General features: G+C 37.7%; 51 protein-coding genes and 3 tRNA genes (1 of these 54 only partly in view). 20 read left to right on the top strand and 34 right to left on the bottom strand.

The features are described from left to right. Positions 1-293: 293 nt before the first annotated feature. The 5 genes from VXS03_RS05660 to VXS03_RS05640 all read left to right on the top strand — a co-directional run bounded on the left by VXS03_RS05660 (position 294) and on the right by VXS03_RS05640 (position 5,209). Positions 294-422, top strand: coding sequence for a hypothetical protein (locus VXS03_RS05660; RefSeq protein WP_327762475.1), 129 nt, complete (start codon positions 294-296; stop codon positions 420-422). 230 nt (positions 423-652) lie between these two features. Continuing rightward, positions 653-1,654 (top strand): porin, encoded by a 1,002-nt coding sequence (locus VXS03_RS05655; protein WP_327762473.1) that lies wholly within the window; start codon positions 653-655, stop codon positions 1,652-1,654. 67 nt (positions 1,655-1,721) lie between these two features. After that, positions 1,722-3,881 carry an ExeM/NucH family extracellular endonuclease gene (locus VXS03_RS05650; protein WP_327762472.1) on the top strand — a complete coding sequence of 720 codons (2,160 nt, stop codon included), beginning with the start codon at positions 1,722-1,724 and terminating at the stop codon, positions 3,879-3,881. A gap of 165 nt (positions 3,882-4,046) precedes the next feature. Continuing rightward, positions 4,047-4,580 carry a hypothetical protein gene (locus VXS03_RS05645; RefSeq protein ID WP_327762471.1) on the top strand — a complete coding sequence of 178 codons (534 nt, stop codon included), beginning with the start codon at positions 4,047-4,049 and terminating at the stop codon, positions 4,578-4,580. 293 nt (positions 4,581-4,873) lie between these two features. Then, on the top strand, positions 4,874-5,209 hold the full coding sequence (locus VXS03_RS05640; RefSeq protein ID WP_327762470.1) for a hypothetical protein: 336 nt from the start codon (positions 4,874-4,876) through the stop codon (positions 5,207-5,209). Between the two features lie 20 nt (positions 5,210-5,229). Here VXS03_RS05640 and VXS03_RS05635 read toward each other — a convergent pair. After that, a tRNA-Ser gene (locus tag VXS03_RS05635) sits at positions 5,230-5,320 on the bottom strand. A 204-nt stretch (positions 5,321-5,524) separates the two neighbouring features. Here VXS03_RS05635 and VXS03_RS05630 point away from each other — a divergent pair. The 3 genes from VXS03_RS05630 to VXS03_RS05620 all read left to right on the top strand — a co-directional run bounded on the left by VXS03_RS05630 (position 5,525) and on the right by VXS03_RS05620 (position 7,638). Continuing rightward, positions 5,525-6,232 carry an SDR family oxidoreductase gene (locus VXS03_RS05630; RefSeq protein WP_327762469.1) on the top strand — a complete coding sequence of 236 codons (708 nt, stop codon included), beginning with the start codon at positions 5,525-5,527 and terminating at the stop codon, positions 6,230-6,232. Between the two features lie 155 nt (positions 6,233-6,387). Further along, positions 6,388-7,272 carry a DMT family transporter gene (locus VXS03_RS05625; RefSeq protein WP_327762467.1) on the top strand — a complete coding sequence of 295 codons (885 nt, stop codon included), beginning with the start codon at positions 6,388-6,390 and terminating at the stop codon, positions 7,270-7,272. 111 nt (positions 7,273-7,383) lie between these two features. Further along, the gene (locus VXS03_RS05620; protein ID WP_327762465.1) at positions 7,384-7,638 is read left to right on the top strand and encodes a hypothetical protein; all 255 of its coding nucleotides are present in this window, start codon (positions 7,384-7,386) and stop codon (positions 7,636-7,638) included. 64 nt (positions 7,639-7,702) lie between these two features. On the opposite strand, the gene VXS03_RS05615 is transcribed toward VXS03_RS05620, so the two are convergent. The 5 genes from VXS03_RS05615 to VXS03_RS05595 all read right to left on the bottom strand — a co-directional run bounded on the left by VXS03_RS05615 (position 7,703) and on the right by VXS03_RS05595 (position 13,605). Then, on the bottom strand, positions 7,703-8,746 hold the full coding sequence (locus tag VXS03_RS05615; RefSeq protein ID WP_327762464.1) for a histone deacetylase family protein: 1,044 nt from the start codon (positions 8,744-8,746) through the stop codon (positions 7,703-7,705). After that, entirely contained in the window at positions 8,746-9,777 is a 1,032-nt protein-coding gene (locus VXS03_RS05610) for an ABC transporter substrate-binding protein (RefSeq protein ID WP_327762463.1), read from the bottom strand. The genes VXS03_RS05615 and VXS03_RS05610 overlap by 1 nt, the downstream gene beginning before the upstream one ends. Positions 9,778-9,992: 215 nt before the next feature. After that, positions 9,993-11,930 carry a monovalent cation:proton antiporter-2 (CPA2) family protein gene (locus tag VXS03_RS05605; RefSeq protein ID WP_327762462.1) on the bottom strand — a complete coding sequence of 646 codons (1,938 nt, stop codon included), beginning with the start codon at positions 11,928-11,930 and terminating at the stop codon, positions 9,993-9,995. Between the two features lie 2 nt (positions 11,931-11,932). Continuing rightward, on the bottom strand, positions 11,933-12,550 hold the full coding sequence (locus tag VXS03_RS05600; RefSeq protein WP_327762460.1) for an NAD(P)H-dependent oxidoreductase: 618 nt from the start codon (positions 12,548-12,550) through the stop codon (positions 11,933-11,935). A 107-nt stretch (positions 12,551-12,657) separates the two neighbouring features. Beyond that, the gene (locus tag VXS03_RS05595) at positions 12,658-13,605 is read right to left on the bottom strand and encodes an AraC family transcriptional regulator (RefSeq protein WP_327762459.1); all 948 of its coding nucleotides are present in this window, start codon (positions 13,603-13,605) and stop codon (positions 12,658-12,660) included. Between the two features lie 210 nt (positions 13,606-13,815). On the opposite strand from VXS03_RS05595, the gene VXS03_RS05590 reads away from it, so the two are divergent. Then, positions 13,816-14,967: an iron-containing alcohol dehydrogenase gene (locus tag VXS03_RS05590; RefSeq protein WP_327762458.1), complete on the top strand. Its 1,152-nt coding sequence runs from the start codon at positions 13,816-13,818 to the stop codon at positions 14,965-14,967. A 97-nt stretch (positions 14,968-15,064) separates the two neighbouring features. On the opposite strand, the gene VXS03_RS05585 is transcribed toward VXS03_RS05590, so the two are convergent. Beyond that, positions 15,065-15,742: a Crp/Fnr family transcriptional regulator gene (locus VXS03_RS05585; RefSeq protein ID WP_327762457.1), complete on the bottom strand. Its 678-nt coding sequence runs from the start codon at positions 15,740-15,742 to the stop codon at positions 15,065-15,067. Positions 15,743-15,935: 193 nt separating this feature from the next. Here VXS03_RS05585 and VXS03_RS05580 point away from each other — a divergent pair, with 193 nt between their 5' ends. Next, positions 15,936-16,745: a methyltransferase domain-containing protein gene (locus VXS03_RS05580; RefSeq protein WP_327762456.1), complete on the top strand. Its 810-nt coding sequence runs from the start codon at positions 15,936-15,938 to the stop codon at positions 16,743-16,745. An 84-nt stretch (positions 16,746-16,829) separates the two neighbouring features. Here VXS03_RS05580 and VXS03_RS05575 read toward each other — a convergent pair whose 3' ends face one another. Beyond that, complete coding sequence (locus VXS03_RS05575; RefSeq protein WP_327762455.1) at positions 16,830-17,297, bottom strand: GNAT family N-acetyltransferase; 468 nt, start codon at positions 17,295-17,297, stop codon at positions 16,830-16,832. Positions 17,298-17,595: 298 nt separating this feature from the next. Between VXS03_RS05575 and agaV the strand changes: the two genes are divergently transcribed. From agaV to agaF, 4 genes are read left to right on the top strand one after another with little or no spacing between them, the layout of a single operon-like run. Next, on the top strand, positions 17,596-18,069 hold the full coding sequence (gene agaV, locus VXS03_RS05570) for a PTS N-acetylgalactosamine transporter subunit IIB (protein WP_327762453.1): 474 nt from the start codon (positions 17,596-17,598) through the stop codon (positions 18,067-18,069). 12 nt (positions 18,070-18,081) lie between these two features. After that, positions 18,082-18,858 (top strand): PTS N-acetylgalactosamine transporter subunit IIC, encoded by a 777-nt coding sequence (agaW, locus tag VXS03_RS05565; protein ID WP_327762452.1) that lies wholly within the window; start codon positions 18,082-18,084, stop codon positions 18,856-18,858. After that, positions 18,848-19,738, top strand: a complete 891-nt coding sequence (gene agaE, locus VXS03_RS05560; protein ID WP_327762451.1) for a PTS N-acetylgalactosamine transporter subunit IID — start codon at positions 18,848-18,850, stop codon at positions 19,736-19,738. Before agaW ends, agaE begins: the two co-directional genes overlap by 11 nt. 10 nt (positions 19,739-19,748) lie before the next feature. Continuing rightward, entirely contained in the window at positions 19,749-20,189 is a 441-nt protein-coding gene (gene agaF / locus VXS03_RS05555) for a PTS galactosamine/N-acetylgalactosamine transporter subunit IIA (RefSeq protein WP_327762450.1), read from the top strand. Between the two features lie 65 nt (positions 20,190-20,254). Here the strand turns inward: agaF and lptA are convergent, their stop codons facing one another. Further along, complete coding sequence (gene lptA / locus VXS03_RS05550; protein WP_327762449.1) at positions 20,255-20,743, bottom strand: lipopolysaccharide transport periplasmic protein LptA; 489 nt, start codon at positions 20,741-20,743, stop codon at positions 20,255-20,257. Between the two features lie 400 nt (positions 20,744-21,143). Here lptA and VXS03_RS05545 point away from each other — a divergent pair, with 400 nt between their 5' ends. Together VXS03_RS05545 and VXS03_RS05540 are read left to right on the top strand one after the other, a co-directional pair. After that, entirely contained in the window at positions 21,144-21,806 is a 663-nt protein-coding gene (locus VXS03_RS05545) for a DUF1007 family protein (RefSeq protein ID WP_442957419.1), read from the top strand. Between the two features lie 21 nt (positions 21,807-21,827). Further along, complete coding sequence (locus tag VXS03_RS05540) at positions 21,828-22,841, top strand: nickel/cobalt transporter (protein WP_327762448.1); 1,014 nt, start codon at positions 21,828-21,830, stop codon at positions 22,839-22,841. 139 nt (positions 22,842-22,980) lie between these two features. Here VXS03_RS05540 and VXS03_RS05535 read toward each other — a convergent pair whose 3' ends face one another. Together VXS03_RS05535 and VXS03_RS05530 are read right to left on the bottom strand one after the other, a co-directional pair. After that, on the bottom strand, positions 22,981-24,285 hold the full coding sequence (locus tag VXS03_RS05535) for a lipopolysaccharide biosynthesis protein (RefSeq protein ID WP_327762447.1): 1,305 nt from the start codon (positions 24,283-24,285) through the stop codon (positions 22,981-22,983). A 111-nt stretch (positions 24,286-24,396) separates the two neighbouring features. Continuing rightward, entirely contained in the window at positions 24,397-24,615 is a 219-nt protein-coding gene (locus VXS03_RS05530) for a hypothetical protein (protein ID WP_327762445.1), read from the bottom strand. Between the two features lie 257 nt (positions 24,616-24,872). Here VXS03_RS05530 and VXS03_RS05525 point away from each other — a divergent pair, with 257 nt between their 5' ends. Beyond that, a complete protein-coding gene (locus VXS03_RS05525) occupies positions 24,873-25,352 on the top strand; it encodes a GNAT family N-acetyltransferase (protein WP_327762444.1) in 480 nt (159 codons plus the stop codon). A 29-nt stretch (positions 25,353-25,381) separates the two neighbouring features. Here the strand turns inward: VXS03_RS05525 and VXS03_RS05520 are convergent, their stop codons facing one another. Further along, positions 25,382-26,731 carry a sensor domain-containing diguanylate cyclase gene (locus VXS03_RS05520; RefSeq protein ID WP_327762443.1) on the bottom strand — a complete coding sequence of 450 codons (1,350 nt, stop codon included), beginning with the start codon at positions 26,729-26,731 and terminating at the stop codon, positions 25,382-25,384. Between the two features lie 378 nt (positions 26,732-27,109). Here VXS03_RS05520 and VXS03_RS05515 point away from each other — a divergent pair. Next, positions 27,110-27,183: transfer RNA gene (locus tag VXS03_RS05515), tRNA-Gly, on the top strand. Positions 27,184-27,372: 189 nt separating this feature from the next. Here the strand turns inward: VXS03_RS05515 and VXS03_RS05510 are convergent. Continuing rightward, entirely contained in the window at positions 27,373-27,849 is a 477-nt protein-coding gene (locus tag VXS03_RS05510) for a hypothetical protein (protein ID WP_327762442.1), read from the bottom strand. A gap of 475 nt (positions 27,850-28,324) precedes the next feature. Between VXS03_RS05510 and VXS03_RS05505 the strand changes: the two genes are divergently transcribed. Then, positions 28,325-28,984 (top strand): acyl-homoserine-lactone synthase, encoded by a 660-nt coding sequence (locus VXS03_RS05505; protein WP_327762441.1) that lies wholly within the window; start codon positions 28,325-28,327, stop codon positions 28,982-28,984. Positions 28,985-29,050: 66 nt separating this feature from the next. Here VXS03_RS05505 and VXS03_RS05500 read toward each other — a convergent pair whose 3' ends face one another. The 21 genes from VXS03_RS05500 to VXS03_RS05400 form a co-directional block, all read right to left on the bottom strand. Further along, positions 29,051-29,353 (bottom strand): hypothetical protein, encoded by a 303-nt coding sequence (locus tag VXS03_RS05500; protein ID WP_327762440.1) that lies wholly within the window; start codon positions 29,351-29,353, stop codon positions 29,051-29,053. A 263-nt stretch (positions 29,354-29,616) separates the two neighbouring features. After that, the gene (gene hypB / locus VXS03_RS05495; protein WP_327762437.1) at positions 29,617-30,660 is read right to left on the bottom strand and encodes a hydrogenase nickel incorporation protein HypB; all 1,044 of its coding nucleotides are present in this window, start codon (positions 30,658-30,660) and stop codon (positions 29,617-29,619) included. A gap of 1 nt (position 30,661) precedes the next feature. Beyond that, positions 30,662-31,003, bottom strand: a complete 342-nt coding sequence (hypA, locus tag VXS03_RS05490) for a hydrogenase maturation nickel metallochaperone HypA (RefSeq protein WP_327762436.1) — start codon at positions 31,001-31,003, stop codon at positions 30,662-30,664. Positions 31,004-31,014: 11 nt separating this feature from the next. Then, positions 31,015-33,393, bottom strand: a complete 2,379-nt coding sequence (gene hypF / locus VXS03_RS05485) for a carbamoyltransferase HypF (protein ID WP_327762435.1) — start codon at positions 33,391-33,393, stop codon at positions 31,015-31,017. An 18-nt stretch (positions 33,394-33,411) separates the two neighbouring features. Continuing rightward, positions 33,412-33,999, bottom strand: coding sequence for a HupE/UreJ family protein (locus tag VXS03_RS05480; protein ID WP_327762434.1), 588 nt, complete (start codon positions 33,997-33,999; stop codon positions 33,412-33,414). Between the two features lie 111 nt (positions 34,000-34,110). Continuing rightward, complete coding sequence (gene fdhD / locus VXS03_RS05475; RefSeq protein ID WP_327762432.1) at positions 34,111-34,944, bottom strand: formate dehydrogenase accessory sulfurtransferase FdhD; 834 nt, start codon at positions 34,942-34,944, stop codon at positions 34,111-34,113. 48 nt (positions 34,945-34,992) lie between these two features. Beyond that, positions 34,993-37,038, bottom strand: a complete 2,046-nt coding sequence (locus VXS03_RS05470) for a sigma 54-interacting transcriptional regulator (protein ID WP_327762431.1) — start codon at positions 37,036-37,038, stop codon at positions 34,993-34,995. A gap of 343 nt (positions 37,039-37,381) precedes the next feature. Further along, on the bottom strand, positions 37,382-39,526 hold the full coding sequence (gene fdhF / locus VXS03_RS05465) for a formate dehydrogenase subunit alpha (RefSeq protein ID WP_327762430.1): 2,145 nt from the start codon (positions 39,524-39,526) through the stop codon (positions 37,382-37,384). A gap of 59 nt (positions 39,527-39,585) precedes the next feature. Beyond that, positions 39,586-40,134, bottom strand: coding sequence for a 4Fe-4S dicluster domain-containing protein (locus VXS03_RS05460; protein WP_327762428.1), 549 nt, complete (start codon positions 40,132-40,134; stop codon positions 39,586-39,588). Positions 40,135-40,392: 258 nt separating this feature from the next. Then, on the bottom strand, positions 40,393-40,887 hold the full coding sequence (hycI, locus tag VXS03_RS05455; RefSeq protein WP_327762489.1) for a hydrogenase maturation peptidase HycI: 495 nt from the start codon (positions 40,885-40,887) through the stop codon (positions 40,393-40,395). 32 nt (positions 40,888-40,919) lie between these two features. Further along, complete coding sequence (locus VXS03_RS05450; protein WP_327762426.1) at positions 40,920-41,369, bottom strand: formate hydrogenlyase maturation HycH family protein; 450 nt, start codon at positions 41,367-41,369, stop codon at positions 40,920-40,922. Next, a complete protein-coding gene (locus tag VXS03_RS05445) occupies positions 41,366-42,205 on the bottom strand; it encodes an NADH-quinone oxidoreductase subunit B family protein (RefSeq protein WP_327762425.1) in 840 nt (279 codons plus the stop codon). The genes VXS03_RS05450 and VXS03_RS05445 overlap by 4 nt, the downstream gene beginning before the upstream one ends. Continuing rightward, complete coding sequence (locus VXS03_RS05440; RefSeq protein ID WP_327762424.1) at positions 42,205-42,753, bottom strand: formate hydrogenlyase complex iron-sulfur subunit; 549 nt, start codon at positions 42,751-42,753, stop codon at positions 42,205-42,207. The genes VXS03_RS05445 and VXS03_RS05440 overlap by 1 nt, the downstream gene beginning before the upstream one ends. A gap of 8 nt (positions 42,754-42,761) precedes the next feature. After that, the gene (locus VXS03_RS05435) at positions 42,762-44,516 is read right to left on the bottom strand and encodes a hydrogenase large subunit (protein WP_327762423.1); all 1,755 of its coding nucleotides are present in this window, start codon (positions 44,514-44,516) and stop codon (positions 42,762-42,764) included. Positions 44,517-44,525: 9 nt separating this feature from the next. After that, complete coding sequence (locus VXS03_RS05430; protein ID WP_107276090.1) at positions 44,526-45,479, bottom strand: respiratory chain complex I subunit 1 family protein; 954 nt, start codon at positions 45,477-45,479, stop codon at positions 44,526-44,528. Beyond that, positions 45,479-47,410, bottom strand: coding sequence for a proton-conducting transporter transmembrane domain-containing protein (locus VXS03_RS05425; protein ID WP_327762422.1), 1,932 nt, complete (start codon positions 47,408-47,410; stop codon positions 45,479-45,481). Before VXS03_RS05425 ends, VXS03_RS05430 begins: the two co-directional genes overlap by 1 nt. Further along, on the bottom strand, positions 47,407-48,021 hold the full coding sequence (locus VXS03_RS05420) for a 4Fe-4S dicluster domain-containing protein (RefSeq protein WP_327762421.1): 615 nt from the start codon (positions 48,019-48,021) through the stop codon (positions 47,407-47,409). The genes VXS03_RS05425 and VXS03_RS05420 overlap by 4 nt, the downstream gene beginning before the upstream one ends. Positions 48,022-48,385: 364 nt before the next feature. Then, positions 48,386-50,227 carry a selenocysteine-specific translation elongation factor gene (gene selB / locus VXS03_RS05415; RefSeq protein WP_327762419.1) on the bottom strand — a complete coding sequence of 614 codons (1,842 nt, stop codon included), beginning with the start codon at positions 50,225-50,227 and terminating at the stop codon, positions 48,386-48,388. After that, positions 50,227-51,636, bottom strand: a complete 1,410-nt coding sequence (selA, locus tag VXS03_RS05410) for an L-seryl-tRNA(Sec) selenium transferase (protein WP_327762417.1) — start codon at positions 51,634-51,636, stop codon at positions 50,227-50,229. Before selA ends, selB begins: the two co-directional genes overlap by 1 nt. Before the next feature lie 100 nt (positions 51,637-51,736). Continuing rightward, positions 51,737-51,828 (bottom strand) — tRNA-Sec (locus VXS03_RS05405). 205 nt (positions 51,829-52,033) lie between these two features. Next, a complete protein-coding gene (locus VXS03_RS05400; RefSeq protein ID WP_080156317.1) occupies positions 52,034-52,633 on the bottom strand; it encodes a hypothetical protein in 600 nt (199 codons plus the stop codon). 62 nt (positions 52,634-52,695) lie between these two features. Here VXS03_RS05400 and VXS03_RS05395 point away from each other — a divergent pair, with 62 nt between their 5' ends. After that, positions 52,696-52,699 carry the 5' portion of an SEL1-like repeat protein gene (locus tag VXS03_RS05395; protein ID WP_327762415.1) on the top strand. Its footprint extends 1,118 nt past the window's final position, so 4 of the gene's 1,122 nt are visible here — the first part of the coding sequence; it begins with the start codon at positions 52,696-52,698; the stop codon falls past the right edge of the window.

Raw genomic sequence — 52,699 nt, 5'->3', positions numbered from 1 at the left:
GGCGAATAATATAGTTGACTAAGCGCACTGTAAAGTAAAAATAATAAAAAAAATATCAACTGCACTTTTATCAATCAATAATCATTAAAAACAATCAAAATCAGATCAATAGATCAACAACACTAGGGTCACACCGGTATATTGACGATTTGCTGATAAAGGTTCAGTTAATGTTGTATAAATATATAAATACAAAACTCGTTACACAAAATAGTAGTTAAATTTTACATCCTTGTTACTTATTCGTGATCCGAGTAAACTTGGCAACGCCCTCACCGATTCAGGCTTTATTAATGACCACAATTAAAAATCTCTTTATCTTAATACTACTATCTATCCTGATCAGTGGCTGTAGCCAGTCTCAAGGTACTGTTATTCAAGCCCATGGTAATATTGAAACAATACATAGTATTAACCGTTAATACTATTAAGTAACGATTATCGTAACGTCCTCTTACGACTAAGGTCACTATCCGCTGAATTCCTAAATCAAGACTTTGATCTTGCTTCAAATTAAAGTCAAAAAGCAAACGATTGCTTTGTTACGTATCACACTTCTCTTCTAAATGTGACTTTAGCGGTATTAATTACTACAGCAAAGTTATTCCTTAGAAGTATTTTATTCGCAGAAGTTAATCTGTGAGTAAATCAAATGAAAAAAGAAATATTAGCAATTGCTATTTCATCCCTTCTTATGAGTGGCTTAGCTCATTCTGCAACTATTTATAAAAAAGATAATGGCGATAGATTAGATATCTATGGTGGCGCTGAAATTGGCGGAACCATTGTCACAAATAGAGATAAATCCCCTTTTGGCGACAAATCTAAATCTTATGTTGATGACTCTTTTGGAACCATTGGTATAAAAGGACAAACTAATAAATTTTATGCCAAATTAGAAATTGATGCAGAACGTACTGATTGGACTTATGAAAATAATTTTAGATTAGTCATTGATAAAGCTTATGTGGGATATTTCTTAACTGACAAACAAACCGTCGAGTTTGGACGAACAGATACAGCCTATGATCACTATGACGCTTTTGGCGACTTCTCAAATGAATTAGCCGACGAAGTATCAGAAGCAGGAGATCAAGATAATACGATTAAATATCGTGGTGAATTTGGTGCTTTAAAAGTTGGAATTTCATATTCAGCAAAAGGTTGGGATTACGAACAAGATGCACAATCACTGTATGATGAGAATGGTATATTTTTAGGGAAAAAAGGATCATACGTTACTGATTCTCGAGAAGGTGAAGTCATAAATGGCTATGCTGGCTATTTTACTAACAATCTTACCATCATTGCTGCTGCTGAAACCGTCCATGATCGTGGTGAATTATATTCATTACACGGCAAGTATAAAATTAACAAATTTGCTATTGGTGGGTTTACCTCTTATTCCGACCGTGATGGCGTAAACAAAAATAGCATGACCTACGTATTATCGGGTTCTTACGACATTACAAGCCAATTAACAGGTTATATTGTAGGTAATATTTACAATGACGATAATAACGACAAAGATGATCAACATGTTGTCGTTGGTACGCAATATATGTATGCCAAGAATGTAAAACTCGTTGCTGAAGCTGCAATGGGTGGTAATACAGGTACACTAGGTTATTTAAAAGCTTATTATTGGTTTTAAATAGCATCAGATATTTTAACTCATTGAATGATAATTAATATATTGTTATACACATGGAACGTAACTCATGAAAAAAAATATTTTAGCGGTAATTATTGGCGCCACCCTGTCATCATTTAGTTTTCAACTATGTGCGGCTAATAATCAAAACCAAAATGAAATAGAGACATTAACCATTCAAAAAATTCAAGGGGATAGCGAATACTCTTCCGTTGATGGTATTGATATTCCAAATAATAAACATATATCCACTCAGTATTATCAAGTCAGCGGTATTATTACCGCCATTCAACGACACAATTTAGGTAAAGATCTACAGCAAGGCTTTTTTATGCAAGCTGTAACGGACAATAATCCAGCAACATCAGATGGTATTTTTGTTCAAACTTCAGATATTAATAATTTAAAAGTAGGACAAAAAGTTAACGTTACAGCCAAAGTTAGCGAAGATTACCATTGGACTAAATTAATTAATGTCACAGATATTCAAGTTCTGACAATAAATAATGAATTACCACCCATAACCGTTTTAACATTTGATAACACGAATAAATTTGATTTAGAACGTTACGAGGGGATGCTAGTACGAATTAATGAAAATGCCCAAATGAACGTCACCAAGAATTATGGTTTTGATTATAATGCATACCGTAACAACATGTTACTTTCACATGGTTCTGTAAACGTACACCCTAATCAAACACAAGTACCAACAACCTCTCATACAAATCAGCCCAATGATTTATTAGTTATTGAGTCATTTACCAAAGCTGCAAATGGTGATATTCCTTGGTATCCAACCTTTGGTAAAGATAACGGCACCGGAACAACTGATAATTATATTCGTATTGGTGATGTCGTTAATGGCCTAGAAGGTGTAATTGGTTATTCTTATGGTGATTACCGTTTCTATGTCACAAATAAAGCTGATACGAATACATTTATTCATACAAACGATAGAACCTACGCACCAGAATTAAAACAAGGCGGTGATTTACGTATTGCTAGTTTTAATGTTCTTAATTACTTCAACTCTCCCTTTACAGGTGAAACTCAAAACCCTCTTAAACAAAATAGGGGGGCGACAACTCAAGCAGAATTTGATCTTCAAAGCACTAAAATAGCGAATGCTATTGTACGAATGAACGCTGATATTATCGGTTTAATGGAAATTGAAAATAATGGCTTTCAATCGGATTCTGCCGTTAATGATCTCGTAACTAAAATTAATGATCGAATCAAAGATCCAGCAGAACATTATGCTTACGTAAAACCTAATAATAACGAAAAATTTGTTGGCGGTGATGCCATTTCAAGCCAAGTGATTTATAAACCAAGTAAAGTCACATTAAAGCAATACCGTATAATAAAAATGCCAGAGCAACATGCTCCTGAAGTTAAATATACCGATGAAAAAGGCAAACAAAAAATAGAAAGTGGTAGTAATCATCAGCGTGATACTATTGCTCCAACCTTTAAAATCAAAGGTACAGATGAGACTTTAACCGTCTCTGTTAACCATTTTAAATCCAAAGGTTCTACTTGCTGGGAAGATGTTAACACTGGCAAACAACTTGATGCAGATAAACAAGGCTCATGCGAAAACTTGCGGGTTGCTGCCGCAGAACATTTAGGTGATGCATTAGCTAAAATTCCAGGATCTAAAGTTATTATTGGCGATCTAAATTCGTACGCAAATGAAGATCCTGTAATAATATTAACTAATCGTAATAATGTACCTAAAAATCATACTATCAAAGCTGCAGGGTATACCTATATTGGTGGTAATCAAGAAACTGGAACACTATTATATGGACCTGAAGGTAAAGTTATTAACAAAACTTATGGCTATACTAATATCATCCGTCAATTACATCCTGATTCATATAGCTTTTCATATCAAAATAATATTGGTACGTTAGATTACATTCTATTATCGCCTGATTTAACAAGTAAGGTTATTGATGCAACTGATTGGAATATTAACGCTGGAGAAACCACATTATTAGAATATGCGAATAAAAATAACTGTGTGGGAAAAACATGCTCTCCCCGTTATGAAGATATTTATCGAGCATCTGATCACGATCCAGCAGTTATTGATTTAAAAATTACTGAGCAAGTTAAAGATACAGCAAAAGATAAACATTCCGGAGGCTCGACAGGTGTCATGGGATTAATATCGTTGCTTGGAATCCTTTTATTAAGAAAAAAGAACAATAAATAATCAATATAAAAAGAGGCGCGGTCAGCCTCTTTTTTTTGAAAATTAACATTACTGATAATACTAACAATTAATGATCTATTCATGTTTGCAATGTGATGCTTATCATAAAACAAAATCCTACATAGTGCTGTAATTATGCTTCGTTTATTTTAGGATACTAATTACATGCTTAGCTCAGCAAAATCACTCTCAATATCATTAAATAAAGCATGGATAAAACCTTTCCTTTATAAATCTGATGTTGAAAAAAGAATACGCTCATGGTTTGATAAATTTAAAACAAGCTGTACTCTTGAAATTGACATAAAAGAAAAGTTAGTTTCAAGTCCTAAAGTTAGAGTAACGGTTGAATATAAAAAAACATCACAAAACTCTCATATAGACACTGAAAAATTAGCTATTACAATCGAAGAGCAATTGTTTGATTTCTTTGAATATAGAAATGTAATTACTATTGATGAAATAATAAAAAAAATAGCATTTGAAGAATCACCTCAAGATTATTGTCACTCATTAATAATGAAATCATTAAAAAAAGAAATAATTATTGATGACCAATTTAATTTATTAGATCTTAATAAACAATACCCATCAGAATATGATTTACATCGCTTAACCGATTTAAAGGTTGAGCGATTATTATTTCTATCGCATATAATAAAATATAATATTAATGTCCACAATGCAGTCGCTATCTAATAACTTTAATCAGTTAATTTTCAACATTTTCTCATCTTGATAGTAAATATATAGCCTCGTTTTCAGTAACGAGGTTATTTACAACATGCTAATAATCGCTTCTCTATTACGAAAATTAAATACACCACTATTTTATTCAGGTGTAAAAAACGCTAAATTCTTAACGGCTTTCTTAATTTTGGCGGAGCTGATTTGGGTATTAGAGGATTTGAACCCGCTTTTATTACACCAATTAAATACATCCCTATTTTATTCAGACGCAAAAAAACTAAATTCTAACGGCTTTCTTAATTTTGGCGGAGCTGATTTGGGTATTAGAGGATTTGAACCCGCTTTTATTACACCAATTAAATACACCGCTATTTTATTCAGATGCAAAAAAGCCAACATTTAAATGTTGGCTTTTTAAGAATGTGGCGGAGCTGATTTGGGTATTAGAGGATTTGAACCCGCTTTTATTACATCAATTAAATACATCACTATTTTATTCAGGCGTAAAAAAGCTAAATTCTAACGGCTTTCTTAAATTTGGCGGAGCTGATTTGGGTATTAGAGGACTTGAACCCGCTTTTATTACATCAATTAAATACATCACTATTTTATTTAGACGCAAAAAAGCCAACATCTAAATGTTGGCTTTTTAAGAATGTGGCGGAGAGATAGGGATTTGAACCCTAGATACGCTATAAACGTATGCTGGTTTTCAAGACCAGTGCTTTCAACCGCTCAGCCATCTCTCCATGCCGTGTATACTATAGCGGTCATTATTAACTGTAAAGACTTTATTCCCTAAAGGAATTTAAACGAACATTTATTAGACTGATAATTGAATTTTAGATGTTTTATCACTCTCAGCATATTACAGAAGGTTAGCTATAATTTAATTTAGCAGCCATTGTTACAATATCGATAAATAATAATATTACGATTTCAAGGAAGATCTCATGAATGTATTAGTTCTTGGTGGCACAGGCAGCATAGGGTTAGCGATTATTCAACAATTGTTACTCATCAAGCCACATGCAAACATCCATGCAACTTTTTTTCACCACCAGCCTCAATATCAACATTCACACCTACATTGGCATCAATGTGATATTACACTTGAGAATCATATTAAAGCACTAGCAAAACAATTACCTCGACTTGATGTCGTGATCAATGCTGTTGGTATGCTCCATACAACTGAGCATCAACCTGAAAAGTCTATTCAACAATTTGATACGAATTTTTTCCAAGCCAATATTCAAACGAATACGTTACCTAGCTTATTAATTGCCAAACATTTCATGGCTGCATTAAAAACATCATCTCGCAGTTATTTTGTAACGATTTCAGCCAAGGTCGGTAGTATTGAAGATAATAGATTAGGCGGTTGGATCAGTTATCGTAGCTCAAAAGCCGCACTTAATATGGCTATTAAAACTATTAGTATCGAATGGCGCACCAAGCTTCCTCATTGCTGTGTTATTGCTTTTCACCCCGGTACAACCGCAAGCCCACTATCAAAACCATTTCAACGTAATGTTGCGCCCCACAAGTTATTTACCCCCTCTTATACTGCGCAATGCTTATTAAATTTATTAGCCACATTAACACCACAAGATACTGGAAAATTTCTAAGTTATGACGGTAATGCCCTTCCTTGGTAATAATTTATGAGCAATAACCGAGCTAATTACGGACAGGCTATATCATTATACTTAATGTTAAATTCATCATAATATACAGACTTATTAATGCTGTTGTTTGCGCTTCTTAACCTCAATCAGCATCACCATTCACCTTGTTTATTGCGGTAGATATAATGAAAAAACGTTCTGTTGGCTTTGCTATGACCATTTTAATTATTGGTAATTTAGTCGCCGTACTTTCTGATGCACTAATAAAAACTATGGGCAAAGATGCTGCAGTATTTCAATTTGTATTTTTCCGTCAATTATCAGCGGTGATGATCCTACTTCCCTTTTGTTTACATGCAACCAAACAAAGTTTTTTAGTTGGCTTAAAATGGCATTGTATACGTGCTCATGTGTGGTTATTAGGCGCAATATTTATGGTTATTTCTTTAAATACGCTACCACTAGCGACAGCCAATGCTATTTTCTATGCTGCACCCTTGATCATGCTTCCGTTAGCCGTCATGGTTTACGGTGAAAAACTCAGTCGTTATTCTATTGCTGCGGGGATCATCGGTTTTGCCGGCGTGTTAGTTATTGTACGCCCAACAGACATTAGTTGGGCAGCATTAGCCGCACTCGTGGTTGCATTCACGATTGCAGTAAATAACCTTTTTATTCGTAAATTACCTACCCAACAAAGCGTTGCTCAAACATTGTTACTCACAAACTTAATAGGTATGCCTGTATCACTCGCATTAGCATTGTGGGACAACAAACCATGGGATTGGTCACCTTTGATTACCGCCTCTGGTTCTAGTGCCTTAATTTTAGTGTATGCCGCCACATGCGTAGTGGCTTATCGAGCAGCAGAAAGTAATAAAATAGCCAGTGCTGAATACAGCGGCTTAATTGGTGCCGTGATTGTCGGCTATTTCCTATTTGATGAAGTGCCAGATGTAACAACCTTAGTAGGAACAGTAATGATAATTGCACCTTTATTGTGGCTAGCTAAAGTTGAAAGAAAGCAGAATAAAAAAGATTCAATTCAAGCGATTGCTGTTAACGAATAATAAAATCTTTCATTGCAGAACTTTCTGCATACAAAGGCTAAGACTCGGAATATGCTATTTTCAGCCACAGATTATATGTGACTTTAACGTTACTTACATAGGATATCTGTAATGAGAAAAGCGCTTAAAATTAATCATGTTTATATTAATATGGAAACAATTGTAGCCTTTGATTTAAATTATAAGATAGATGGTCATCGTGCTCTTTATCTATTAACAAATAGTAGTGAATTACCGTTTTTAGAAATTGAAGAAAACGATATAGCGACCGACGATGGTACTAACTATCAAGCTCAGAAAGTCATATCAAGTGAATATAACCGAATTAAGCGTGAGTTATGCGTTTATATGGGGGTTGTTTTATAAATAAAAAAGCGATAGCCATTTGACTATCGCTTTTCATCTTGCATAATTTTATATTACGATAAACTTAAACGAGTGCTTTATTAAATCCATCAAGGACGGCAACGGTATTATGGCCTAAGTCATCAACCGCGTAGCCTCCTTCAAAAACAAATAGTGTTGGAATATTTAATAAGCCAATCATCCAACCAATATTTTGATAATCATTACGCATCAATTTAAAGTAACTAATAGGATCATCGGCGAAGGTATCCATACCCAATGATATAACTAACGCTTCAGGTTTATAGTCTGCAATGCGAGTTAATGCTTGCGCTAATACGGGCTCATACACCGACCAATCAGTTGTATGTAGCGGTAATGGCAAGTTTAGATTAAAGCCTAGCCCCTCGCCTTCACCTTCTTCATCAGCAAAACCTAAATAATGTGGATAATCATAATCAGGATCGCCATGAATAGAAGCAAATAACACATCATTACGATTATAGAAAATACTTTGCGTACCATTGCCATGATGGTAATCAATATCCAGTACTGCAACTCGCTTCGCGCCTTGACGAATAAAGCTCTCTGCTGCAATAGCCGCATTATTAGCGTAGCAATAACCCCCCATTAAATCAGAAGCCGCATGATGGCCAGGGGGACGACATAGCGCAAACGCGGCATGCTCACCTTGTTTAATTAAATCAACACCAGTTAGTGCACATTCAGTTGCAGCAACAATTGCTTTCCAAGATCCAGCAGTAATAGCAGCGGTCATATCAAAGCTGTAATACCCTAATCGACCTTCGATATCTTTTGGAATACGGTTACGTAAATGACGTGCAGGTGCAAAACAGTATGGCGACGCATCATGTACATCACCAAACGCTTCTACCCACTGATCCCAGCAGCTAGCAAGAAAATCAACATAATCATCAGTATGAACCCAACGCAGTGGCGCATCACCATAACTATTGGGTTCAACCATCGTAAAACCACCGTGGTTATTTAGCGCACTCAGCACCATGTCGGCACGTTCTGGTTTTTCAAAACACGGCGTCGCTTCACCATTTAAAAATTCAAAACGTACATGGTGCAAACGTTGTTTTTCAGTGTAGATAACTTTCATTATTTCTTTAACTCCATCCAGTAACGCTGGTAGAGTGCCGTCGCATCACCAACATCCGCTAGAAATTGACCTTTTTGCTTAATCGCTTTTGGTGGAAAGATAATCTCACTTTGACGAATAGTATCAGGAAGATTATTTAATGCTTCTAAATTAGGCGCAGCATAGCCAATTTCTGTGATAATTTTAGCTTGGTTCTCAGGCTTTAATAAGAAATTAATAAATTGGTAGGCCGCATCTTTATGCTGACTGGCTGCGGGAATAACCATGTTATCCATCCAGAAAATAGTGCCTTCTTGAGGATAAGCAAATTTAAGTGCTGGATTTTCATTTTCAGCACGTACCGCAGTACCGTTCCATTGCATTCCAACTGACACTTCACCAGCAATATAAGGAATGTGTGGCGCATCTGAATTAAATACTGCCACATTTGGCATCAATGTTTTTAATGTTTCATAAGCTTGTTTAATTTCAGCTTCATTACGGCTATTAACATTATGACCATTCATAATCAATGCCATGCCAAACACATCGCGTGGATCGTCAGTTAATAACACGTTACCTTTAAATTCAGGCTTCCACAGATCTTTCCAGTGTGTGATCTGGTGGCTATCAATGCGATCATTATCATAACCTAATGCGGTACTCCCCCAAACATAAGGCAATGAATATTGGTTATTGGGATCAAAAGGTTGATTTAAAATTGTGCTATCTAGTTTAGAAAATGCGGAGATCTTGCTATGGTCTAATGTTGCTAATAAGCCTTCATCAGCCATTTTAGACACGTAATAAGTGGATGGGAAAACTAAATCATACCCTTTACCGTCGATCATTTTGATCTTGGTATACATCGTTTCATTACTTTCAAACGTTGAATAGTTAACCTTGATATCGGTTTCTTTCGTAAACTGTGTCAATAATTCTGTTGGTAGATATTCTGACCAATTATAAATATTTAATGTTGTGTCAGCGAGAGCAGGTTGAGCAACGAAAGAGCTAAGTAGAAGCGATGCAAGTAGATTCTTTTTAAACATTTCACCTATTACCAATATTCAAATAAAGCTCGAAATAAGCTTTCCCAGCTGACAATAACATAAATAAATTTAAGCAGTTATTTAGAAATTGTATGCAAATGCTACATAGATATGAGTTCAATAATATAAAAAAAAGACGCTAATGATTAATCAGTTAGCGTCTTATTAACTTAATTGCATGTGTTATTTGAGCTCAAGAATCTCACCCATCAAGGTTAGTTATTCTTATTCGCCTGCATTTGTTCTGCTTCTGCAATAAAATTCTTCGGGGGCGGTGTCCAACCACGTTCTGATTTAGTATGTTTATCAGTACGCTCTTGTTTCATGGCTTCACCTAGCGTTTGTTCTAATTGTCTAAACAGCTCGACATAAGAAGCATTAAAACGATCTTCTTCGGTACTATCACGCCATGTTTGATACAGCAACTCTTTACTCTTTGCTTCAGTCTCAACAAACATTTCTTTTTGCTGCTCTGCTCTAAACGGGTGTACACCGAGCTCTTTCAAAGCTTGTGCACCCATCGCTAATGCCGAACGGTAGGTCTCACTAATCACATAATCCGCACCAGCACAACGTAATGAGTAATGATGACCTCTATCATAAGCGCGCGCTAATACACGAACATGCGGGTAAGTCTGTTTAATATAATGAACTAACTCTGTCGCGCGTTCTTGATCGTCAATGGCCACAACAAACACTTTGGCATCTTCAATACCAGCGGTATGCAATAAATCATGTCGCGTCGCATCCCCAAAAAAGCTCTTAATATCAATTTGACGCATATTATCAATTTGAGTCACAGAGTGATCGAGTACCACAGTTTGCATGCCATTTGAAGTCAATAAGCGATTCACAATCTGACCAAATCGACCAATACCCGCAATAATAACTTTCCCTTGTTCATCAATCTCATCCGCTTCGCGTTCATTTTTAGCCGCACTAAATCGCGGTAAAATGACCTTATCAAATAATATAAATAACCCAGGAGTTAAGAACATCGACAACGCCACAACTAATGATAATGTCTGACCCAACTCAGCTGGCAATACATTGTTTTGGACGGTGTAGTTTAATAATACGAACCCAAATTCACCCGCTTGTGCCAAACTAAGTGCAAATAGCCATCTATCGCTACCTTTCACTTTAAAAACAAACGCTAATATTAGTAATACCAACGCTTTAATTAGCATTACACCCAGAGTTAATCCAATAATGGTACCAAACTGATCAAACAAAATACCAAAGTTAATCCCAGCACCAACAGTAATGAAGAATAGCCCCAGCAATAAGCCTTTAAACGGCTCAATATTCGATTCTAATTCGTGGCGAAATTCACTGTTGGCCAGCACTACACCCGCAAGGAACGTACCCAACGCTGGCGATAATCCAATTAAACTCATTAATGTGGCAATACCAATCACCAACATTAATGCTGTAGCTGTAAAAATCTCACGCAAACCAGACGCAGCAACAAAGCGGAATAGTGGCCGGCTAAGATAATGCCCACCAACGACAACCCCTGCAATAGCAAGAATTACCACAATGGCATATCCCCATCCTGGTAAACCGGCAACCAAACTCAGTTCTTCATGATGTTCTGCAGCTGCTGCCATGGTTGATTGTGCTTTTTCAACTAATTCAGGTAAAGCCAATAATGGAATTAATGCCAACATGGGAATAACGGCGATATCTTGAAACAGCAACACTGAAAATGCACTTTTGCCACCTTCAGTTTTACTTAACCCTTTCTCATTAAACGTTTGCAGTACAATTGCGGTTGAAGACAATGAAAAAATCAAACCAATCGCCAAAGCATAAGTCCACCCAAGCCCTAGTGTACTCGCAATACCCATCACAACGGCAGCAGTCACTACAACTTGCAGACCACCTAAACCTAATAAACGATGGCGCATACCCCATAGCATTTTAGGTTCAAGTTCTAAGCCGACAATAAATAACATCATTACGACCCCAAACTCAGCAAAGTGCTGAATAGTGGTGGTTTCACTACCAACTAATCCTATAATAGGACCAATAACGACGCCTGCAATTAAGTAACCTAATACTGAACCAAGTCCAAAACGTTTTGCAATCGGCACCGCAATCACGGCGGCGACTAAATAGATAAATGCTTGTAAAAATATTCCCGTCATGACTACTCCGTGATCACAAGATCAAGACTATGATTTAATTTTGATAATTTACTCGCTGCGTCATAATCGAGCTTATTTTCTGCTATGGCGACTAATACACGACGCCAATTTTGTAAGTGTTTGGTGATCCGTTGTTCTTCCGTAGCAGTGCCTGCACCAAATAACGCAAACGGAGCCAAAAACTCCATCCCTGTTAATTCAGCCATTTGTTCTAACGGTTGTAGTAACTGTCGAATAGTAAAATGGTTGAAGCCTTCTTTACGATAACTTGATTCCGCCCCACCAGCGGTTAGCGCACAAAAGAATTTTTTACCTATTAATTCTTTACCTTCACTGCCGTAAGCAAAACCATATTCCAACACTAGATCTTGCCATTCTTTTAATAACGATGGCGTGGAATACCAATAAAGCGGGAACATAAACACGATCACATCATGGTCACGTAATCGCTGTTGTTCTTTATCGATATCAATACGAAAATTGGGATATTCTGCATATAAATCCACGGTCGTAACGTGGTCAAAACCTTTAGATGCATTAAATAACGGAACATTTATTTCAGAACGGTTTTGTGACGGATGAGCAAATAAAATTAACACTTTTTTTTGAGAAGCAGACATGGTTTTCCTTATTATTGTTGTCTTGTCTTTGGTAGATTCTACGCTAATAAAACAATATATTATAAAAAATTATCATGATTGCATATTAACAATACTTTTTAGGTATATTATCGAACAAATCCCGCATTTTCATGGATTTTACTTGGTGGTAAACCAAAATAACGCTTAAATTCACGGCTAAACTGTGCAGGACTTTCATAACCTACCAGCCCTGCTGCAATGTTAGCAGCCATACCTTGTTGCAAGATTAACGTCTTAGCATTATTTAACCGTATTTTCTTAATGTATTGCAGTGGCGGATCGGTAACGACTTGTTTAAACACTTTATGAAAAACAGAGACACTCATTCCTGCCATTGCCGCCAATTCATGTACTTGTAATTTAGTATCATAATGTAATTGAACATAATCTATTACCGATGAAATTTTAGCTAACGCACTGTCTTGTTCACAATATTGCGCCAATAAATATCCCTGGTCACCTTGAAGTAAATAATAAAATAACTGCCGAATCAGTGATGGACCAACAACCATCGCATCAAGAGGATCGTGCAATACTTCTAATAATTGCTCGACACTGCGATACATACGATTGGTCATTTTTGCTGTCGCCACACCACAACTACCTTCATAATTAAATTGATGCTGTTGCTCTGATTCAATCATAGTGACTAACTGGCGAATAACGGTTAAATCAAAGTCAATATTAATTCCAATTAATGGTTGTTGCTGTGAGGCAAAGGTCTCACAAACAATGGGATAAGGCGTAGTCACTAATAAACATCGCTGTGGGTCATAATTGAATTGATGCTGATTTAAATGGCCAGTTTTGTGGCCTTGAATAATAATAACAATACCTTGCTCATACATTTGCGGACTATGTTTATGATAACTATCAATTCTAAATAGCCGTATTCCAGCAAGATTGGTATCCACACGACCAGATTGATGCGCTAAGCCATAATACTCACATAACGAATCAGCCAAGGTAATTATAGATGTTGGTATGGTAATAGGTTGAGAGGTAGTTATCTTTGCAATGCTTCCACTTTTCATGGTTATCTACTCACAAAATCGTTTCACTCACCTTAGCAGATATTAACGCTCAACAGCAGTAACAAAAGAGAAATAGGCAAGCATTAAAGAGAATTATGTATTAAATAAATACGCATTATCCCCTAGACTGGAGAGATCTAAGGTACTCAGTATCTGATAACTAAAATCATTATAATAATCAGCTCAGTTTGCTGCTCTAAGGAAAATAAAATGGACAAGTTTACCTATCAAAGCCCTACAAAAATTCATTTTGGTGAAGGTCAAATTGCTGAAATTGCCAATGACATTCCGAAAGATAAGAAAATTCTCGTTGTTTATGGTGGCGGTTCAATTAAGACTAATGGCGTCTATGAGCAAGTAGCCGCAGCTCTAACTGGTTTTAATTGGGGTGAGTTTTCAGGTGTTGAGCCAAACCCACAATATGACACTTTAATGCAAGCGGTTACTAAAGTTAAAGCAGAAGGCTATGACTTTCTATTAGCTGTTGGTGGTGGTTCTGTTGTCGATGGCACTAAGTTCATTGCAGCAGCTGCATGTTATGAAGGTGCAGATCCATGGGAAATCTTGCATGATCAAGCCCCTGTAGCAACAGCATTACCTATTGGCTGTGTATTAACACTACCAGCAACAGGCTCTGAAACTAACGGTGGCTCGGTGGTATCTCGTGGTAAAGATAAGCTGTTCTTTGGATCGCCATTAGTGAAACCTACATTTGCTATCTTAGATCCTCAAACCACATTAAGCCTATCACCACGCCAAGTGTCTAACGGTGTTGTCGATGCTTTTGTTCACACCATGGAGCAATACTTAACTTTCCCGGTGAATGCTAAAGTTCAAGATCGTTTTGCTGAAGGTCTATTACTAACACTTATCGAAGAAGGCCCGAAAGCCCTAGCAACACCCAATGATATCGCCGTTCGTGCCAATATCATGTGGTCTGCAACGCAAGCATTAAATGGTTTGATTGGTGTTGGTGTTCCACAAGACTGGACAACTCACATGATCGGCCATGAATTAACAGGTAATTATGCTATCGACCATGCGCGCACATTAAGTATTGTGCTACCGGCTGTTATGCAAGTGTGTCGTAAAGAGAAACAAGCAAAATTAGTCCAATATGCAGAACGCGTATTTGGTATTAACACTGGCACAACTGACGAACGTATCGATGCAGCAATCTCGCGCACCATCGCTTTCTTTAAAGAGATGGACGTACCTACTTCACTGGCAAATGTTGAACTAGGTGAAGCCGATATTGATGTACTGATCGCTAGCCTTGAAAAACACGGGATGACCGCATTAGGTGAACACGGTAAACTGACGATCGCAGATAGCCGTAAGATTCTAGAGACCGCGTTATAATTATCGCTCAGTAATATAACCATAAATGTAAAGGCTAGGTATTTTATGATACCTAGCTTTTTTATTGGGCTTTAATATTATGTATTTTTGATAATTGTTAGTGATAGAAAATATCAGCGGTTAAATTTACTGACTGGCAAAGCGCTACGATATCTTTAATTTGTAAACTATTGCCATGTTCAATTAATAATCCTTCATTTTTTAAACGCTTAATTGTTCTTGATAATGTCTCAGGCGTCATGCCTAGTTGCGTTGCTAATAATTTTTTTGTTATCGATAAGCTGATTTTATTATCTTTGGATGATTGCTTTTTATAGATCTCAGCCAATTTCATCACAAACCGTTGATTCGCATTTACCTGCGTTAAAATATTCACATCATTGACTAAACAATGAATTTTGTTAGTCATATACTCCATAACCCTAACAGCAAGCTCCGGTGTTTGAGAGACTATTTTTTTAATATCAGTATGTTTATATACTAATAAAACAGAATCTTGCTCTACCCTTGCCGTCATTGGGTATTGACGAGGTGACATAAACATAGCCATTTCAGCAATCACATCACCCGCAAGAAAAACATTGAACACCTTCTCTTCACCGCTAGCCATTAATCGATAAAGTGTCACTTTCCCTTTTTCAATTATATACATACGATTAGCTTCTCTGCCTTGATGAAACAGTATCGTACCAGCCTGATAAGATCTTTTCTCTTGCAGTAATGCCAACGAGGCAAGTTGTGTTTTACTCATCAAAGAGATAATTGAAAAGCTCATCCTATCACCCTCTACTTGATAATTATCAAGGTGTATTTCAAATGCATCATTGTATGATAATGATTATCATTTTAGATTCAACCTTAGAGAGGAACTTTTTATGGATGACATTAGTGTAACTTTCCGCTGGATAAGTTTTATATCAATACTTCTACTTTTTGTTCCTATTCTTTTTCATTAGGATACTAAAAATATGTCGAATAAACTTATGATACCAGGTGAAAACCAACGACCTGAAAAACAACCAGGCCATTGGTTACTTGCACAAATAGGAAAAACAGTACTCCGCCCAGGTGGACTATATCTCACCAATAAGATGCTCACTAAACTTAATATTACAACAAGTGATGATGTTATCGAATTTGCGCCAGGGGTTGGATTAACGGCACAAATAACGCTAGCGAAGCGACCTAAAACTTACATCGCAGTAGAACAAAATGAGCAAGCAGCAGAAATTGTCCGTTCTTATCTCAATGGCGATCATCAAACCTGCCATATTAATAGCGCACAAGAGACGCAATTGGACTCAGAAATTGCTTCAATTGTATATTGTGAAGCGATGTTAACCATGCAAACAAGTACCCGTAAAAAGCAGATTATTGAGGAAGCAAATCGACTATTAAAAACTAATGGCCGCTTTGGTATTCATGAAATGTGCATCACTCCCAGTGATATTGATAGTAACAAACAGCGTTATATTCAAAAAGTATTAACAGAAACTATTCAACATCCAGCGAAACCACTTACTCCGAAAGAATGGGGACAACTTCTTAATGAGTGTGGCTTTGAAATAGAATATGAAACGATTGCTCCGATGCATTTATTAGAGCCAGCAAGAATGCTGCAAGATGAAGGCGTTATTGGGTGTTTTAAAATTTTTAAAAATTTAGCCACAAAGCCTGATGTCAGAAAACGGGTTTTAAATATGCGACATGTTTTTCGACAGCATAGTGATAACTTAGCAGCCATTACTTTTGTAGTTAAAAAGAAGTCATTAATTTAAATATATATAGTTAAAAAAAGCCCCCTATCATTGAATGAATAATAGGGGTTTTATGCCATATATTGCTATTGAGGAAACAGGAAATTAAGCAGTAGTTTTAAAACATTGGCGAGTAACATCGCCCCAATATTCATCGTGATAAATATCTTCAACAAATTCATTGTTTGTATAAGCACCAATTGTACGTCGCCAGAATGCAATCGCATGATCAGCACCTGCAATCTGCTTGCTTTGCCATAGACCCGGCATCATATCAAATAGCGTATGGGCAAAACGTTGACCGACTTTATGCTGACGAAACACGGGCACAACGTAAAAATCACACACTTCATAATGATCAACACTCTCGTTAGCAATAGCTGCTAGCCCCGCCGGTCTACCATCAATATACAATAAATAACCAGTGACATTACCCTCAATTGGAGTGTCTAATGCAAACTTACCCTCATCATCAGGCATTTTCTTCGTTAACGGTGAAAACTCAGCTTCATAAGCTTGGGTTAAATTTAAATAAATCGCTAGATTGCTCGCATTAACTGTGACTAATTCCACTATGTATCCTTTTTTATTGATAAATCCTCATAATAGAATACCGCATATAACAAAATCAAACAGCCTCATCAGCCCACGTCATTTTCATATCTGCTCAGATAATATCCATATTCATCAAGTTTTAGATACCAAATTTATTTAGTGACCCACATCAAAAGCAAAAGCACAAAAACAACAAAACGAAAGCTTTATTTTTACGAATAACTTCAAATTGTGACATAAAATACAAAAATAAATCAAATAACATGTTTTTATAAATATAGGAAAGCAAACGAAAACAAACAACAGAGGTCTATATATGCCAAATATAGTGTTAAGTCGTATTGATGAACGTTTAGTTCATGGTCAAGTGGGTGTGCAGTGGGTAGGGTTTGCTGATGCAAATATTGTCGTTGTTGCCAACGATGAGGTTGCCAATAATGAAATACAACAAAATCTAATGGAAATGGTTATTGCTGATGGTATCAGTATTCGATTTTGGACCATTCAAAAAACAATTGAAACCATTCATAAAGCAAACGATAAACAAAAAATCTTACTTGTTTGTAAAACACCAACAGATTTCCAGCACCTTGTTGAAGGTGGCGTACCCATTACTGCTATTAATGTTGGCAATATGCATTACTGCGCTAATAAAAATCAAATAGCCAAAACAGTCTCTGTTGATAGTAATGATATCGCCGCGTTTCATTACCTTAAAGATCATCAAATTGCGTGTTATATCCAAGGTGTTCCAACAGAAACAGCAACGGATATTTTTACTCTACTGTAGAAGGATAACGTCATGGAAATAGGATTTCTGCAAGCAGTACTACTCGGTATTCTGGCCTTTTTCGCAGGGCTAGATTTATTTAATGGCTTAACACACTTTCACCGTCCAGTAGTTCTTGGGCCTCTTGTCGGACTGATACTTGGCGATCTTCAAACCGGTATTTTAGTTGGCGGTACTTTAGAACTGATTTGGATGGGATTAGCCCCACTCGCAGGCGCACAACCACCAAATGTCATTATTGGTACTATCGTGGGTACAGCTTTTGCTATTACAACAAAGGTTGAACCCAATGTGGCCGTTGGTGTAGCTGTGCCTTTCGCGGTTGCCGTACAAATGGGAATCACCTTACTGTTCTCTGCAATGTCAGCCGTGATGTCAAAATGTGATCAGATGGCAGGAAATGCAGATACTAAAGGAATTGAAACCGTTAACTATTTCGCATTATTAGTACTTGGTTCTTTCTATTTCCTATGTGCATTTTTACCCGTGTACTTTGGTGCAGAACATGCGGGTACCATGGTGCAAATGCTACCTCAACAACTGATTGACGGCCTTGGTGTTGCAGGTGGCATTATGCCGGCAGTAGGCTTTGCAGTATTGATGAAAATTATGATGAAAAATATCTACATTCCTTATTTCATCCTTGGATTCGTTGCTGCAGCTTGGTTACAACTGCCTATTTTAGCGATAGCTTCAGCCGCAACAGCGATGGCAATTATTGACTTCATGCGTAAACCGGAACCTGCACAACCAACTAAACCACAAGAGGATTGCGAAGATGGTATCTAATACTCACACCCACCCAGCCACTTCTATTCCCAAAACCACTCCTGATGTACGTCCAGCTCCAGGCGTTGGTGAAGACGAATATGAAGATAAAAATATAGGTGCAGAACTTACCTCAGCAGATATAAACCGTATAGCGTGGCGTTCAATGCTACTCCAAGCATCATTTAATTATGAACGTATGCAAGCTTCTGGTTGGCTATATGGCTTATTACCCGGCCTATCTAAAATTCATACCAATAAAGCTGATTTAGCCAAATCAATGAAAGGTCATATGGGCTTTTTTAATACTCACCCATTTTTAGTGACATTTGTCATGGGTATTATTTTGGCAATGGAGCGTTCAAAACAAAACGTTAACAGTATCCAAAGCACGAAAATAGCCGTTGGCGCACCAATGGGAGGTATTGGTGACGCTATGTTCTGGCTAACTTTATTGCCTATTTGTGCAGGTATTGGTGCCGATCTTGCTTTGCAAGGGTCAATCATGGGAGCTGTTGTATTCTTACTGTTATTCAATAGCGTACATTTTGGATTACGGTTTGGACTCGCTCACTATGCTTACAAAATGGGGGTGGCTGCAATTCCCATGATCAAGGCAAACACCAAAAAAGTAGGCCATGCCGCTTCTATTGTTGGAATGACCGTTATTGGTGCGTTAGTTGCTACTTATGTTCGTCTATCAACCACCGCTGAAATTGAAGCAGGTGATGCTGTTGTTAAATTACAGGCCGATGTTCTGGATAAGTTAATGCCTGCATTTTTACCTTTGCTGTACACCTTACTTATGTATGCCTTAGTCAAACGGGGTTGGAGTCCGTTAAAACTTATTGGTGTAACGGTTGTGATAAGCATAGCTGGTCGTTTCAGTGGCATACTTTAAGGACTAAACCATGATATCAATAATTATTACAGGCCACGGCGCTTTTGCATCCGGTATGGAACAAGCCTTAAAGCAAATCATTGGCCATCAGCCTCAACTTATCTGTATCGATTTTTCAGAATCCATGAGCACTGCGCAATTAGATAAAGAAATAGAAATAGCGCTCAACCAATTACCACTCGATGATGGCGTTGTTTTTATGACAGATCTATTGGGAGGCACGCCTTTTAGATGTGTATCACTTCTCAGTCAGCGTAATGAAAAGATCAAAGTATTAACGGGCACGAATCTACAAATGGCAGCAGAAATGCTACTTGAACGAGATGAATACACTTTGACTGATTTTTGCCAACAAGCATTAGCATCAGCACATAGAGGAATAACAAGTTTAGATGAACAACTTCAGCAACAAAAGAAACCCAAATTAGTTCCTGAAGAAGATGGTATCTAAAGACATTAAAAAAAGCACCGATAATTCGGTGCTTTTTTATAGTGACGGTCTGCTCTGAAATATATTTACTTCGTTTCCGGTAATAATTTGGTTTTAACTTGCTGAGATTTAGTTCCCGTCGCCTTCATAAACTGCGCTTTAAGATTATAACTAATGGTATTAGCGCGAATAATATTCCCATCTTGGGTTATTTTAGCATTTTTCTTTAATACCATCATGCTATCAGAAGGAGTATAGATGCCATAACTCGATTCACCATTAATGACTTTGCCATCTTTCATTACACGTTTAAAGTGAGCTGGCTTGCCATACACCTCAATCGTTTTTAATTCTTTAGTTTTCGCATTGAGTTTAATCACCGCTTTATCTGCTTTAATGGTGATACCGCCTTGCACAATATCCACTTTACCGATTAACGTTGTCGTATTGTTTTCAACATCAACATTCTGAGTAACAGATGATAATTGGATAGGCAGTGCCGTTTCTACAGGCGCAGCGAAGACAGAGGTACTCAAAAGTAAGAGTAAAGTCGCAGTAAATAGCTTTTTCTTCATTATTTATTATTCTCATCATGTGATGCTAATTTTTTATCGCTCTCATTATATTCTAACTGATTTTTAAAGTTTTATCTTAAAGCTATTTATTAGTTTTATTTCATCGATTAAAGATCAACATATAACTCATATAATCATAGACTTATAACAAAACATCATAAATACATCACTTAAAATATGACCATGTAAGTATAATTAATAAAACCGTAGTAACTTACCATCTATTTAGTAATGTAACCAACTACCAACAAATCTATCATTAGCAACTCAATGTTCTTCAAATAATGTCCATATCTTCACCTAGATTCATTAATAACTCTATGTTATAACATAACAAGAATATTGCTATTTACCCTGAATCATTGTCACTCATCAAATGATGAATATGGAGCCTACTTAGATGCGCTTGAATGCCCTTCCCTGTTTTATATTATCCATGGCTGCGTTATTACCCATAACCAGCCAAGCACACCCTCATTCATGGATTAATATGAAAACCTATATTGAAGGTAACAGCACGCAAATTACAGGTTTTAAGATGGTATGGACATTTGATGCCATGACCACCGCTTACATGCTTGATGGCGAAGATATGTCAGCTGCAAACAAGCAACAAACATTAAAAAATACCGCGCAATCTGTAATGGAAAATATGAAAAACTCGCATTATTTTACCTATTTTTATGATAATAACACACCGATTAAATACCATATTCCAGCAGGCGGTGAATTAGTTAAACCTCGCGATAAAGCAACGCTGACCTTTGAACTCCCGTTATCAAAACCAAAAACTATCACCAAAGATTCATTAAAATTATTAATCTTTGAACCAAGTTATTATGTTGATATGTCATGGAATAACAAAAGTGACATTATTCTATCTCCTGAATTGGCAAAAACATGTCGCTTTACATTAGTTGAGCCAAACCCAACGCCAGAACAAGTAACTTTTGCCATGTCACTTCCAGCAGATGCTGATCCTGATAATCAATTAGGACAAGTATTTACGCAAACAGTAAAACTGCATTGTGACGTCAACACTACTGTGCCTTCCACTCAATAGCTTTAATTTAGGATCTACCCAATGAAATCCAGCTGCCATTCATCCTTAGAGGCTGATAATACTCCCCCAATATCACCTTGTACTCATCATGACCATATCCATGAGCAAGCTCATAACCAAGTAACCCCTGTTTCATGGGTAGTCCGTGTTAGCGTGTTACTGTTATTTATTGGTAGTGGCTATTTATTATGGCAACAATGGCCAACAATACTAATGGAGAGTATTAAATGGCAACGTAACATTAATGGTCAATTGAGCGATTTACTCTATGATGCTCAGCAAAATATAACGGCAGCTTATTCATTAGCTGGCTTAAGTTTTCTTTATGGTATATTTCACTCATTAGGCCCTGGTCATGGCAAAATGATTGTTACTACTTATCTAGCGACAAATCCAACAAAAATTAAAGCCAGCTTAATCATGACGATGGTCTCAGCATTTGTACAAGCAATTGTTGCTATTACGTTAGTCAGTATTTTATTAATATTTTTCAAATCCTCAATGCGACAAGTCAACGATGCCGCAGACCAATTTATTAGCTATAGTTTTATGGCCATGCTGTTACTTGGAGCGATCGTTATTTACCGTAGCCTAAAACAAGCATGGCAACTTAGAATACAACAACAGCACCATAACCATGGTAGTGAATGTGGTTGTGGTCATAAACACTTTGCCAGTGCAGATGAAATTAATAATGCCACCAGTTTACGAGAATATATTGTTATTATATTCAGTATTGGTATTCGTCCCTGTACAGGGGCTATTCTAGTACTGTTATTTGCGAATATGGTCGGCTTATATTGGCTTGGTGTGGCGAGTGCAATACTCATGGCTGTGGGAACGGCGCTAACAACATCAGTCATTGCATTAATGACCTTATCAGGTAAGAAAATTGTCAGCCGCTATTTAGCAACCAATGAGCGCCAACGCACAATGACCAGTATTATCATAAAACTTATTGGAGGAGTGTTATTGGTGTTGTTAGCCATCGTGCTGTTGAATGGTCACAGCTATGGTATGTCTCCAGTCTTATGATCAAAAGATAACCAACAAGACTGAGTAGCTTGTTCCAGAAAATAAAAGGTTGAGTGGCTATCACTTTCAATGAGAAAAAGATAACAGCACACTCAACCTTTTTTATTGGCTCAGGTTAGAAGATTTAATAACATCTAAATCAGTCGACACTGACACCTTGGCGTCGGTATTCACGTAAAATCTGCTGCTCAGCAATGGTTGATAAAATAAACATCATCACATACCCAAAACCCAGTGCCACAATAATTGCCACCACATTGGCAGTAAACAGTGCCAGCAAATAGTAACTCACTACCAATGTAACAATACCACTTAATCGAATCATTAAACTCAGCGTAAATTTTCCATGCGCTTTAATATACGCTAACTGATAAGCATTAAGCATCATGAAGATAAAGAAAATAGAGAAATGAAATAATACAATCTCTGCTCCTTTATATTGTGCAGGGAAAATAAACCCAACAATTTCTTTACCACCAATAAGCATTATCAAGAAAAAGCTTACACTTACAATAACAGCTAGCCGATATACCCAACGACGAATAGCACGTATTTGGGCATGTTCGCCTTTACGCACACTTTGCGATAACTCAGGTAATACAAATCGATAAATAGGAAAAACAAACAACATTGTCATATAGGTAAATATCGGTCTAACAACCACTTGAAAATCACCTAATTCATCTAAGCTAAAATGAGTGATGGTAAGTAGAACCGCCGCATAAATCATTAAAATACTGGCACCAGCTTCTAAAGATGCCGTAAAACTTTTGCGAACATAATTACGCATATTCGGATCAAGTTGCACCGTCGTTAACGGCTTTGTTGCTATCTGTTTTCTGCGTTTCCAATACATGAAATGGGCAACAATCAATGAAGAAACCATCACACTATAAAAAAGAGAAGCTAGCGCAGTAAAGTGTAAAATATAGTAACAACAAACAAAGGTAATAACATTTGAAGTTGGTTCAATCCATGTCACTTTATTTGAAACATCATATAAGCGATACATGGCGATTAAATTGGTAAAGTATATTTTCAAACCCATACCAAAAATAACGCCAACCATTTCAAAATAACCGACATTTATATGTAACTCATGTTTTATATAAGGTAATACTAAACCCCATGTAATAAGCACAACGATAATTAAGCTAAAGCGGAATATATTTATAATATCGTGGTCATTATGCGTTTGGCTGTAGGTAACAACCATTGAGGATCGAAAGCCGGTCATTAGAATCAATGATAATGATACGATATCAATAACACTGTTAAATAGTGCTAAATCATCCTTTGCCACCCACTGTGCCAACCAAACTTTAAACAGAAAACCAATCGAAATACTGGCTAACGTTGCCCAAATACCCGCAATAAATGCTTTTTTTAATCGTGTTAATGTATCAACATCATCAACTAAAGGAATGGCCTGCGGCTCTTTCATATGTAATAACTGTAGAGAAACATATCAATATGATACTGGATTTTTCATATGAGATCTCAGCGAATAATATATTTAATAATTATCAATTGAGAAATATTATTACCATTTGATTTATAATGATTTTGTCTCGCCAAGCAAGGCATAAATCACTTCAAATTCAGTACAATAACGATCTAAATGGTGCAATAGGAAATTGAGATTTTTGTTTAACCCATGACTTACACAATAACGGATCGTTTTTTCAATTCCTTTAATTTTAAATCGAGCGATAATCAAGCGATATTTTAATTGTTGATGCGGTAATAAGAAAAAACCTACTAGGGAAGCCATTTTGAATCCAAAGAATAATATAACGTAAGTATCTTTGTGTATTCTAACAACTTTTAGAATAGGGTTAATAAATTAAAATGAAATCAAAATTCTTAAAAATATATTATGAACCCATTTAAATATTTACTTCAATGTCGCAGATTAAAACACCTCATTAAACTTTGGTTACACTTTATTCAATATTAAATAAAGTGTTCACATTGCAATCACAATAATCGCTAGGTATAAATAGTTTTTATTCTAACTATCAGTGAAATATGAAAATAATTCCTATCGATTCATCACATTGGCAACAAATTGAGAATATTCAACACTTAGCTTATGGTCTTGATTTTTCTGAAACTATTATAGCTCTAAAAAGTAAAGTAATGGTATCGCCACAAACATGTTTTGTCTGTATAAATGAACAACAGCATGTTCTTGGCTATCTTATTAGCCACCCTTATCATAAGGGCGCAACACCTAAGTTAAATCAACTAGGCACCACTGTTGATAGTGTTCACCTTCACCTACATGATTTAGCAATCATAACCTCGGCACAAGGACAAGGATTACCAAAATTATTACTCAACCATTTTTTTGCTGCTGTTAAAACATTCAACTATCAATCTGTTTCATTAATCTCAGTTCAAAATTCTACTATTTTTTGGAAAAAGCATAATTTTATTATCGATAACAGCTTAAAGGCGCCAACAGATTATGGTGAAGGTGCCGTGTGTATGTCTCTTTTAATATAATTAATTTTAATATTTATCATTCACAATACTTATACAATGGTAACGCGATTACGACCATTATTTTTTGAATGATAAACAGCTTTATCAATCTTTTTAAGTACTACTTCGATTTGATCATTTTGTGGTGAAAATGACGTTAATCCAATAGAGACAGTAAGGTGGATAACCTGATCGTTATATGAAAAAGGATACTGATTTACCGCTGTTAGAATTCGAGAACAAACGTCTGTGGCATTCACTTTATTAGTCTTATCCATAAATAACAGAAATTCTTCTCCCCCCCAACGAGCAAGAACATCAGTTGTTCGAATACTATTTAAACAAATTGCAGTAAATACTTTTAATATTTCATCACCAGCATCATGTCCATAGGTATCATTAACCCTTTTAAAATGATCGATATCTAAAAAAGCAATACTATGTGTTTCCGTTATATTAGAAAAAAATATTTGCCTCAATATATTATTCATATATCTACGATTATAGATATTTGTTAACTCATCGGTAAAAATAGCAAGTTTCATAATACTGTTTGCATCATTTATATGGCTATTCGTCAATAAAAGCTGCCGTTCACGCTTATAAATATAGAAGAAGAACGCAAACACTATTAGATATAATATAACACGTACAATCTCATATTTTTGAGCGTTATATTTTTTATTTTGTACTGAAAACAACCAATTACCATTAGGTACTGGTATGTTAAAAACAGATATCGTTCCTTTGCTTTTATCAATAATATTATCGAAGATTGTTAACATTTCACCATCAGGATCAAAACCTTGAATTCTATAAGGAATATTATTAAAAGGTAGCTTATCACTGATGCCTTCCAAGTCACTGATCGCAATAATGAACCCTGAAAATTTGGCTTTCTCATTAAAAATAGGTAACCGTAAAATAAAAGATAAACGATTATTTTGAATAAGCTTTATAGGACCAATCAAGGTAAGCGAATGATTTTTCTTAGATAAAACGACCCCTTTATGTCTTTTTTTTAATCGATTTAAATTATGACCAATCGCTGAATGATTTTCAGAATGAGGATACGTAAGTTGAATAATCCCTTCTGGTGCAAACTGCAGTTCAGAAACACTACTGCTAGTCGTCATCACTTCTTTTGCTAATACGTCAAACTGAAGAGGATCATAATCACTTGATTTAAATAACAAATTAAATGTTTTTAGCGTGATTATCATATTGTTAATTTCATTATTAATAACTTTTGATACGTCTTGTTCAAAAACCAAATCATGTTTCTTATTCAATAATTCAAATTGTTTTTTTTCATTTAAAAAAAACATTTCAACAACGATCAATGTTAACAATAAAGAAATCACTATTGCTAAACTTGATGGAGTAATTTTTAACTTCATTATTAATACTTCAAGATGCATTAAAAACTAAGATGAAATCATCACATAGCTATTAACTTATGCTTATAATTACATTGATATGCTTGTGTCGAACATACTAGCTCATATACAAGATAATGAATATAAAATACTGCGAAAATTCATATTTCGTCACAATTTCAACATTTTATGGCTCTTTTTTAAGCATGAAATTTATCTAAAACATAAAATTTAAGTAAGATTTATAAAAATAGACTGGATTTATTTTATTGGTTGGCGTTATTTTAATCAGCCATTATTAAATAATGTACATTTTATTCATACATTTGCGCTAATTGTAGGATTTATAAGAAACTCTATTGACCTCATAACTACAAATGTTTATTGTTCTCATACCGAGCGGATATCGTATAATGGTATTACCTTAGCTTCCCAAGCTAATGACACGGGTTCGATTCCCGTTATCCGCTCCAATATTTTATTCTGCTAGATTTCATACATTTTTATCATACGCGTTAAAAAACACATAAATACAGATTTTTTATATAAGCTAATTTCATAATAAGATGACTAAATATCTATATTTACCATTAGAGCTAAAAAGCGATATCAATTTCTTGATACCGCTTTTTAATTACATAAATTTGATTTATAATTTTGGCTTATAGATTATTCCACGTCTGAACAAACCCATCAGCTGATATTTTAAAATTCAAATCTGTTTCTTGATTATATATATTGGTAAATACTTTATGAATATTGACAGTTTCAGTATATTTAAATTGTGTAATTAAAAAAGCGAGACCTTTGTTTGTCGTCGGTGTATAAACCCAGTAATTCTTACTGTCTTCTGTTCTGCGACAGATCTTATCCATTTCCACTTTTTGACCATTAATCGTCATAACAACTGTTTTGTCAAATCCATTTCTATTGCATTGACTCAAAAATCGCTCAAAGCCATTATTGTTATACTTTGCCTTATAGAGCGAAAAAAATACTTTTTGTTGTCCCTGCTGCTCATCAATCAATGATGATAAAACATAATGCCCATCTATTCCTGAAGAATTCCAGTCTGATGCATTTGCATGAACAGGTAGCATTGCGGCACAAGCCCAAGCAAGCCAAAAAAATTTACTCATATTATTCCTTTAACATCAATAAAATAAACAATGCCTACACGACATTGTTTTATCCATACATAAATCTTATGGCATCAGTATTTAAAAACACCTCAGTATAATAACGACAAATAAAATAATGAGAATACTAAATAAAAACGAATCAGTCGTGATCACAAATAAATATCTAACATAATTTTATAGCGCATAATTTTTGCGACTGATATCATTATTGCAATTGATAAACCACCATATGAATCACCCCCATTACATGAGTGTGTTATTAAATTCAGCAATAATTAAATACACCATCACAAATACTTTTGTCACATACAAGTATTGCTTATTAATGCCAACATGGCACATAATACACAAATGGAAAAACAGACATCGATTTTTTTTGATAATAATCACACTATATACATATCGATGCATTAATTAGTAAATGTATTATTTATCATTCCTTATAAATTATTATTATTAAGTCGGTTATTGAATGTATACAAGTGTAATCAAAAATTTAACTATCCCTCTTGGCTCTCAGTATCAAGAAATATTGCAGAAAAATTTTCTACAATTTATTAATGAACACATCCATTTAAATAGTGATAGTAATTTCTTTGCTACATTAGTCTCATCTCGCATACAGACGATTAATCAGTTGGTACCGTTACAGACAGATAATCTATACCAATGCATTACCAGCGATTATGCACAAGCTATTAATGGTATTGTGCCCCTAGAAGATTTAGCACCGCATTATATTGAAATTGAAAAACAAGCTATTAAATTATTTGGCAATATTTTATGTTGTTGGGCTGAATATGAACATTATTGTATTGTGCAACGAGTCATTAAACACCCATTAACAAAAAGTAACGTACCAGTGTCGGTCGATAAAGATAATAAAAATATAACAGAAGTTGTTGCTCGCATTGAAAATGATAAGCGCTTATTTATCATGCCATATTGTGATTTGCCAATGACATTAAGTAATGCTGTTGCACTAAAAAATATTGAGAATTTTGTGAAGAAAAAGCAATGTTACGAACTGCTTTATTTTTTAGGCCTATCGGTTAATGGGGAATACATGATTCAGTACTACCATGAAAAAAATACTCTCTTTCCAACCCTACTAACCACAACACATGTCTAGATAATTACAATCAATACATATAAAAAATGCTCGTACTGATAACAATACGAGCATCTTAATGATCATTTACAAGCCGGTCCACATTGCAGCACCTGCGGCCCAAACTTCGACATAATTAGCATTACATCGAAACTTTAAATAACCGCGATTATTATCTTTTTGATAATTAACATATACCCAACCACGATTGTCTTTTGATTTATTGTCTAAAGTATTATCAGACATTGCACTAACGACATAATTTGTTTTAACAGCTATCCGTTGTTGGCACATTTCAATATCTTTAGCTGTCGGCGGTTGACGTGTTTCAGTCGTAATATCACAGCCGGCTAATAATAATAATGCGGTAACAAGAGCGTATTTTTTCATTGGCTACTTACGTTATTTATCATCGAGATTATCGCTAATAAGAGACACAACGTAGGTGTACGCTTAGGCTCTGTTAGCTTGTTTGCGCGGGATTCTATAGATAAATAAAAAAAATGATAGTAATAATTTGTCTATTTGGATGATTTTTTGAACATTATCACTAATTAACTTTAATTGGTGCTTATCAATAGATAAATTAAAAATGCTGCTTGTCTATAAAATAGATTTACAGCATTTTAGTACAAAATAATAGAGCAAAATAATTACAATTGTTGTCGATTTTCGTTTAACCAATTAAACCAAGCATCCATTCCTTCGCCGGTTTTGGCTGATAACTTAATAACCTGAATTGTTGGATTTACTTTTCGCGCATTCGCAATGCAATCATCAAGATTAATATCAACATAAGGCAAGAGATCAACTTTATTAATGATCATCAGATCAGCTGCAGCAAACATATTTGGATACTTAAGCGGTTTATCCTCGCCTTCCGTTACAGATAAAATCGCAACTTTAGACGCCTCACCCAAATCAAAGCTTGCAGGACAAACTAAATTACCTACATTTTCAATAAATAAAAAGCCAGGTTCATTAATCGAAAGTTGATGATAAGCATCATGAATCATCTGAGCATCAAGGTGGCAACCTTTGCCGGTATTAACTTGTATAGCAGGCACTGCAGTTGCACGAATACGATCAGCATCATTACTTGTTTGTTGATCACCTTCGATCACAGCACAAGCACACTGATCTTTCAGCGTCATTAATGTTTCGGTTAATAATGTCGTTTTACCTGAACCAGGGCTTGATACTAAATTAAGTACTAATTGGCGATTTTCAATAAAATGTTCACGGTTATGCGCTGCTAACTGGTTATTATTACCTAGAATATCCATCTCTAATGTTAATAACTGTCGTTGTGAAACACCCGCAACATGAACTTCAGCTTCACCTTTACCATAATGCAAATCACCAGAATCTAAACACTCTGGTTGATGATCTGCATGATGATGATCATGACTATGGCCGCGATGATGATCGTGATCATGTGAGTGAGTGTGACCTTTTTCATGCTCATGATGATGTCCATGCGTCTTTTGCTGCGGCGTAATACCAACTGGCAAAGTATAATGAACATGATGATGAACATCACCTTGATGATGATAATGGTGATGGATCACTACTGATTGTGGCACTTCTGTCACTAATTGATCACTGTGCTGATGTGAATGCTCATGGTGGTGATCAGCATGTTCGTGTGAATGACCTTCAATTCGGCTATCGCCGCAGCCGCATACGTTACACATATTACTCAACCTCGATATGTTTAATCATTAATTCTTCTCCAGTTTCAACATTAAGTTGATAGCCATGGCAGCGTGGGCAACTAACACCACGCTCTGGAATTTCTACATGTTGTTGACAATCTAAACACCATACTCGCGCGGCAACCGGTTCAATCTTCAATTGAGCGCCTTCCGCAATCGTGTCACGACAAGCAAATTCAAACCCTGTAGCTAATGCTTGAGACTCAATACAAGACAAAGTACCGATGGCTAGAGTGACACTAACAACCCGCTTAAACCCTTGTTTCTTTGCTTGTTCAACTACGGTATCAACCGTATTTATACTTAGCGATAGTTCATGCATTTAGGTGGTACCTATGAGGTAATAGTTGAATTTTGTGGATGATGAAGTGCATACCATAATTGTCCCGCTGCGATTGCACCATCATTTGACGGCAGCTTTTCACCACAATATAGCGGTTGTGATATAGCTAAAAACTGATGATAAATTTGGTCCATCAGTACGCGATTTTGAAAAACGCCACCGCCAAGAACAATAGCGTGATGAGGATGTTGCTTTGCAATTGTGACAACCATTTTGGCAATTGCCATAAACACACTATGCGCTAAACTATTAATCCATGTTTGATGCTGTTCATCATTAATTTCGCCAACAAGCGGCAATACATGTGCAAATAATGACTGCCAATCAAATATATTGTTGTCAGTGATCTTAAAAGATAATGGAATATGGCATAGCTCTTGCTTTGCAGCTTGTTCTAATAACAGCCCACATTGACCTTCAAAATTAACATGATCAATTAATCCAAGTAAGCAAGCCCATGCATCAATAAACCGTCCCATTGATGAGGTATAAGGTGAACGACTGCCACTTTGCCATAACCGATATAAATTATTGAAATAGGTTTCATTCCACGATGAAAAAGCACTTAATTGCATTGCTTTAATATCATCAAGGCAATAGCACTCAAGTAACATTGCAAATAATAATCGTGCCGGTTCTTTTATTGCTTTTTCACCACCAAGAAGACGAAAAGGACGCAAATAACCAATACGTTGATAGTCTTGGCACGATGCGAGTAACACCTCTCCTCCCCATACAGTATCATCATCACCATAACCTGTGCCGTCAAAAGTAAAACCGATCACGGGTTTAGTTAAATTAAACTCTGCCATTACCGCCAAAACATGCGCATGATGATGTTGTACTTGTAGTAATGTTAATGCCGTTTTAGATTTTGAAATCAGCTCATTGGCATAAATAGATGAAAAATAGCTCTCATGTTTATCACAAACAATTTGCGCAGCAGTTACTTGATATAACCCCTGCAGATCAGCCACTGCTCGTTGATAACGTTGCTCGGTATCAAGGTTATTAAGATCACCTATATAAGGCGATAATACCCATTGCTGAGGTAACGCAAGTGCAATTGTCGATTTCTGTTGTGCACCAAGCGCTAAGGTTATCATTTCGGCTTTATGCCCAAAATGGCTATAAGGAGCGTAACCTCGCGCCATTCTCAATGTCCGCATTTTTCCACCCGCATAATGCACCACACTGTCATCACAGGCATGAACAATAGGACGATTATGATCAAGTACGCTATCAATAATCCCCCAAAATTGTTGCTTAATTTGCTGAATATCTGTCGCAATTGGCATGCCAGAGACATTTGCGCTGGTCATGACTAACACTGCCGCAGCGTTACTTTCTGCTAATGCGGTAAATAATAAATAATGTAGCGGAGTATAAGGTAGCATCACCCCTAAATAGGGTACATTAGGCGCAACATTTGCTGCGATATTAACAGTGTGCTTACTGCAATTTATAGTTTGAGATTTATGCATCAACACGATCGGACGAGCTTGAGAATCCAATGTTTGCCATTCAACTTCATCGCCAGCGACTAATTGATGTGCTACCTCGATATCAGCAACCATTACTGCTAATGGTTTTTGTTGCCGATGCTTAATTTGACGTAATCGTGTGACAGCATCGACATTGGTGCCATCACAAACAAGGTGAAAGCCTCCTAAGCCTTTAATCGCAACCACAGCGCCAGCTTGAAGCCGTTTTGCTAATTGATTAATGGCTGCTTGCTGCGTTAATTCAACCTCTGATATTACATCATCACGATAATCAAGAAATCGCGTCCAAGGTCCACACACAGCACAACTGATTGGTTGAGCATGGTAACGACGATCAAGAGGGTTTTCATACGCTTGTTGGCAATCAGAACACAAGACAAAATTTGCCATACTGGTCGCTACGCGGTCATAAGGTAAAGCACGGGTAATACTGTAACGAGGACCACAATGGGTACAATTGGTAAAAGGATAACGATAATAACGCGAGGTAGGATTTGCGATATCTTGTTTACAGGCATTACAAAGCCCTTGATCAGGAGAAACACACACCGTGGTACTGTCACAATGCTGACTTTTCTCGATACTAAATAACATTGGCTTTTCTGCGACGAGCCATAATGATAATGGTGTCACTGTCATTTGATCTATACGACTTAATGGCGGAGCTTGTTGCTGAAGTTCAATGATAAACTGTTCAAGGTTTTCAGTGCGACCTTGAGCATCTATCTTTACGCCTTCTGAATCATTAATTACCCACCCAACTAACGCATGTTGCAGCGCTAGTTGGTAGACAAAGGGGCGGAAACCGACCCCCTGTACAATGCCGGTAATATGAATATATTGTCGTGCAAAGTTGTCTTTCACTGCAATTATCCAGCTAAATTAAGACAGCATTAATATGCCACCAAAGGCTGCCATAACAACGCCAACAACACGCATAACGCGTTGGTTGATTGCTGATGTCATAACAAATTTACCTAACGCAATACCAGACACATGTAAAATTGCTGTCGCGACAACAAAACCACTAAAGTATTCCAGTGCTTGTGCGTCAAGCGGCATTTCCATACCATGTGCCATGCCGTGGAATAAAGCGAATGCCATTACTAAACCCGTTGCCACTTTTTCTGACATACGGCCTCCAGCTAATAACATTGCTCCCATACCAATAACAGATAAAGCAATACCCATCTCAATGCCAGGTAATACCATACCCGCAACACCTAATGCGCCACCGATGATCATAATCCCAACAAACGCCATAGGTAAACGTGATACTGCTTTACCGCCGATTAGTGCAGCTAATAAACCAACACCAATCATCACTGATAAGTGATCAAGGCCTGTAAATGGGTGTACAAAACCTGTCATAAAACCGGTTGTTGTATGAGGGCCAATATGACCAGGGTGTGCTAAAACAAGTGGTGAAAAAAGAGTAAGCGCACCGGCAACGATATGTTTAAGTTTCATTTATTTTTGTCCTTAGTGTAATAGAATGAAAACCCGACCTAACGGGGATTTATTACTAATGAATAATAAACAAACTTATTCATTAACATTAAATTCAATAACTAAGCGCAATTAAATCATTCCTGTAATGCGCTCTGCATGCGTATAAGCATCTGCACGACCATTACGACAATGACCTAATAACGTCAGGTTAAGTTTTTCTGCCAAATCAACGGCCATTTTGGTCGCAGATGAAATTGCAAGTAGTACTTCAACCCCAGCGGCTGCGGCTTTCTGCACCATCTCAAAACTGGCACGACTCGTTACTAATACTGCGCCACCTGTTAACTGTTGTTGATGAATACAACCCACCAGTTTATCTAATGCTATATGGCGGCCGACATCTTCAAAAATAGCCGCAACTTGACCTTGATTATCAATATACACAGCAGCATGAGCGGAACCCGTCAGTTGATTCAATTGCTGCTTGCGTAATAATTGTTGCAATACTGGATCAAGATAACTTAAATCAAATTGTACTGACGACGGCACCGGTGCTAATGCTCGGCATACCGTTTCTAATTTTTCTTCACCACAAATACCACACCCCGTCAGCCCAGCTAATGAGCGACGCTTTTGTTGTAATCGCGCAACACAACGGTTCGCAATCGTGACGTTAATATTAATGCCGTCACAGGTAGGTGTCATTTCAATATCATGAATATCGCGGTGATGATCAATGATCCCTTCTGATAACGAAAACCCAATCGCAAACTGTTCTAAATCATTGGGCGTACACATCATGACAGTGTAAGCAACACCATTAAAAGCAATGGCAACCGGCGTTTCTTCAATGATGTAATCAAGCTCATTGCAATCCGTTTTACCTTTACGATAACGAACAATAGGACGTTCACTTGCATTGCAAAACATCGATTCCGGTAACGCTTCAAAGGTGTTCAACATCTCTTTCCTTTACTTATCTATTACGATATTTATTTTTATTTATAATATTCAGTTAGTTAATCGAAAATCTTGGCTATTTAAACCCATTTTTTGCATCCGCGATAACAACGTGGTTCGCTTTAGCCCCAGCTGATTTGCGGCACCATTAGGACCCGCAATAACACCACCACAACGAATAAGTGCATCAACTACCATTTGTTTATCAATCATCGGTGATGGAGCTTTAATATCAGTTGGCAATACAACATCTTTTATCACGGTGTCAATTGACGTATCAGGTAACATTAATGGCGATGAAACCAGCTCTTGTGTTGGCACATTAAGCACATGGCCTCGAGTTAGAATAACTGACCGTTCAATCACATTTCGTAATTCGCGCACATTACCTGGCCATGGAAACTGCTGCATAATATGCATATCTTCAACCGCAATCGAAGTAATGTTTTTACCCATTTTTTTTGCCAGTTCTCGCGTAAAATGTTTTACCAATAACGGAATATCTTCTGCTCGTTCACGTAATGGCGGAATTTCGATTGGAAAAACATTTAAGCGATAATACAAGTCATTTCTAAATTGTTTCTGTTGCACCATCTCAAATAAATTGACATTGGTCGCAACTACAACACGAACATCAATACTAATGAGCTGATTTTTACCTACTCGCTCAATTTCATTTTCTTGTAAAACACGTAATAACTTAGGTTGTAACTCTAATGGCATATCACCAATTTCATCTAGAAATAACGTGCCTTTATGGGCTTGTTCAAAGCGTCCAACACGTTGAGTTACTGCACCTGTAAATGCACCACGTTCATGACCAAACAGTTCACTTTCAAATAGCCCACTTGGAATCGCGGCACAATTCATCTTAATCATGTCAGTTTTGCTACGATGACTCATTTTATGAATCGCCCGAGCAATCAATTCCTTACCTGTACCCGATTCACCTAAAATTAATACAGTACTGTCACAGCTTGCCACTAATGCAACTTGCTCTAACACTTTATTCATCACTTCACTTTGACTAATGATGTCATCAAAAATAGCATGCTCATCATAACTATCTTCAATACTGATAAACTTTGTCTGAGAACGATGCGGTGTCGCTGATTGATGCACTTTTATACTGTGTATAGCCAATGCAACACGCGCTGATATTTGCTTAAAAAGTTCAATTTCACTTGGCTCAAATTGACTTTCTACCGCTTTGACATAGCAAATATAACCAATCGTTAAACCTCGAAAAATCATTGGGATAACACAAGCGCTTTTGGCCTGTGATGAAAAATAAGGGCTATTATCATCATGATTTAATTTATAAATATCAGCCGTGGTTAAAATAACCGCTTGATTATTTTCAACTGCGTTGTTAATCATACAATCATCAGTGAAAAAATGACATTGATAGTCCATTTCTCCACCAGCATCACTACCAGAATATTGATTATAATGGCCATCTTGAGACTGTATAATTGATAATTCATTCATGCCAAAACGTTGATATAAAAAACGCAGTAACGAACCAATCAGTTCTTTTTTTGAACTCTGATTAATAACTGCATTAGTAATATCAACTAAAAACTGGTAGTCCTTATGTTCATTACTTAATTGCTGAGTAAGCGACGACGCAATTTGATGCTCAAGAATATGTTCGATCATTGCAGCAACCATATTATTGAACAGCTTGAATTGTTTTTCTACATCATCATGATTAGGTAAGCTAAGATTAATATATTCAATAGCGCCTAACTGCTGATTTGCTATTAGTAGCGGTATTTTACAGTAAGTTTTAATATTAGGGTATGCAGGATGAAGAGATAATTGAGGAAAAGTACGATAAAGTTCTTCACCGTTAATATAATGGCTATATTCACACGTTACAACATGATGAAGACTTAAGCTATCTTCTGAATAATCATAACGTTGGAACTCTTTATCTGCATTTTGATAATATAGAATTGATTGAGCACTTATGTCATCTTTTAAAATAATGTTAACACGATAAGCATCGATAAATAACAAACGTTCATTATTTAGAAAATTAATCACACCTGATATATCATTTATAGACAATAATGCCTTAGAAAATATCATTAAATCGCTTTCAAAGTTTTCCATGCTAACATTAACTCTTACTGATAATATGGCTCGAATAGCGAATAAGGATTCAAGCATTTGTTATACAATTCTCAATCATTTTAATAACCAAGTATTGATCCATATCAATCAATAATTATTAACAACAGTATCTTTAAAATAAAACCAATAATAATGCAAATTTTTGAGCAGATAAATAAATTAAAACAACAACTTTAAATAATAAAAATATAAGGAACCAAGATAAAAATAATCAATCTTTTATCTTGGAAACCTTATTTTCATTTATGATGCTATATATTGTATAAAAACCGTAACAGATCTTATTTACACAATATTTTTATGCATTAGCAACTTGGTTTTTCAAACGCGCTTTCAAATTACTGTATTCAGTTTGTACATAATTTTCAGCCCATGGCTGATCATCAATGTTTTCTACTTTAACCGCACAGTATTTAAATTCAGGCGTATTTGAAATAGGATCGACATGTTCAATGGTTAATTCATTACATGCGCCAATCCACCATTGGTATGTCATGTAAACCACACCTTTATTTACGCGCTCATTGTAATTAGCACGTGAGATAACCTTACCGCGACGAGAAGATACCCAAACTAATTGTTGATCATCGATTCCCAATGCTTTGGCATCATTCGGATGCATTTGCACATAGCCAGGTTCATCAGCCAATGTTTGTAAAGCAGAACAGTTACCTGTCATTGAGCGACAAGAATAGTGGCCCACTTCACGTACAGTTGACAATACCAATGGATATTCGGCATCAGGTTGCTCTAGTGGCGGACGCCAATCAGCACCAATAAAGATACCTTTACCCGAAGGTGTAGTGAACTTGTTATCTTTAAATAAATAAGATGTACCAGGGTGATCTTCTGTTGGACAAGGCCATTGTACAGATTTTAGATCAGCCATTTTTTCATAGGTCACACCAGCATAATCAGGGCATAACGCACGTAGTTCATCCCAGATTTCTTCAGTATTGTTGTACGACATAGGGTAACCCATGTACGTTGCTAACAAGCTAAAGATTTCCCAGTCAGGCTTCACATTACCCGTTGGAACCACTGCTTTATAAAAGCGTTGGAAACCACGGTCAGCACTACTGTACACACCCTCATGCTCGCCCCAGCTCGTTGCAGGGAAGATAACATCAGCAAATTCAGCAGTTTGTGTCATGAAGATATCTTGCACGATAACCAGTTCCATTTTGCGCATAGTCGCGCGCATGGCTGCCAGATCGGCTTCAGTTTGTGCAGGATCTTCACCAAAGATATAGAAGGCTTTACAAATACCTTCATCAGCCTTGTGGCCAACTTCAGTCAGACGGTAACCCGGCTTACCTGAAAGCTCAACACCCCACGCTTTTTCAAATTTTTCGCGGTTTGCATCAATAGTTACATCTTGATAACCAGGGAATTGGTGCGGCAACATACCCATATCACAGGTACCTTGAACGTTGTTTTGACCACGAACCGGACCACAACCTACACCAGGACGACCAAAGTTACCGGTTAACAGTGCAAGGCCTGCTAAACCACGAACCACGTCAACGGCTTGACCGTATTGAGTAACACCCATACCCCATAGAATCATAGCTTCAGGTGCCGCAGCGTAAGTACGTGCAGCCAAGCGAATATCCGCAGCTTTTAGGCCTGTTACTTCTTCCACAGTTTCTGGCGTGTAACGTGAAGCAATTTCACGGAACTCATCAAAACCTTCAGTGTTGTATTGTACGAACGCTTTATCGTAAAGATTTTCTTCGATAATTACATTTGCTAACGCATTAACAAGTGCCATGTTCGAGCCGTTCTTTAACGCTAGCCATTGATCAGCAACACGCGCAGATTCGATCTTACGTGGGTCACATACAATAATTTTAGCGCCATTTGCACGGGCTTTTAAAATATGTCGTGCTACAACTGGGTGAGAATCAGCCGCGTTGTAACCGAAAATGAGTAAGCATTTAGTTTGTTGAATTTCGGGAATCGCGTTACTCATTGCGCCATTACCTACTGTTGTCTCCAGACCGGAGACTGATGGTGCGTGTCACACCCTAGCACAGTGGTCAACATTGTTGGTTCCGATCACCGCCCTTGCGAGTTTTTGCATCACATAGTTGGCTTCATTACCCGGACCGCGGGCTGAACCTGTTGTCATTATCGCATCTGGACCATACTGCTTTTTAATTGCCATTAGCTTATCGCCGGCAAATTGAATAGCTTCATCCCAAGACACGGCTTCTAAAGCTGATTCTCGTGTACGGCGAATCATTGGTTGCTTCAAGCGTGGTGTTAATAAGTTGGTATCGTTGAGGAAATCCCAACCATAGTAGCCTTTCAAACAAAGTTGGCCTTCATTGGTACGACCCATTGCTGGTTCTGCTGCCACGACTTTGTTATTTTCGACAACCAACTTTAGTTTGCACCCAGTACCACAGTAGGGACAAACAACAATTGATTTTTTCATACTAACCTTTTTGGCTATAATTGTTATTAATGCGTATTTTAAACCAAGGGTTTATAACACTAACGAATGATCGCTACAGCATCATTGAGCGCTGCTGCTTCACGTTTTTGCTTGCTGGTTTCAGTTAACGTTTCAGGTTCAATAATCTGAATAGCGTTTGTTGGACAGACTTCCACACACGCAGGACCAGCATCACGATGGGAACACAAGTCACACTTTAGTGCTTGAGACTGAGGAACCATACGCTTAAATAGCGATGCGCCTTTGGATTCTTCAACCATCTTAGTCACAACATTCATTGCGCCGAAAGGACAAGCAATGACACAGGTTTTACACCCGATACAACGTGACTGAATCACTTTTACATAACCATCTTCTAAAACGATGGCATTATTTGGGCAAACCTGAGCACAAGGTGCATCATCACATTGACGACACATAACTGGTGTTGTTACATGCGCATTTTTCACCAAGGTCAAACGAGGCGTAAATTCTGCTGCATCAACACCAGTAAGCATTCCGTCTACTTGATGAGAAACAACACATGCAATTTCACAGGTTCGACACCCAATACACAGATTTGGATCTGCAAAAACAAACCGGTTCATGGTCTATACCTTGTTAATGTCGATACATCACAGCATAGCGTTACGCTGCAATGCTTTATAAGCATTTATTGTACCAAAAATATCCACAAACCGAATTTATTTTTAACCCAATGAAATATAGTTAAAAAAAAAGAAAGTGCGAGCACTGTCACGCTTTCTTTTTTTAGAGTGTCGATAATCACTTTCGGTTAACCAAACACATCGACATTTTTCGTCAATATTATCGACACCCTATCGACACTGACTAACCGTTATCACTCAGCAATGCTCAAAACCACCCGAACCCTGCCATTTAGGTAAACGCTGATAAATGGTTTCAACCGCAGTTTGTACCATCTCAGTTAGTGGAAATGAAAATGCGACAATAGCTGGCTGAATACCCACAAAAATAACCTCAGGCACAAAGGTTTTTAAATCATCAATCAAAAAATTTAGCGGTAAGCTATGGGTCGAAACCACATACATATCGACAATCGTTTCTGGATCAATAATTCTGATCTCTCCTGCCGTTTCACCAATATCAGCAGCATCCACCACTATCACTCGTTGCGGCTGAGCTTTACGAATAAGGTGCAAACAATCTTCAGGCATTGAACCGCCTTCTAACACGCTCCAACCTGAAATCGGATTATCTTTAATCATCTTTGCTAATAATGGCCCAGCACCATCATCACCCATCATGCTATTACCCACAGTGAGTACAATATTACTGACGGATAGATCAACATCATCGTTAGAGACACTTTCGCCCATCACTGTTGACAGATTCACTTCCTGTAACATAATTAGCGTATTCCTCGAATCATCATATACATGGTTGGTTCGCGGTGAATATCCCCAAGCGCAGTAATAAAGTCACGGGTTAACTGCTGAGAACGAACGGTTTGTGTTGAACTATCAATCCGATCAAATGCTAATGCCAGCATATTTAGATGTTCAGGATAAATCGTAATTTCACCAAACACAAAATAGCCTTTCATTTTATTAAATGCTTCACCGTCTTGTGGTAAACCACTGATCCAGTCTAGGTATTCATCACCTTCACATTCAATTACAGCCTTTAGGCAATCAACCACACCTAAATGGTGACCAATCGCCAGACTGTAATACATGATCTGCTTAGCTTCTTCAGGCACATCATAGCTTTCATCAACAAATTTACGTCCTAAAGTATAAAAGTAAACGTGACCTTGAAAATGGCGCGACTGTGTTAATTCCGCTAAAGCATCACTCATTGATGACAGCCTCCACATGATGTCTGACCTTGGTGTGCGCTTGAGCACGCTTCTGATCCGGTTAATGCTGACATGGTTTTTGATAGCAAAATATTCACGATTTCGGTTAATCGAGGATCATCTTTAGTCGCGAGATAGTCACTGATTTTTTGGTCAACATTATCAGCATTACAGGTAGCCAGAACATTCATAACATCATCGGCAATACGCTGTCCTTGCACATAACCTGCAAGTAGACGTGCTTGACGTTCAATCATCACTTTAATATCCAATGGAATTTCAGTGTGCTTTAAACTCGCCTTTTGTACTTCAGGTTGATGCACTTTGGCTTTCAATTTTTGATCAAGTAAGCCCAGTGCAACCGCAAACCCATAAATGGTCGCTGCGGGGGTTGGAGGACAACCTGGAATGTAAACATCCACTGGAACAATTTTGTCCGTACCGCCCCATACACAATAAAGGTCGTGGAAAATACCACCATCACATCCACATGCACCGTATGAAATCACAATCTTAGGATCAGGTGCTGCTTCATAAGCACGTAATGCTGGTGCACGCATAGCACGGGTTACTGAACCGGTATACAGCAAAATATCAGCATGACGTGGAGACGCTACAATTTTAATACCAAAGCGTTCGGTATCGAAAATAGGTGTCGTGGCCGCAAAAATTTCAATCTCACATGCATTACAACCACCGCAGTCAACACGGTATACATAGGCTGAACGACGAATTTCCTTGATCAATGCATCTTTTAGCTTTTGGCTATTCGGTGGCAATTCAATAGGAACGGTTTGAGTGTGGGCAGTGCCGACTAATTGTTTAATACCTTTCATTACTTTTGATCCCCAAGGTAACGTAGGTGACTGACATTTTCGCTATCTAGCATATTGTTACGGCGACGACATTCAGGACATGTTTCAATTTGCTTACGGCGCTCTTGAAGTTGTTCTCCTGTTACGCCACTGTGCGCTAACGTATCTAAAACATATTCAAGTAACTTACGTGCCACAAATGGACGTTCACATTGACGACAATTTGCTAACGTAAATACCGCTTCATCATAAAGATCTGCTTTACTGGTTACCGCTAACTCAAAATTCTGAGTCAATTTAATCGCATGAGTTGGACATACTTCTTCACAACGACCACAGAAAATACAACGTGCAGTTGACAGTTCCCAACGACGAGTGCCCGCTTTGGCATCAGTTTCCATGATCAAAGCATTGGCAGGACAAGCACGCGTACATGCACCACAAGATAAACACTGATCAGCGTCTAATTCTGGCTTGCCACGAAAATCTTCACTCACTTCCATCGGAGCAAAAGGATATTTAGTGGTAACTGACCCTGTTTTTATTACCGTTTTTAATAACTTAAACACATGACCTCCTAAAGCTTGAATGGCGAGTTCTTGCGGTCAATGCTGTATTGCTCAATCGCTTTATAAGGAACTGTTTTACTACGTTGTTTTTTAGTATCAACAATCGTGACACGGTCAGTACATGAGTAACATGGATCTAAGCTACCAATGATTAACGGCGCATCGGCCACAGTGTTACCACGTAACATATAACGTAATGTTGGCCAGTTAGCATATGTCGCCGCACGACAACGCCAGCGGAATAACTTCTGATTATCGCCGGTCATGCTCCAGTGAACGTTTTCACCACGTGGGGCTTCAGTAAAGCCCAATGCGAATTTATTCGGTTTATAGTCAAAGCCTTCAGTTAGAATCGCACCTGGTGGCAAATGATCCAAACCGTATTCAATCACATTTAATGATTCAAACACTTCGCGTACACGTACCATTACACGTGAGAACACATCACCATTTTCCATCACTTGAATATCAATCGGTACGCTACCGTATGACTCTAATGATTGGCCATGCACAATACGCACATCACGGTTAAAACCACTCGCACGGATCAATGGACCTACAGGGCTGTAATCACGAGCAATTTGCTTTGATAACACACCCACATTTTCTGTACGGCTACCAATGTTAGGTGTAGCAAGCAGTACATCCACCAGCTCAGAAAACTTCTGACGAACTTCCTTCACCATCGCAATACCTTGTACGCGCTGCTGTTTTAGAAAATCGCGACGTACGCCTCCAATTAAGTTCATGCCATATGTCTTACGGGCACCCGTTAGTAACTCAGCCAATTCCATGGTCTTTTCACGCACACGGAAAAATTGCATAAAGCCAGAGTCAAAACCGACAAAGTGGCTTGATAGACCAATGTTTAATAAGTGACTGTGCAAACGTTCAACTTCAAGTAATACGGTACGAATCATCTTAGCGCGAAATGGCACATCAACTGATAATGCGTTTTCAATAGTATTACTGTAACCAACACTATGGGTAAAACCACAGATACCACAAACACGGTCAGTTAGCTGTGCCACTTCATGGTAACCCATGCGTGTTTCAGCTAATTTTTCCATGCCACGGTGAACGTAGAACATGCGGTAATCGGCATCAACAATATCTTCACCATCAACGAACAAACGAAAATGGCCAGGTTCATCCGACGTAATGTGTAACGGACCAACCGGTACGATACGGTTGCTGTCATTACCTAGCTGATTATCAAACTGGTACGTTTCAGTTTCTGTTGTTGGTTGTGGACGCTGGCGGTAATCCATCGCATCTTTACGCAATGGGTGCAAATTTTCAGGCCAATCATCGGGTAGTACTAAACGACGTTCATCAGGCAAACCTACAGGGCGTAGACCGTACATATCACGGATTTCACGCTCACCCCATACTGCAGCAGGAATAGTTGGTGTAATAGAAATAAACTCTTGGCTATTAGCATCAACTAAGACTTTTACGGTTACCCAGCTTTTGACTTCACCTTCCATGGACAGTGCATGATAAACCGCAAAGTGACCATTAAGGCTACGTTCATCATTACCAAAAGTAACCGTTAGCCAGCCACCTTGATCGTAGTAAAGCCATTTCATCACCTCAACTAACGAAGTCATTTTAACGGTTATAGTCACTTGGTTTTCAGTCTGCCACTCTTCATCAATAATTGCGGATGGAAAGAAATGATTCACACCATCGACGTAATTTTTACCAATACGACCCGCTTGTGGCTGCGAGTGAAATTGCTGAGATGTATTGTTTGTCATATCTATTACTTACCAACCAAAAATTAAAAATATCAGTGCCAATACAGCCACTAAAAACGCAGGAAAAATCGTACGGTGAATCTGAGTAAAACGTACACGAGCCATGGTGTTTTCAACTAAACCAGCAATCAAGAACACCACAAACAATTTAATCAACAAAATGATGGATGCTGAAAACAAGCCACCAAAACTTAAGCTGCTTGCTTTACCCCAAGGAATGAAAATCGCAAGGAATAACTGTGCAACAACAAGTTGTTTTAAACCTAAACCCAGTTTCACCATCGCCAATGCAGAACCTGAATATTCTGTTACTGGACCTTCTTGAAGCTCTTGCTCTGCTTCTGCACTATCAAATGGCACTTTGCCCATTTCGATAAACAATGCAAACGCACACACAAGACCTGCAAGAATAACGGTTAATGGGTGCTGCCAATGGTTATTCGCTAACGCGTGGCTGATATAACCTAAGTCAGTGGTACCAACACTTAACGCAACTACGACAATCGCAAGAATTAGAATTGGCTCAACTAAGATACCCAACGTCAATTCACGGCTACTACCGATACCTGCAAACATGCTGTTTGAATCGATACCTGATAATGCGAAGAAGAAACGGAAAATCGCTAACAAGTAAATATCGGTAATAATGTCACCCGAAATTGGAAACGGTGACACTTGAGTAACAGTAGGTAGTGCCATGCCAATTAATAGCATTGTCACTACAAGTACCCATGGCATTATCCAAAAAATAAAACCAGAGTTTGCTGGCGCTACTGATTGGCGACGTAGTAATTTGGCAATATCACGATAATCTTGTAATACACCAGGCCCTTGACGCGAGTGAATTTTTGCGCGAATAACGCGAGAGAAACCCGTTGCAAGTGGCGCTAACATCAACATTAAGATGGCTTGGACAATCGCTAAGACAATCCAACCCGCTGTTGGCATTTCAAGTGGGGACATTAGAGACTAACTCCTGAAATGAGAGGAACAAACAACACCACAATCACCACTGCAATAATGCAGAAGCGACACACTTTACGACTATTAAGTGTTGGATTTTCACCACCTTCAGTTAAATGAGGCAGAACAAAACGCTCAGTTAATGATGCTTGGCGATTGTTATAAATAAATCCAAACATATTACGCATTGGACGAGTGATACTTGCAGCAGAAACGGTCATACGTTGCTCGTATTGATAACCACAAGCCCAAGGATCACCTTGATGACGACGTGCAAGTCGACGTTGACGGAAAGCGTAAAGTAACGCGGCTGGTACTAAGGTTAATAGCGCTAGAGCAATAGCAATCACAGGCGTTGAAAGGATCGCTTGATCAGTAACCGCAGGGTAAACAGTTAAACCATGAGCAACCGCTAATGGCGCCATATTTAACATAGAAGAAGCAATTGATGAGAAGTAAGGTGCTATCCATGGTGCACACACGCCTAATACCACACACAATATTGCCAGTGATGTGGTTGCGGTGATCATTGCAGGGCCCACTTCACGAGTATTAGCTGCACGTTCTGTTTTTGGTGCGCCAGTAAAACAAATACCGTATACCTTCACGAAACACATACAGGCTAATGCACCCGTAAATGCAAGCATTACCATACCAAATGGACCAAAGACTAAATTTGCGACTGTGCCAACTTTACCCATGCTAAATAGCGATTGGTAAATAAACCATTCTGAAACAAAACCATTTAATGGTGGCAATGCACAAATAGCCAAAGTACCAATCAAAAACGCTGCAGCAGTTTTAGGCATTGTTTTCGCCAAACCACCCATATCATCCATTTCTTTGGTATGCATACGAAATACAATTGAACCAGAGCCTAGACATAACAGACCTTTAAACACCGCATGGTTTAATAAGTGGTACAAACCACCAAGAAGACCAAGCAATGCTAATACTGGATGGTGTGAAGCAATACCAATCATACTCACACCCACACCAATTAAAATGATGCCGATATTTTCAATAGTATGGTATGCCAACAATCGTTTGATATCGTGTTCTGCTAGTGCGTACATTACGCCAAGCACAGAAGACACTGCACCAAAGATTAACACCAAGAAGCCCCACCATAATTGGGTTGCGCCAAGGAATAAAATCGCAAACTTCAAAATACCGTAAATACCAATCTTAACCATCACACAAGAAATCAAGGTTGAGCAGTATGACGGTGCAATCGGATACGCTTTAGGTAACCAGCCATGTAAGCCAATACCAGCCGCTTTAATACCAAAACCAACTAAGGCTAATAAGAACACTAGAGATGCCATTGCTCCAGTAACAGGGTTATGCATGATGGCACTAAACTGATAACTATCGGCATGAGAGGCAACGATCATAAATGCCACTACAACGAAAAAGCTAGCGGCATGATCCGCAATAAAATATTGCAAGCCGGCTTTTTTACTTGTCGCACTGCCATCACTGATAACAATTAACCAAGAAGCCAGTGAAATGATCTCCATAAATACAATAAAGACCATTACATTGGCTGACACCACAAGCGCTGTCATCGCTGCCGCAAAAATATTGAACAGGACATTAACCTTCCAACCACCTTTGCCGTAGTATTCTTCTAGATAGTTAATTGAATAAACTGAAGCTGCCATGGTTACAACTGAAATGACCACCACCATTAGTGCTGATAGCATATCCATACTAAACCAATGACTGATCGCCGCCGTCGCATCCGCAGTATCGAAACCCGAAACTATCGTGCTTACCCCTGCAATGATGCCAAACAATCCACCAAATGCACTGATTACTCCAGCAAGGCGTAAACTTTCTTGCTCATGCTTACGCCCTTGATACGATAGCATCGCAGCCACGGCATAACTTATTAAAGCAAAACAAACTAAAACTAATGGACTCATCGTGTTACTGCTCCACCTTTGACTGATGCTGAACTATCCGCCGCACATTCACGTTTAATATCGCGTGCTTTAGCAATATTTGCCTCGTCAATTAGCACGATCGCTTGTGTTGGACACACTTCAGCACAGGCTGGTCCTTGTTCTCGAAAACCACACAAATCACATTTAACCGCAATGCTCTTTACTCCTGGCTCCCAAGCAAGAATATCTTGACCAAATGTACTTGGAATAGAAGTTGAAGGATTACTTGAACGGATAGTTGAAGGGATATAAGTATCGTAGCTATTTGCCATCGCAATAGGTCGACTACCATCAAATGCAATTGCACCAAAAGGACAAGCAACAGCACATAAAGTACAACCAACACACAAGGTTTCATTTAACATGACACGATCATTTTGCTTAGTGATCGCTTGTACTGGACATACTGTGGCACAAGGTGCATCTTCACAATGACGACACACCACAGGCGCGGTGGCATCATCTAGTTTAACCACGGTTAGGCGGGGATGGCTTTGCAGTCCTTGTTGTTTATGTACTGTCGAACAAGCTGCCATGCAGGTGCCACAACCAATACACTTCTCAGGATCTGCAATTACAAAGCTTTTCATTGTCTACCTAGTCAATCGCAAAAAAACCTAATAAAGCAAGAAATATGCCACACAAGTATACTTTATATAATAACTATAATATCAAAAGCTTAAAAACACATGATAGTAAAAAAACACTTTCTAAGATGACAATATATTGATTATGGTGCCGCCAGCAATGGCTTCGACATAGGCATGTCGACACACTTCGACAGTTCTGTGTCGAAGTTATATGTTTTAGAACAGTATCTGGATCAAAAAAATCATCTTACAAAAAAGCCCTCTACCTATATTTCACATAAGTAAAGGGCCTTTCTGATGCTTTAAATATTACATGTCATCGTATTAACAGTGTTAATTATCAGCCGACGTTTATCTATATCAGTTAATCCCATGCTTTTAAAATAATGCGCTCATCATTATCACGTTTAACCCAACCATCTTTTTCCATTCGGTTCGCTAACGGAATAGAATATTTACGGCTTAGCTCGGTGCGATCTTTAATATCCGTCATGGTAATACGATCATGAGGTTGATGATCTGCAATTACCGCTTTAACAAGATCTAAATATACCCCCATATCAAAATAGATATTTTCATCAAGCGCGGTAATGTATTTTTGGTGGCTTAATTGACGTAACCATTTTTTACCGCCGACAATTTTGACTTTATTTAACTCAAGCCCTGCTTTGCCAAACTGACGAATTTGATGCAGTATATCAAGCGCATCTTGAGGTAGATCATCTTCATTATCACCTTGTCCAATACACCATTTTCCGTAACTTAAATGCACGTTCTGTTGTTGCTTTAAACGCTGCATAACCAGTTCAATCACAGCATCATTGATTCGTAATCGACTGCATAATTCTGTCGAAGCCATAGAGATACCGCCACCCAGTAATGTTTCAACTTGTTGCGATATATCTGTTAGCCATTGGTTGTCAAAACAAAATGGTGCAATGAATGTTTGTTGTTCCGTCGGTTTAAAATCAACGTCATGACATTCAAAATAACCTTGTAACACTAACAACATCTGTCGTTGTGACTCTGGTTGTAATTGATGCGGTAAATTATTTAACACATCATATAGACGGCGTTTTTGATAGCCAAAAATATAATCAGTCCACACCACTTCTGCACCATGTTGTAAACCACTGCCACCTTTTTGGATCATCGCTAATCGTTGACCAAATAATAATGGCAATGGTTTTTCAAACACTAATCGCGCTAGCTCAGTATTGGGGATATAGCTCAAACGTGCTGTTCCGTGCCATGTTCCCATTGCCACTTCCACTTGGCGTTGTTTTTTAACTTTTAACTTTGTCGCTGTTTTAGTTAATCGCACAATACACTGATCACGTAGAGTAATTTGTTGATTAATACCAGTAATCAACTGTCCTCTGCCGATATCCTTACGGCCAACACCTTTCACATTCACCGCGACACGGCATGTTGCTGAAACTGAAGTTAACTGCTGGTGATAAGCCTGAATTGATCGCACTGTCCCAACAAGGTTTGATGGATGACACCGTACTTTATCACCAATCGCTAATTGTCCTTGCGCGAGTGTACCCGTTAGCACCGTACCAATTCCGTTAACAACAAACACCCGATCAATATACATAAGAGGATCTGTTACGGTTTCAAGCACAGTATTATCATCGCTGTTTACTGGAGCAATGATTTTATGGCGTGCAATATTAACTTGTACGGTATCAATTAACAGCTGACGTAATGCTTCAATGTTATCTTTTTTCAATGCAGAAACAGTGACAATTTCAGGTAACAATCCGCTACGTTCCATGACCTGTTCTAACACTTGATCTTCTATTTCAGCCAATTGTTCAGCATTGACTTTATCGCGTTTATTAATACAAACAACAATATCTTCAATCCCCATCGCATGTGCAACATCGAGGTGTGAAGTCGTCATTGGCATCCAACCTTCATCGGCCGCTACTACTAATAGCAACACATTTAAATGCCACACACCCGCGACCATATTACGCAAATAACGTTCATGTCCTGGTACATCAACCACCCCAATAGTATTGCCATTATCATCTTGAAAATGCGCAAAGCCTAAATCTTGGGTCATGCCTAATTGCTGTTCATGAGGACGCGCAGTGATCATGCCTGTTAATGCTTCAATTAATGCCGTTTTACCATGGTCAACATGCCCAGCAAGACCAACTACTGCTTGATATTGTGTCGATATTACCGCCATTATTTAGCCTCAGTATTTGTATAAGATTGAATATAATCGTCAAGTTGAGTAATAAAGACGGCGTGATCGCTATCTAATAAGGTCGCGACATTTAATAACAGTTGATTACTATTAACATAACCAATAATCGGAATAGGTAACTCACGTAGCGCATCTAAATGCAGTTGTGCTTTACCCGGTAAGGTAAGTTTAAGACCATAACAAGGATAGGTTTCACTAGGAATGGCACCGCCACCGACTTGCATCACAAGAGGAACAGCCTGAGCATACGGTTTCCAGCGTAACGCCCATTGTTGAGCTAACGTTTGGCTTACTTTTGCCCGATCTAACGCCTGTTGCGCGACACCAAAAGCAGCAGGATCGCGGTTAAGTTTCTGAACTAATAATTGCTCAAGCATAGATAAAACAATTCGCCCCGGACGGAAAGTACGCATCATTGGGTTTTTAGCCAATTGCTGACAAAGTATTGGACACCCAGCAATGATGCCCGCTTGCGGTCCGCCAATAATTTTATCACCTGAAAAACAGACTAAATCAACGCCCATTTGTAAATAGCGCGGTAACGACACTTCACTTTGCGCATATTGTTCAGATGACAAACCCGAGCCTTGATCAACCACTAGTGAAACATGCTCAGGTAAGCGTTCAGCCACATCCTGAATATCTGGCGATTCAGTAAATCCTTGCATTGAAAAGTTAGACTGATGCACCATCAATACCATTGCAGTATTATCGGTAATCGCATTAATATAATCATCACTGGTGGTAATATTAGTGGTACCCACTTCAACAAGCTTACACCCTGACAATGCGAGAATATCTGGGATACGAAAACCGCCACCAATTTGGACTTGCTCACCACGTGACACAATTACTTCTTTGCCCGCAGCTAAAGCATGCAGTACTAGGTAAACTGATGCCGCATTATTGTTTACAACTACACAATCTTCAGCGCCAATCCAACTCTGAATCAGGGTCGGTAATAAACCATTACGATCACCACGCTTACCATCAGCTAATTTCAACTCAAGATTGTTATACCCTGTATTAACCGTTTTAACGCTGTCCCAAATTTGTTCGTTAATGGGAGAGCGTCCAAGATTGGTGTGTACCGCTATACCAGTTGCATTCATTACTCGTTGTTGGCGACGACGATATAACTGACGACAACTATCAAGCACTAACGTCATAATATCGAGATCATTAACACCTTGAGTTTTAAAATCAGGGTGCTGACGAATAGATGCAAAAAGTTGACGTAGCGTATTAGTCACAACAGGGCGACTTAATAGGCGCACATAATCAGCTAAATCTGAATGCTGAAGAAGTTGTTCAATTTGAGGTAAACGGTAGTTGATTGTTGCAGCGAGTGATGAAGAAGATAGATCTGGCGATATTATTGTCGTCACGGTAAGTTCCTTGGCTGAATTGCAGACAACAGCACTCGTACCCTAACCTTATGCAGGAAAAGTAATGAGTGTCAGAGGAACCATTTAAACGCGCGAAAAATGGCGGAAGAGGCAGGAATTGAACCTACCAAAGCTTATACAGCTCACATCGGTTTTGAAGACCGAGAAGGCCACCAGACCTCATCTCATTCCGAAATTCTTTTGCATGATAATGTAACTATCATCGTCATTATTTGATTTATATCAATTCGTAGTACAAATACCACTATACCAACAGCGCATTCATTTGAACGCGTAATATTTCATCATACAAAAGTTAAATTCCGTTATTATTATGAACAAAAAAAGCCCTACGCTACCGTAAGGCTTAAACAAAAAAGATAATATGTTTATTCAGTTATCTTACAACCCCATTGTCTTGTAAGTTTTCAATTAAAATATGTGTTAATTCTGAAATAATGTCGTTCATGTTATTGGGATCAACTGACTCTGACGATGTAGACCAAATAGGCTTATGGCTTTTTGTGTCAAACAACGTAAATTCAACATTCACAAACTCATAAGAAACCGTATAACTGTCATCATAAATATAGCTATACGAACTATTATAGTAATTATGGAATGATAAACCGCTGCTATATCCACCATAGCCATTACCTGGATAGCGAATATTTTTATCTTCGATGTTAACTAACTTCGCTACAAAAACTGTTTGGGTGCCATTTTTCTGAATATAACTCGATAAATCCGCTTTTGATGGTAATTTATTAGGGTATATCTGAGAACTTGATACAGCATTAACCCCCTTACTTTGTAATTCTTTAACCATATCATCTTCAAATATTCGTCTAACACGTAAATTATCCGACATCGCAACAACTAATGAACTTTTTATTGGAACATTTGAATAATTTCTATCTACCCATGATGAAGTTAAATTACTAGAAGCACATGATGTTAATAACATTGTTAATATAAAAATAAAGATTGAACGCATAATACATCCCTTTAAGTTATGTTCTAAAATTAACAATAGTACAGGGATAGGAGAAAGCAATAATGA

Origin of the sequence: Photobacterium sp. S4TG1, assembly GCF_036040035.1 — a bacterium.
Classification (GTDB): Bacteria; Pseudomonadota; Gammaproteobacteria; order Enterobacterales; family Vibrionaceae; genus Photobacterium.
The sequence above is the reverse complement of the archived record's forward strand: the minus strand, read 5'-3'. Positions and strand labels throughout refer to the sequence as shown.

Coding starts and splice junctions, on each gene's coding strand:
- VXS03_RS05660 (WP_327762475.1), top strand. CDS start 294: ATGACCACAATTAAAAATCTCTTTATCTTAATACTACTATCTATCCTG.
- VXS03_RS05655 (WP_327762473.1), top strand. CDS start 653: ATGAAAAAAGAAATATTAGCAATTGCTATTTCATCCCTTCTTATGAGT.
- VXS03_RS05650 (WP_327762472.1), top strand. CDS start 1,722: ATGAAAAAAAATATTTTAGCGGTAATTATTGGCGCCACCCTGTCATCA.
- VXS03_RS05645 (WP_327762471.1), top strand. CDS start 4,047: ATGCTTAGCTCAGCAAAATCACTCTCAATATCATTAAATAAAGCATGG.
- VXS03_RS05630 (WP_327762469.1), top strand. CDS start 5,525: ATGAATGTATTAGTTCTTGGTGGCACAGGCAGCATAGGGTTAGCGATT.
- VXS03_RS05625 (WP_327762467.1), top strand. CDS start 6,388: ATGAAAAAACGTTCTGTTGGCTTTGCTATGACCATTTTAATTATTGGT.
- VXS03_RS05620 (WP_327762465.1), top strand. CDS start 7,384: ATGAGAAAAGCGCTTAAAATTAATCATGTTTATATTAATATGGAAACA.
- VXS03_RS05615 (WP_327762464.1), bottom strand. CDS start 8,746: ATGAAAGTTATCTACACTGAAAAACAACGTTTGCACCATGTACGTTTT.
- VXS03_RS05610 (WP_327762463.1), bottom strand. CDS start 9,777: ATGTTTAAAAAGAATCTACTTGCATCGCTTCTACTTAGCTCTTTCGTT.
- VXS03_RS05605 (WP_327762462.1), bottom strand. CDS start 11,930: ATGACGGGAATATTTTTACAAGCATTTATCTATTTAGTCGCCGCCGTG.
- VXS03_RS05600 (WP_327762460.1), bottom strand. CDS start 12,550: ATGTCTGCTTCTCAAAAAAAAGTGTTAATTTTATTTGCTCATCCGTCA.
- VXS03_RS05595 (WP_327762459.1), bottom strand. CDS start 13,605: ATGAAAAGTGGAAGCATTGCAAAGATAACTACCTCTCAACCTATTACC.
- VXS03_RS05590 (WP_327762458.1), top strand. CDS start 13,816: ATGGACAAGTTTACCTATCAAAGCCCTACAAAAATTCATTTTGGTGAA.
- VXS03_RS05585 (WP_327762457.1), bottom strand. CDS start 15,742: ATGAGCTTTTCAATTATCTCTTTGATGAGTAAAACACAACTTGCCTCG.
- VXS03_RS05580 (WP_327762456.1), top strand. CDS start 15,936: ATGTCGAATAAACTTATGATACCAGGTGAAAACCAACGACCTGAAAAA.
- agaV (WP_327762453.1), top strand. CDS start 17,596: ATGCCAAATATAGTGTTAAGTCGTATTGATGAACGTTTAGTTCATGGT.
- agaW (WP_327762452.1), top strand. CDS start 18,082: ATGGAAATAGGATTTCTGCAAGCAGTACTACTCGGTATTCTGGCCTTT.
- agaE (WP_327762451.1), top strand. CDS start 18,848: ATGGTATCTAATACTCACACCCACCCAGCCACTTCTATTCCCAAAACC.
- agaF (WP_327762450.1), top strand. CDS start 19,749: ATGATATCAATAATTATTACAGGCCACGGCGCTTTTGCATCCGGTATG.
- lptA (WP_327762449.1), bottom strand. CDS start 20,743: ATGAAGAAAAAGCTATTTACTGCGACTTTACTCTTACTTTTGAGTACC.
- VXS03_RS05545 (WP_442957419.1), top strand. CDS start 21,144: ATGCGCTTGAATGCCCTTCCCTGTTTTATATTATCCATGGCTGCGTTA.
- VXS03_RS05540 (WP_327762448.1), top strand. CDS start 21,828: ATGAAATCCAGCTGCCATTCATCCTTAGAGGCTGATAATACTCCCCCA.
- VXS03_RS05535 (WP_327762447.1), bottom strand. CDS start 24,285: ATGAAAGAGCCGCAGGCCATTCCTTTAGTTGATGATGTTGATACATTA.
- VXS03_RS05530 (WP_327762445.1), bottom strand. CDS start 24,615: ATGGCTTCCCTAGTAGGTTTTTTCTTATTACCGCATCAACAATTAAAA.
- VXS03_RS05525 (WP_327762444.1), top strand. CDS start 24,873: ATGAAAATAATTCCTATCGATTCATCACATTGGCAACAAATTGAGAAT.
- VXS03_RS05520 (WP_327762443.1), bottom strand. CDS start 26,731: ATGAAGTTAAAAATTACTCCATCAAGTTTAGCAATAGTGATTTCTTTA.
- VXS03_RS05510 (WP_327762442.1), bottom strand. CDS start 27,849: ATGAGTAAATTTTTTTGGCTTGCTTGGGCTTGTGCCGCAATGCTACCT.
- VXS03_RS05505 (WP_327762441.1), top strand. CDS start 28,325: ATGTATACAAGTGTAATCAAAAATTTAACTATCCCTCTTGGCTCTCAG.
- VXS03_RS05500 (WP_327762440.1), bottom strand. CDS start 29,353: ATGAAAAAATACGCTCTTGTTACCGCATTATTATTATTAGCCGGCTGT.
- hypB (WP_327762437.1), bottom strand. CDS start 30,660: ATGTGTAACGTATGCGGCTGCGGCGATAGCCGAATTGAAGGTCATTCA.
- hypA (WP_327762436.1), bottom strand. CDS start 31,003: ATGCATGAACTATCGCTAAGTATAAATACGGTTGATACCGTAGTTGAA.
- VXS03_RS05480 (WP_327762434.1), bottom strand. CDS start 33,999: ATGAAACTTAAACATATCGTTGCCGGTGCGCTTACTCTTTTTTCACCA.
- fdhD (WP_327762432.1), bottom strand. CDS start 34,944: ATGTTGAACACCTTTGAAGCGTTACCGGAATCGATGTTTTGCAATGCA.
- VXS03_RS05470 (WP_327762431.1), bottom strand. CDS start 37,038: ATGATATTTTCTAAGGCATTATTGTCTATAAATGATATATCAGGTGTG.
- VXS03_RS05460 (WP_327762428.1), bottom strand. CDS start 40,134: ATGAACCGGTTTGTTTTTGCAGATCCAAATCTGTGTATTGGGTGTCGA.
- hycI (WP_327762489.1), bottom strand. CDS start 40,887: ATGGGCGAAAGTGTCTCTAACGATGATGTTGATCTATCCGTCAGTAAT.
- VXS03_RS05450 (WP_327762426.1), bottom strand. CDS start 41,369: ATGAGTGATGCTTTAGCGGAATTAACACAGTCGCGCCATTTTCAAGGT.
- VXS03_RS05445 (WP_327762425.1), bottom strand. CDS start 42,205: ATGAAAGGTATTAAACAATTAGTCGGCACTGCCCACACTCAAACCGTT.
- VXS03_RS05435 (WP_327762423.1), bottom strand. CDS start 44,516: ATGACAAACAATACATCTCAGCAATTTCACTCGCAGCCACAAGCGGGT.
- VXS03_RS05430 (WP_107276090.1), bottom strand. CDS start 45,479: ATGTCCCCACTTGAAATGCCAACAGCGGGTTGGATTGTCTTAGCGATT.
- VXS03_RS05425 (WP_327762422.1), bottom strand. CDS start 47,410: ATGAGTCCATTAGTTTTAGTTTGTTTTGCTTTAATAAGTTATGCCGTG.
- VXS03_RS05420 (WP_327762421.1), bottom strand. CDS start 48,021: ATGAAAAGCTTTGTAATTGCAGATCCTGAGAAGTGTATTGGTTGTGGC.
- selB (WP_327762419.1), bottom strand. CDS start 50,227: ATGGCGGTAATATCGACACAATATCAAGCAGTAGTTGGTCTTGCTGGG.
- VXS03_RS05400 (WP_080156317.1), bottom strand. CDS start 52,633: ATGCGTTCAATCTTTATTTTTATATTAACAATGTTATTAACATCATGT.